The organism is Kribbella hippodromi, from assembly GCF_039531045.1.
Classification (GTDB): Bacteria; Actinomycetota; Actinomycetes; order Propionibacteriales; family Kribbellaceae; genus Kribbella; species Kribbella hippodromi.
In genome coordinates, this window is record NZ_BAAAPH010000029.1 from 1 (window position 1) to 57069 (window position 57069).

Below are 57069 nucleotides of genomic sequence, written 5' to 3' on the forward strand. Positions count from 1 at the left end.
GGGGGGGGGGGGGGGGGGGGGGGGGGGGGGGGGGGGGGGGGGGGGGGGGGGTTGGGGGGGGTTAGCAGTAGGGCGGGTTTGCGGTTATGGATGTGCAGACTCGGAGGAATAGGTTGAAGAGGCGGTAGAGCTGGAGGGTGTCCGCCTCGACTACGACGGTGCGGTCGTCGCGGCGGGTGACGCCGGGGATGGCGGTGAGGTGGGAGGCCACCGAGGCGGATTGCCAGCGTACGGCGAGGGTGTGCTGGCCGGGCTCGTGCTTTGCGAGCCGTAGGTCCGTGAGGGCGGCGGCGGTCGTGGTCTCGATGGCCTCACGCGCCTCGCCGACCGGTACGAGTTGCGCCGCGAACCGGTCCTTGGCGAACTTCACCGGCACGGTCGCGATCGCCGGATCCCACGCCGTCGCCTCGTCACAGGCCGTGTCATCGCCGGTGAGCAGCGCGAGCGGTACGCCGTACGCGGCCGATGCGGCGTGGAACATGCCGATCTCGCCGGTCACCCGGTCGTCCAGCCACATGTCCTCGATCTCGTGGCCCATGTAGCTGTGACTCAGTACGCCGAGCACGCCCGCCCGCGCGTGGAAGCCGACGCACAGCGCCGCGTCGTACTCGGGAGTCAGGCCCTCCATCATCCCCATCGGCTTCGGGCGGCCCTTGATCAGCCGGGCCCGCGGATCGAGCAGTTCGGGCAGCAGGTTGCGCATCGGGCCGTGCGCGTCGTTCACCAGTACGGCGGTCGCACCGGCCGCGTACGCGCCCCGCACCGCGGCGTTCACGTCCTCGGTCATCAGCAGCCGCCCGCGCTCGTAATCCCGCCCCGGCGGCTGCACGTCCTCCGCGTCGACGACCCCGGTGATGCCTTCCATGTCCGCACTCAGATAAACCTTCACAACCTGGAGCGTATGTTCTGGCATGAGCGGTCGCGCCACGGTTCAGGCGTGGCGGGAGCGTATGTTCTGACCATGAGCGGTCGCGCCACGGTTCGGGCGTGGCGGCCCGGGGTGACCGGGGTCGTCGAGGTTCTGCATGCGCATTTCCCGTCGCACGCGTACCCGAGCCACACGCATGGCGCGTGGACCGTGCTGATCGTCGACGAGGGCGCGGTGCGGTACGACCTGGATCACCGGGAGCACGGGCTGGCTCAGGCGCAGGTCTCGTTGTTGCCGCCGCACATGCCGCACGACGGGCGGTCGGTGCGGCCGGAGGGCTTCCGGAAGCGGGTGCTGTACCTGGCGACGGAGCGGCTCGGCGTGGACCTGATCGGCGCGGCCGTGGATCAGCCGGAGTACGTCGACCCGCTGCTGCGGCACCGTATCCACCAGCTGCACGGCGTACTGGAGAACGGCCAGGAGGAGCTGGAAGCACAGAGCAGGTTGACGCTGATCGAGGAACGCCTCGGACAGCACCTGCGGCGGAACGTGATCGCACCACCCGACCGGTACGACGCCGGGGTGGCCGCGCGGCTCCGCGAACTGCTGGACGCGCATGTCACCGAGGGCATCACGCTGGAAGAGGCGTCGCGACTGGTGCATGCCCATCCGGCGCATCTGGTCCGGGCGTTCAGCCGCGAGTACGGGCTGCCGCCGCACCGGTACCTGACCGGCCGACGGGTCGATCTCGCCAGGCGCTACCTGCTGGACGGGCATCCGGCCGCGGAAGTGGCGGCACTGGCCGGGTTCTACGACCAGTCGCACCTGAACCGGCACTTCCGGAAACTGCTCGGTGTCACACCGGCGAGTTTTGCGCAGCCTTGGAGCCCTTGTACGCGCGAACGCCCCACGTCCCGAGCAGCGCCGCGATCAGCAGGTTCACGATGATCAGGATCGTGTGCGCGACGTAGTACCCAGTCGGACGGTCCTCGGTGTCGATGAGCGCCTTGATGAAGCGGACGTACGTGATCACGTTCCAGGCGGCGATACCGAGCAGGACAAAAGCGTGCTTCTTTTCGAGCTTCACCTAGCCATTGTTACCGGGGCGATCCACGGTCCTCAGCAGCTGGGTGCGGTTGGCGACGCCGAAGCGGCGGTAGAGGCGGGTCAGCTGGGACTCGACCGCCTTCACCGACAGGTACAGCGCGGCGGCGATCTCGCGGTTGGTGGAGCCGTCGCGGACCATCGCGACGATCTGCTGCTCGTTGTCGGTCAGCTCGGACGGCTGCCGGGTCCGGCTCGGTACGTCCAGCCTGGCCAGCTCGGTCTCGGCGACCTCACGCCAGGCCGGCGCTCCGTACGCCTCGAACTGCTCGATCGCGTCCAGGAACGCGGTCCGGGCGACCGAGCGGCGGCGGGCCTGCCGGGCGACCCGGCCGCGGGTGAGCTCGCAGCGGGCCAGGTCCAGCGGGTAGACCCGGTCCCCCGCGGTCCGGATCGTCTCCTCGAGCAGGTCCAGCGCGGCGGCCGGGTCGCCCTGCTTGGCGATCAGCAACGCCTCGGAGCGAGCCAGGCCGATCAGGATCACGGCGCGGTCCAGGTTCTGCGCGCGGCACCGGATGTCGGCGATCAGCGCGGCCGCGTCGTCCAGCCGGCCGGCCGCGACCAGCGCCTCGGCGTAGTCCGCGTGCCACGGAATCACGGCCGGGTCGTACGGCATCGCCGCCTCGCCCGATGCAGCGATCGCGTCGAACGCCTCGACCGCGCGCTGCGGATCGCCGGTGAGTACGCCGATCAGGCCGAGGCTGGCCAGCGCCGGACCGGTCCACTCGTCGTTCCCGGCCTGGCGGACGCCGTCCAGCGCGGCTTCGGCAAGCTGCCGGCCGATCGCTGCCGTGCCGCCGGCCCACTCGGCGCGGGCCGCCACGACCTGCCCGACCTCGGGCTCGTCACCGATGTCCTGCATCAACTGGTAGCACTCGTGCCCCGCGGCGAGCGCGTCCGCGCCCCGGCCACTGCGCTCGTAGATCGCGGTCGCGGAGATCAGTACGGAGGCCAGCCAGCGCATCGCGCCGTGCTCACGTACCTCGTCCACCAGCGCGTTGATCGCGGCGATCGCGGGCGCCGTACGCCCGTGGAACAGCTCTTGCATCGCGGCCATCTGGCGGGCGTTGACGACCGACCGGGTGAGCGGCAGGCCCTGCGCGAGCTCGGCCGCCTGCTGCAGCACGGCATCGGCGGACTGACCCGCGTCGCGGGCCATCAGCACCGAGCTGAACGCGCTCAGCGCATCCACCACCGCCTCGGTGTCACCGGCCGCACGGGCCAGCTCCTCGGCGGTCCGGGCATCGTCCAGCGCGTCATCGAGACTGCGATCAAAGTACTGGCTGTGGCTGCGCTCGATCCGTACCCGTGCCTCCAGCCGCTGATCGCCCTCGGCCGCCGCGAACGCCTCCGACAGCAGCTCCACCCGGCGATCCCGCTCCGGCCAGACCGCGTCCGCGCACAGCAACAGCGCCGGCACCTTGGTCTCGGCGGTCGTCGCGGTCTGTACGGCGAGCCGCGCCATGTCGGCGGACTCGGCCAGATGACCGGCGGCCGCGGCGTCGTCGGCGGCCCGGGTCAGCCGGCGGGCACGCTCATCCGGCTGCGTTCCTGGCGTACGGTCCGCGCTCAACCGCCACAGCGTCGCGGCTGCACCGGGCGCGCCACGACCGGCGGCGACGGTGGCCGCGTCCTCGATGGTGCCGGCGAGCTCCGCGTCGGCTTCCTGGGTGGCCAGCGCGCGGTGGGTCGCGTTCTCCACCGGTTCGTCGACCACGGCCGCGAGTTGGGCATGCGCCTGGCGACGGGCGGCCGACGTTGCTTCGGCGTACACGAACTCGCGCAGCAGCGGGTGGGTGAAGCGGAGCCGCTCGGCCGAGATGTCGATCAGCCCAAGCGTCTCGGCCTCGGCCAGCTCGGCGTCGATCGGGCGACCGAGTGAACCGGCCAGCTGGGTTGTGGTCGGGCGCGGTGACGAGGCGGCGTGCAGGAGCAGCTCGTGCGCGCATGGGGTCAGGTCGGAGAGCCGCTCGCCGAGCAGCGTCTTCAGCCGGCTCGACACCGGGAGCGGGTCGTTCGGCGAGACGTTCTTCGGGTGCCGCAGCACGGCCCGGCCGAGCTCCAGGGCCATGAACGGGTTGCCGGCGCTCGCGGTGAAGATCCGGCGGGCCGTACGCACCGGCAACGGGTTGGACAGTCGCTGGCGGAGCAGTCCGAGTACATCCGGCTCTGTCAGCGGCGGGACCTCCAGCTGCAGGGCCGGCTCCGGGCACGCCTCGGCCATGACCGGGAGATCACCGTCGGCGACCTGTTCGGTCGCCAGCATGTGTACGCCTTCGGACAATCGGCGCGCACAGAACGTGAGCACCTCCAGGCTGGACGGGTCGACCCACTGGATGTCGTCCACGACCAGCAGGACCGGTCCGGTCGCGGCGAGTCGCCGAAGCACATGCAGTACGGCGAGCCGCACCGCCAGCTCGTCACGCACCGTATCCGGAGCGCTGGCCTTGAGCAGGGCGACCTCAAGCGGCTGGCGGAGATGGTCCGGCAGCACCTGCCAGCAGAAGTCGAGCTGGTTGGACAGCAGATCGAGCAGCGTGACGTACGGCAGGCCCGCCTCGGAGTTGGACGGCGCGGCGCTCAGGATCCGGCAGCCCTTCCGGCCGAGGTCCGCGACCAGCGCGCGACCGAGCGCCGACTTGCCGATGCCGGTCGGGCCGTACAGCAGCACGCTGCCACTGGTCTCGAGCTGCTTGGTAGCACGCTCGACCAGCGCTGTACGTCCGACCAGCTCGTCAGTCATCAGTCTCCTCGAAGGCCAACCCTTCATTTATGCGGCCTTCGCCGAGTATCACAGAGATTGTCCGTTCGACACGGCGAGTGTCACATGAGGAAAGTTACTGGTCACCATCCTGTCATCGACCACTGCTCAGTTCCGAGCAGTCGGAGCGGCACGATCGTGCCGGGGCACCGAACGGTCTCCCGGCGGTCCCCCGGCGGTCCACCGGGCTAGATCGCCTCCAGATCACGCTCGATCGCGGCCAGTTCGGCCTCCGTACCCTGCACTTTCGGGCCGGTGAACCAGTGCCGCGCCGAGATGAACCAGTACGCGGCCGCGAAGCCGAGCACGACCAGGACCGCGACCGGTGTGTAGTTGAACGTGCTACCGGTCACCGGGCTGACCTGCGGCAGCATGAACAGGATCGTGATGAAACAGACCCAGACGATCGCGACGATCCCGATCGGGCGGCTCCAGCGGCCGAGGTGCCACGGTCCCGGCTGGAAACGGTCGCCCTGCAGCAGCCGGAGCAGTGTCGGCAGTACGTACGCGATGTAGAGGCCGATGACCGCGATCGAGGTCACCGCTGCGTACGCGGTCGCATTCCACAGGTACGGGAGGCCGAGGACGAACGCGCCGCCGGCGGCCAGCCAGATCGCGTTGGTCGGTGTCCGGGTGCGGTGATTGATCCGGTGCCAGAGCTTCGAACCGGGCAGCGCGCCGTCGCGGGAGAACGCGTAGATCATCCGCGAGTTGGCTGTCACCGACGACATTCCGCAGAACAGCTGCGCGCCGATCACCACGAGCAGCAGGATCTTGCCGGTCACCGATCCGACCGCGTCGATGAAGATCTGCGCGGGCGGTACGCCGGTCTTGCTGCCGAGTGCGCCGTCGTAGCTCTGGATCGCGAAGGTCAGGCCGATCAGCAGCACCCAGCCGGCCACCAGCGAGACGATGATCGACATCACGATCCCGCGCGGCCCGGAGCGAGCCGCGTCCTTGGTCTCCTCGGTCATGTGCGCCGACGCGTCGTACCCGGTGAACGTGTACTGGGCGAGCAGCAGGCCGAGCAGCGCCACGTAGAAGGTCGATCCCCAGCCGGTGTTGTTGACGAAATGCCCGAACACGAACGAGGCCGACTGGTGCTTGTCCGGCACGATCACGAGCGCGCCGACGATGAACAGGACGCCGAGGATGTGCCACCAGACGCTGATGTCGTTCAGTTTGGCCACCAGGCGTACGCCGAGTGAGTTCAGCAGCGCGTGGACGAGCAGGATGATGCCGAACAGCAGGATGGTGTGGCCGGGCGTCGCGCTGAAACCGAACTGCAGGTCCAGGAACGCGTTCAGGAAGAACGCCGCGCCGAAGTCGATACCGGCCGTCACCGCGACCTGGCCGAGGAAGTTGAACCAGCCGGTGAACCAGGACCAGGCCGCGCCGTTGGACGGGGCGAGTTTGGCCGCCCAGTAGTACAGGCCGCCGGCGGTCGGGTAGCTGGAGCAGACCTCGGCCATCGCGAGCCCGACGAACAAGGTCATCAGCCCGACCACCGGCCAGCCCCAGACGATCAGCACCGGGCCGCCGGTGTTCATCCCGAAGCCGTACAGGGTCAGGCAGCCGGACAGGATCGAGATGATCGTGAACGACACCGCGAAGTTCGAGAACCCGGACATGGTCCGGGACAGTTCCTGGGCATAACCCAACTGGTGCAGGCGTTTCTCGTCGTCGGTCATCGGGGCGGATGCGGACAGTTCCTCGCTCACTGGGGCCTCCTCGGCACAGCCGTACGCCGCAATGGTCTCCCCGCAGACCTTTAGCTCATTGAGGCATGCGTCACATCGGCTGTCAAGGAATCAGCGGACTTCTCGGCCCGCTCGGTCCTGGGCCTGGCGCTCAGGCCAGGAAGGCGCGCAGCAGGGCGGCCGTGCCGGAGAGGTGTTCCTGCATGGCGCGGCGGGCGGCGGCCGGGTCGCCGGTCAGGATCGCGGCGACGATCACCGCGTGCTGCACGTTCGAGTGCGCGATGTTGCGTTCCAGCAGCGGGATCGCGTCGAGCAGTTCGTTCAGGCGCATCCGTACGTCGGCGACCGCGGACGTCAGCGACGGCGATCCGGTCACCTCCGCGACTGCGAGGTGCAGGCGCGAGTCCAGCCGGCGGTAGTCGGTCAAGCTGGCGGCGGCGTTCTCGTCCAGGCAGCGGCGGAGGTGGTTCTGCTCGGCCGTCGTCAGCTCCCGGGATGCGGCGGCCTCCGCGGCGCCGGTTTCCAGCACGTTGCGCAAGGTCAGCGCGTCCTCCAGGCCGTCGGCCAGGTCGCGGGCGATGCGTTTGGCCGGCGTACGAGGCGGTTTCGGCAACTGTGCGTTGACGAACGTGCCCCCGTACCGGCCGCGGCGCGACTCGACGTACCCGGCCTCGGTGAGCGCGTGGATCGCCTCCCGGAGGGTGACCCGGCTGACGCTCAGCCGGGCCGCCAGCTCACGCTCCGGCGGCAACCGGTCGCCCGGCCCGACGACGCCGAGCTTGATTGCCTGCAGCAACCGCTCGACCGTCTCCTCGAACGGGTTCCCGGCCCGCACCGGCCGAAACACCGCCTCGTCTGCCTGAACGACCATGAGACCAGACTAGAGCGGAGTCACGTATGCGCCTGAGATGCCGCCGTCGACGAGGAAGGTGTTGGCGGTGATGAAGGAGCTGTCGTCGCTGGCCAGGAAGGCGACGGCCGCGGCGATTTCGTCCGGTTCGCCGAAGCGGCCCATCGGGACGTGGACGAGCCGGCGCTGGGCGCGTTCCGGGTCCTTCGCGAACAGCTCGGTGAGCAGCGGCGTGTTCACCGGGCCGGGGCAGAGCGCGTTCACCCGGATGCCCTGGCGGGCGAACTCGACGCCGAGCTCGCGGCTCATCGCCAGGACGCCGCCCTTCGACGCCGAGTACGAGATCTGGGAGGTCGCCGCGCCCATCACCGCGACGAACGACGCGGTGTTGATGATCGAGCCCTTGCCCTGGCGCTGCATGTACGGGATCGCGGCCTTGCAGCACAGGTACACCGAGGTCAGATTCACCTCCTGGACCTTCCGCCACGCCTCCAGCCCGGTGTCCAGGATCGAGGCGTCGTCCGGCGGCGAGATGCCCGCGTTGTTGAACGCGATGTCCACCGCGCCGTACGTGTCGAACGCCTGCTTGAAGAGATGCTCGACCGCCGCCTGATCGGTGACATCGGTTGCCACGAACAGGCCGCCGGCCGCATCCGCGGCATCCTTGCCCGCGACCGGGTCGACGTCGCCGATCACGATGTGCGCGCCCTCCGCGGCGAGCCGCCGGACCGTGGCCAGGCCGATCCCGCTGGCGCCCCCGGTCACCACGGCGACCCGGCCCTCGAGTCGATGAGCGTTAACGTCCATTCAGTCCTCCGTGGAGATGAAGATGTTCTTGGTTTCGGTGAACGCGGCCAGCGCGTCCGGGCCCAGCTCCCGGCCGAGGCCGGACTGCTTGTAACCGCCGAACGGCGTCGAGTACCGGACCGACGAGTTGGAGTTGATCGAGAGGTTGCCGGCCTCGACGCCACGGCCGGCCCGGATCGCCCGGCCGAGGTCCCTGGTCCAGATCGAGCCGGACAGTCCGTACTCGCTGTCGTTCGCGATCCGGAGCGCGTCGGCCTCGTCCGCGAACGGGATCACCGCGACCACCGGGCCGAAGATCTCCTCCTGGGCGGCGCGGGCGGACGGCGGCGCGAGCACGGTCGGCGGGAACCAGTACCCGTCGCCGGACGGTGCGGTCCCTTGAAAGGCGGGGTTCTCGACGTACGCCGCGACGCGTTCGAGTTGCTGTCGCGAGATCAGCGGACCCATCTCCGTCGCCGGATCGTTGGGATCACCAACCTTGAAGCTCTGGACCGCCGGTTCGAGCAGCTCCATGAACCGGTCGTACGCGGTCCGCTCGACCAGGATCCGGCTGCGTGCGCAGCAGTCCTGCCCGGCGTTGTCGAACACGCCGTACGGCGCTTGCGCGGCCGCCTTCTCCAGATCCGCGTCGGCGAACACGATGTTCGCGGACTTGCCGCCCAGCTCGAGCGTCACGCGCTTCACCTGGTCCGCACACCCGGCCATGATCTGCTTCCCGACCGTCGTCGATCCGGTGAAGACGATCTTCCGCACCGCCGGATGAGTGACGAAACGTTGTCCGACCACGGTTCCCTTGCCGGCGACGACTTCGAGGACACCGGGTGGCAGGCCGGCTTCCAGCGCGAGTTCGCCGAGCCGGATCGCGGTCAGCGGGGTGAGCTCGGCGGGTTTGAGTACGACGGTGTTGCCGGCTGCCAGCGCCGGGGCGAATCCCCAGCCGGCGATCGGCATCGGGAAGTTCCAGGGCACGATGACGCCGACCACTCCGAGTGGTTCCTGGAAGGTGAGATCGATGCCTCCGGCAACTGGGATCTGCCGGCCGAACAGGCGTTCCGGCGCGGCCGAGTAGTAGGTGAGGACGTCGCGGACGTTGCCGGCTTCCCAGCGGGCGTTGCCGATGGTGTGGCCGGCGTTCTCGACCTCGATCGTGGCCAGGTTCTCCAGGTCCTGGTCGACCGCGTCGGCGAACCTGCGCAGTAGCCGACCGCGGTCGGCCGGTGCGACGTTTCGCCAAGTTTCGAAGGCCTTTGCGGCGCGGGCGATCGCGGCGTCGGCGTCGGCTTCCGAGGCGAGTTCGATGGTCCGGATCACCTTCTCGGTGGCCGGGTTGATCACGTCGTACGTCATCTGGTGCTCCTGATCAGGGCTGTGAACAGCCGCAGGTCATCGGGGGTTTCCTCCGGGTGCCACTGGACGCCGAGGGCGAAGGCGCGGTCCCGCACTTCGGCCGCCTCGATCGTGCCGTCGCCGGCGCGGGCAGTCACCTTCAGGCCGGGCGCGATCTTGTCCAGGGCCTGGTGGTGGTAGCAACTGCCGGTGGTCCGGTCGCCGAGGATGCGGTTCGTCAGCGTGCCCGGCTCGATCTTCACCTCGGTCGTGCCGAAGACAGCCGGCGCGGGTCGATGGTTGTCGTGGGCAATGACTTCCGGAAGGTGCTGGTGCAGGGTGCCGCCGAGCGCAACGTTCAGCACCTGCAAGCCGCGACAGATCGCGAGCAGCGGAAGGTCTTTGGTGAGCGCGGCGTGCACGAGTTGTTGTTCGTGGTCGTCCCGGTTTGGTCGCGTGTCAACGGTTTCCGGATGCGGCGTCGCGCCGTACGCGGCCGGGTCGACGTCGCAACCGCCGGAGATGATGAGCCCGTCCAGCATCTCCAGGATCGAGGGATCGGTGCCGATCGGCGGGAGCAGGAGCGGCGTGCCACCGGCTGCGACCACCGCCTCCAGGTAGACGCGGGGAAGCAGGGCCGCTTCGCGTTGCCAGATCCCCCAGGTGGCGGGTTCCAGGTACGTGGTGATGCCGATGCGCGGCCGGTCAGAGGCGTTCGAAACCACGGACCCGCTCCCAGTCGGTGACGGCGGCGTCGTACGCGTCGAGCTCGATCCGCGCCGCGTTCGCGTAGTGGTCGACCATCTCGTCACCGAACGCCGTCCGCGCCAGCTTCGACCCGGTGAACAAGGCGGCTGCCTCGCGCAACGTCGCCGGTACGTGCTCCTTGTCGGACTCGTACGCGTTGCCCTCCAGCAGCGGCTCGAGCTCCAGCTCGTTCTCGATGCCGTGCAGCCCGGCCGCGACGATCGCCGAGACCGCGAGGTACGGGTTCACGTCACCGCCGGGGACCCGGTTCTCGACCCGGAGCGAATCGCCGTGACCGACCACGCGCAACGCGCAAGTGCGGTTGTCGAGGCCCCACGCGATCGCGGTCGGCGCGAAGCTGCCTTTCGCGAAGCGCTTGTAGGAGTTGATGTTCGGGGCCAGCAGGTAGGTGAACTCGGTCAGGCAGGCGAGCTGGCCGGCGATGAAGTGCTCCATCAGCCGGGAGAACCCGTGGTCGCGATCACCGGCGAGTACGGCAGCACCGTCGGTGGACCGGAAACTCAGATGGATGTGGCAGGAGTTGCCCTCGCGTTCGTCGTACTTCGCCATGAACGTGAGGCTCTTGCCATGTCTGGCGGCGATCTCTTTCGCACCGGTCTTGTAGATCGAATGGTTGTCGCAGGTCGCCAGCGCTTCGGCGTACCGGAAGGCGATCTCGTGCTGACCGAGGTTGCATTCACCTTTCGCGGACTCCACGTACAGGCCGGCGCCGGTCATCCCGTTGCGGATGTCACGGAGCAGCGGCTCGATCCGGGACGTACCGAGCAGCGAGTAGTCGACGTTGTACTGATTCGCGGGCGTGAGGTCGCGGTACCGCTTGTCCCAGGCCGATTCGAAGGTGTCGTCGAAGACGATGAACTCAAGCTCGGTCCCGACGTACGCGACCAGGTCCCTCTCCGCGAGGCGCTCCAGTTGTCGCCGCAGCACCTGCCGGGGCGAGGCGAGCACGGGCGTACCGTCCAGCCACTCCACGTCACACATCACCAGGGCCGTGCCTTCGAGCCAGGGCAGCAGCCGCAGCGTGTCCAGATCCGGGGCCATCACCAGGTCCCCGTACCCGCGCTCCCAGGACGACATCGCGTACCCGTCGACGGTATTCATGTCCACGTCCACCGCGAGCAGGTAGTTGCACCCCTCGGTTCCGTCCTTCAGTACCTCTTCGAGGAAGTACCGAGCTCCGCACCGCTTGCCCTGCAACCGGCCCTGCATGTCCACGATCGCCACCAGCACCGTGTCGACCACGCCTCCTTCAACCAGCCTCCGCAACTCACCGACACTCAGCACGGCCACTCCTGGAGTTTATTGGTCTACGTACAGTCCATTGACGCAGGCGGGGCTCACCGGTGTCAACGGCAGGCGGGGCGGTGCCGTGGCACTGAACTGTCAGTGAACGGGTTGGCACTGTGCGGAATCACGGCGAAAATCTCCGGATTCGGCCGCACCGCCCAAGCGGCCCAATTCAGGAGGACCGCGATGCGATCTTTCGTTACCCGCCCCCGCGTATTGGCAGTCATGCTCGCCGGTACGGCAATGATGTTCAGTCCGCTCGGAGGGCAGGCCAACGCGCAGTTGCCTGCCGATCAGACCGGCAATCCAGCCTGCTTCACGCCTGAGGAAGGCGCTGCCGCTCGTGGTGGCTTCGGCGCCGACCACCGGGACCTGTCGGTGGCCGAGCAGAAGGCCATCGAGGCCCGGACCGCGCAGATCCTGAAGGCCAAGCAGGCCCGTGGACTCGCGCCGAAGGCCGGCAAGCTGGCGGCCGCGACCGTGCCGGTGTACATCCACGTGATGCGCAGCGCCAGCGGCGCCGGCGATGTCACCGCCACCCAGATCAGCAACCAGATCGCCGAGCTGAACCAGAACTTCGCCGGCGGTGAGTCGTCCCAGGCCGCCAACACCGGATTCACCTTCACCCTGGCCGGTACGTACCGGTACAACAACGACACCTGGCACCGGGACGGCGCGAGCACCACGTACCGCTCGCAGACCCGCAAGGGCGGGAAGAACGCGCTGAACATCTGGCTCGTCGACTTCTCCTACCTGGGTATCGCGACCTTCCCGTGGGACTACGCGAGCAACCCGTCGATCGACGGCATCCGGGTGCAGTACAGCTCGCTGCCCGGTGGATCGGCGACCAACTACAACCTCGGCAAGACCGCGTCCCACGAGGCCGGGCACTGGTTCGGGCTGTACCACACGTTCCAGGGCGGTTGCACGAGTACGAACGACTCGGTGGCCGACACGCCCGCGCAGAGCAGTGCTTCCAGCGGCTGCCCGACCGGGCGTGACTCCTGCTCGCTGCCCGGCCTGGACCCGATCCACAACTACATGGATTACTCGTACGACTCCTGCTACAACCAGTTCACGCCGGGACAGTCAACCCGGATCAGCAACATGTGGACTGCCTATCGTGCATGAGACCCGTTTGTGACATCTGGACCGTACGCCAACTAGAGTGCGGCCGATGCGTGTGCTTCTGACGGCTTGCGCGACCGCCGCACTGGTGGCCGCCGGGCCTGTGACAGCGACCGCCGCCGGCCAGGGCTTACAGAGCCCGGTCGGCGGCGACCTGCTGACCGCGAAGCCGACGGTGGTCGCCACGGGGGCGTCGCCGCCGGCCGTGCAGGCGTCGGCCTTCGTGGTCGCCGACCTGGACACCGGTCAGGTACTCGCCGCCAAGGCCCCGCACGCCAAGCTCCGCCCGGCCAGTACGCTCAAGACGCTGACCGCGCTGGTGCTGCTGCCCCGGTTGAAGAAGACCGATCCGGTGATCGGCTCGGACGCCGACGCGGGCATCATCGGCAGCAAGGTCGGGGTGTACCCGGGCCTGCACTACACCGTCGACCTGCTCTTCCAGGGCATGTTCCTGGCCTCCGGGAACGACGCCGTGCATGCGCTCTGCGCCCACGACCAGGGCGGCATCCCGGCGACCATCCAGCGGATGAACCAGAAGGCCAAGGACCTCGGCGCGCTGGACACGAACGTGACCGATCCGACCGGGCTGGACGCTGATGGGCAGTACTCCAGCGCGTACGACCTGGCGTTGTTCGCGCAGGCCGGGCTGTCGCGGCCGGACTTCGCCAAGTACGCCTCGACGAAGTTCACGAACTTCCCGAATGCGGGCAACAAGGGCACGTACCAGGTCGCGAATCAGAACAAGCTGCTCTTCAACTACGACGGCGCGCTGGGCGTGAAGACCGGGTACACGACGCTGGCGCGGAACACGTTCATCGGTGCTGCCCGGCGGAACGGTCACACGCTGGTGGTGACGATGATGAACGCGCCGCACGGGATCACCGAGGACGCCAGCAACATGCTGACCTGGGCGTTCGCGAACTACGGCAAGCTCAAGCCGGTCGGCACGCTGGTCAAGCCGGCCGCCGCGCCGCCGAAGACCACCTCCGACAGCAAGACCACCCCCAGCGGCCCGGAGCCGGGCCCGGACCGCCCCGCCCGCAGCCGCACCGTCCTCAGCCCCGGCCAGGCAATGCAGTCCCTCGCCCTCCGAATCCCAATCTGGCTCTACGCGGCCCCGCCCGTCCTCCTACTAGGCCTCTTCCTCCGCCGCCCCCGCTCCCTCCGCCGCGGCCGCCGCCACTAGCCCGGTGCCGCTAAGGGCGTCGGCGGACGGAGCGGGCGGCGCGTACGGCTCCGACGGCGAGGGTGGTGAGTGTGGCGCCGAGCACTGCGCCGGCGGCGACCGCGACTGTGTCTGCCTTGCGGGCCGGGATCGGTACCACCTTGTAGCGCTTTCCCGGCGGGCCGAGCAGCAACGGCTCCTCGGCTGCCGGCCCTGGCGCCGCGACCCGAGCGGCCCCGGCATGCTGCCCCGCCGCACCGGCCTCGGCATGCTGCCCTGCCCGAGCCGCACCACCCTCCGCCGCCGGCGCCGCCTCGGCTTCCTCGGCTGCGCGGGCGTCCAGGGTTGCTTCCTTTGCCCAGGCTGCGATCAGCATGATCACCCTGGTCATCAGGTAGATCCAGACAAGGAGCGCCAGCGGAAGTGCGAGTGCTCCGTACGCGGCGTTCGACCCGATCACGTGGTCCACGTACACGTTGCCGAGCTTCTGGGCCAGGTAGAACACCACCCCACCCGCCAGCGCGGCGATCAGACCGACCTTCCGCGGCAGGATGATCCGCGGCAGGGCAGTCTCCAGGTACAGGAAGAGCACCGCGCCGGCCGCGATCCCGACGACGATGCTGATCAGGTCGAAACCCCAGTTCGCCAGCCACGTACCGGACAGGTCGGTGGCGTTGACGATGCGCTGCGACACGCCCGTCAGCACCGACGACGCGCCGGTCGCGATCAGCCCGATCAGGCCGAGGCCGATCATCGCGGCCAGGTCCGCCAGCTTCAGCTTGATCGCGTTCCCGGGCTGGTCGTCCAGCTCGTGCATGGACCGGATCGAGGCCCGCATCGAGTCGATCCAGCCGAGCCCGGTGAGCAGCAGCGACACACCCGAGATCAGCCCGATCGTGCCGGCGTGCTGGATCAGCCCGTCGATGTCGATGTTCTTGCCGATCCCGGGCAGGTTCTGCTGGATCGCGTCCTTCAGCGCCGCGATCGCGTGCGGGCCGAGCAGCGGTCCGGTGATCGCCGCCGCCAGCACGATCAGCGGGAACAGCGACAGGAACCCGAAGAAGCTGGTCGCACCGGCCAGCCGGTTCCCCCGGCGGTCACCGTACCGGCTCCACGCCCGCCACAATTGCGTACGGCTGAACCGTTTCCAGGCGGCCTTGAGCGTCTTCATCGTTCTCCTGTACCCGTGACGAGGAGAGTCAGCCTGCCAGCGGGAACGATCGTTGCGGGCGCCACACGCCGTCGGCACCGTGTTCGTACCGGCTGAAGTACTCCACGTCGAACCCACAGTCGTACTCGGACAGGGCGTCGTACGCGCGGTCCAGCGCGTCCTTGCCCAGATCGTGCGCGACCGTGACATGGGGGTGGTACGGGAACTTGAGGTCGACCTGCAACGGGCCGGACCGGACCTGCGACTGCAGCACCTCGCAGGACGAGATGCCCTCCGCGAGCGGTACGAACACCACCGGCGAGATCGGCCGGAAGGTCGCCGTGCCGCGCAGCCGGATCCGGAACTTCGGGAACCGGGCCGCGACCGCGAGCAGGTGCTCGTCGATCGCCGCCAGGTCGTCCGCCGCGATCTCGGTCGGCGGCAGCAGCGTCACATGGGTCGGAATCGACGCGGCCATCGGATCACCGAAGTCGGCCCGGTACTTCTGCAGCTCGGTCCCGTACGGCTCCGCGATCGGAATCGCGACACCGATGGTCGTCATGCGGTGGCCGGGCCGGCGACGAAGCCGAGGCGGTCGTACACCTTGGCCAGGGTCGGCGCGGTGACGGCGCGGGCGCGCTCGGCACCTTGCGCCAGGATCGCGTCCAGCTGGGCCTTGTCGTCCAGGTAGCCGAGGGTCTTCTCACGGAACGGGGTGACGAACTCGACCACGACCTCGGCCAGGTCCTTCTTGAAGTCGCCGTAGCCACGGCCCGCGTACTCGTCCTCGAGCTCGCTGATCTTCCGGCCGGTGAGGGCCGAGTAGATGGTCAGCAGGTTCGCGACGCCGGGCTTGTTCTCCTCGTCGAAGACGACGTCCCGGCCGGAGTCGGTGACCGCGGAGCGGATCTTCTTGGCACTCGCCTTGGGGTCGTCCAGCAGGTCGATGATGCCGGCCGGTGACGAGCTGGACTTGCTCATCTTCGCCGACGGGTCCTGCAGGTCGAAGATCTTCGCGGTTTCCTTGACGATGTGCGCCTCGGGCAGCCGGAAGGTCTTGCCGAACCGGTGGTTGAACCGCTGCGCCAGGTCGCGGGTCAGCTCCACGTGCTGGCGCTGGTCCTCGCCCACCGGGACGCGGTCGGCCTGGTAGATCAGGATGTCCGCGGCCTGCAGGATCGGGTACGTGAACAGGCCGACCGTGGCGCGGTCGGCGCCGCCCTTCGCGGTCTTGTCCTTGAACTGGGTCATCCGGCTGGCCTCGCCCATGCCGGTGATGCAGGACAGCGCCCAGGCGAGCTGAGCGTGCTCCGGCACCTGCGACTGGACGAACAAGGTGGACCGCTCCGGGTCGATGCCCGCCGCGAGCAGCTGCGCCGCGGATCGGCGGGTGCGCTCGCGGAGCGCCTTCGGCTCGTACTCCACTGTGATGGCGTGCAGGTCGACGACGCAGTAGAACGCGTCGTGGTCGTCCTGCAGAGCCACCCACTGCCGCAACGCGCCGAGGTAGTTGCCGAAGTGGAAGGAGTCCGCCGTCGGCTGGATCCCGGAGAGCACGCGCGGGCGTCGCTGGGAACCGGCTGCGGAGGGGTCAGACGCAGCATGGGACATACGCCCGATTCTGCCAGCGAGAGAAGTCAGCCCCACACCCGGGCGGGTCTATGCCTTCATAACCTCGACCTTATGGCCCACCTCGCTCCGGTTGGAACGGCAGCTCGACAGTACGTATGCGCCTACTGCATGCCCCCAACAGGCGGGGGAGGCACGCCCGCTGGCGGGGCAGTGGTCGTATACGTACTGTCGAGCTGCAGTTATGGGGGTTACCAGGTCCAGCCGCGGGCGGAGAGTTCTTGTTCTTCTTGCCAGCGTTTTTGTTCGGAGTGGGGTTTGGCGGGGGTGGTGGGGACGCCGGCCAGGCGGCAGGCCTCGTCGAGGAGGTCGTCGTAGGCGGCCTCGAGCGCCATCAGGCGGTGGGCGCGGGCGTAGATGTGCGGCGTGGACTCGACGGTGCGGATCTTGCCGGCCAAACACCCCAGCCGGGTCTGCAGGCGGAGGGTGTCGAACGGATCCGGCACCGGGTCCGGCGGCGGGCGCAGGCGGGTACGCAGCCGCGCGATCGGCCCGCCGACCCGGCCCTGTAGATCACGGCGCAACCGTGAAGGGGGTGGATTCGGGAGGATCAGGCCGAGCAGGACGCAGAGCACCAGGAACACACCCAGCGAGACCAGCCACGCCATCGCACTCACTCTCCACTTCAGAGCGTACGGCGCCAACCGCCCCACCGCGACGGGTCATCACCCAGTCGTCGCCGGGTTCCCGTCCGCCGCCGCGGCGAGCTTCGGTACCAGGTTGTCGAGCACGATCGGCAAACTGAGTACGGAGACAAAACTGATCGCCCCGTACAGCGGGTCGTCGTAGTTCTCCTCGACGAACACATCCCGCCCTTCGGTCCGTACCTTGAGGTTCCGGTACAGCGGATCAGCCTTCAGCTTCGCCGTGCCGCCCTTCGGCGGGAACCACAGCAACACCTGCTGATCCAGCAACGTGATCCGCTCGGCGCTGAGATTCCCGCCGAACTTGTCCCCGATCACCTTGTCCAGCCCCGCCGGCAACGTGAACCCGAAGTCCGTCAGCAACCGCGACCGCGGATCCTGCGACCCGAACACGAAGAACCCCTCGTACGGCGAAGCGATCAACGCGCTCTTGCCCTTGAATTCAGGATGCTTCGCCCGCACCTCCGCGAACCGCTGCTCGATCCCCCGCACCAGCTCATCGGCCTGCTGCGCCTTCCCGACCGCCTGACCGACCGTACGCGCCACCACCTGCCACGACACGCCATAGTCCGGTACGCCGACCGGCTGGGCGACCGTCGGCGCGATAGCAGTCAGCTTCTTGTAGTCGTCCGCCGAGATCCCCGAGTACAGCCCGACAATCAGATCCGGCCGCAGCGCGGCGATCGTCTCGAACTGCAGCCCGTCCTTGTCGCTCAGCACCTGTGGCAGCGCGGCGTCCCCGAGCTTCGCCTTCGCCCACGGGAACAGCGCCCCGGGCTTCTCACCGAACCACTCGGTCGTCGCCACCGGTACGACCCCCAGCGCCAGCATCGCGTCCTGCTCGACCAGGCCGACCGCCACGATCCGCTTCGGCGCCGCCTTGACCACGGTGTCGCCGTACTTGTTCTTGATCGTGACCGGAAAACCACCGCCCTGCCCGGCCGCGGTCTGCGGCGCCTCGTCGGCACTGCTTCCACACCCGGTCAGGGCGAGCAGGAGTACGGCCAGGAACACCAGCGGGCGCATGCGGACCTCACAGAGTCGAGTTAGGTTGCCCTAACCTAACTCGAAACCCAGTCCGGCGGTACTCAGTCCCGGCGGTACTTGGTGATCGCGTTGTCCTGTTCGAGCTTGTCGGCGGCGGCCTGAATTCGCGCGGTCCATTCGGACTGCTGCAGTCCGCCGGCCAGAAACTGACCGGTTGCCGCGGCGGCCGCGGTCGCGAACTCCGGGTACCAGCTGTCGAAGTACCAGGTGATGATCTGGTCACCGGCCGCCGACAGCAGGTCGCGAGCCGACCGGAGTGCCGAACCGATCTCCAGCCCGTCGGCCGAACCGCGTACGATCGTGAGCTGATTGGACTCCGAGCTGACCTGCGCCGCCACATCCTGGGACAGCTGCGCCCGCAGGTACTCGAACCCACCGGCCGCGTTCTTCGCCTTCGCCGGCACCAGGAACGGCGCGGTCGCGGCCACGTGCAGCCCGCTGACCAGCGCGGGCGACGAGTCCAGCGCAGGTACGGCGAACATCGTCAGCGCGAAGTCGGCCGGGATCTGGCCCTTCATCTCGTTCTCCAGCCAGTTCCCGCACGGCAGCATCCCGGCCTTGCCGGCCAGGAACCGCTTCTGCGAGCCGAGGTGGTCGTACTTCGCGCTGCCCGGCGCGATCAGCCCGCGCTTGGCGAGCTCACCGACCGCGACGATCGCCCGGGTCACGTGCTCGTCCTTCCAGGCGCCGGCCTCGAGATTGTCGATCCGCTTCAGCACGTCCGCGCCACCGGACTTGGCGGCCAGCGTGAGCACCAGTTCGAGCAGGTAGTACGGATGCGCGCCGGCGTAGATGAACGGTCCGATTCCGGCCGCTTTCATATCGGTGCCCAGGGCAAGCAAGTCCGGCCAGGTCTTGGGTACGTCCCAGTTGTTCCGCTGGAACATGCTCGCGGAGTACCACAGCCCGTACACGGTGGCGATGTAGTTGAGCGTGCGCTGCGTACCGTCGTACCGGCCGGCATCGAGCAACTGGGGCAGCAGCTGATCCTTGACCGCCTTGTTCGGATCGTCCCAGGACGGCGCGGTGAGGAGCCGGCGGAGATCGCTGAGCTGGTTGTCCTTGACCAGCCGGCCGAGGTCCAGCGCGCCGTCACCGCTGCTCAGCACCACATCCGGCGGCGTACCGGTGGCGAACCGGGGCAGCAGTTCCTCCGGCAATTGCGCGGTCAGCTTCGGCGTGACGCTCGCCGAGGCGTACTTCTTCCGGTACGCCGCGGCCGCGAATCCGCCGTACTCGTCACCGATCACCACATCGACCGCGGCGCCTTCGTCGACCCGGAACGGGTTCTGTGGCGACACGGTCGGAACTGTCGTGGCTGGCCCCGACGAGCAGCCGCTCAGGACCGCTCCGGCCAGCACTCCCTGCAGCATGGTCCGACGTTTCAGCACCACCGCAGGCTAGTACTTGGGGGTGCCGCGCGGCGGTCGGCGTGCTGCCGGCCGTCGCGCGGCGAGTGCATCAGGCAGTACGCCGGATCCGGCCTTCGTACCGGGCTTCCAGGGCGTGGTTGTGCTCGTCGCCGCCGGGGATGTTCGCGGACAGGTAGACCGGCGGGGTCTCGCCGGCCTCGGTCATCCGGCGCAGGACCTCCGCGACCAGCATCTGTGCGATCAGGGCCGCGGTGATGGACGAGACCGCACACACCTTGCCGCCGCCGTCCGGCAGGTCGAGTACGGAGTCGCCGAACGGCGCGTGGTTGTCGAGGACGACGTCCGCGAAGTCGATCAGCTTCTTGCCGGACGGGTGCCGCGAGTCCATCCCGCTGGTGTGCTGCATCGAGGTGATCGCGATCAGCGGGTGACCCTTTTCCTTCACCACGCTGGCGAGTTCGACGATGGAGCCGTTCACGCCGGAGTTCGACGCGATCACGAACAGGTCGCCCGGCTGGGCCGCGGACAGTTCGTACAGCTTCCGCGAGTACGCCGGGTCGCGCTCGAGCTCGGCGCTGCGAAGCAGCTCCGGCGGCTCGCCACCGAGCAGAACCAGGTCGCGCAGCGCGATCCGGTTGCTGGCGATCAGGCCACCGGCCCGGCCGGCGATCTCCATCGCGAGCGCCTCCGAGTGCCCGGACCCGAAGGCCTGGATCACCCCGTTCGCGCGCAGCGACGTGGTCATCAGGTCGGCCGCGTCCTGGATCGGGCCGTCGATCTGCGCGGTCACCGCGGACAGCACCGGCATCAAGGTCTGCACATAGGCCTGCGCGCTGACGCCCGAAACATCCGCGCGATCCCCCGAAATACTGCTGGCCATCAGCGGCCCCACCCCTCGATTAATCTGTTCACTTCGGCAGACTCGATGCCGACAAGTGCGCAGGTTTGCGGTTTGCTGGACAGAACTTTTCTCACCTGACAGCTAAAGTCAAGGCTCATCCGGGGGATCTCCTCAGATCGGGACCGTTGCGTAACTTGTTCTATTGTGCTTTTTATACGCTCTTTTGAGCAGTTTGGAGCATTGAGTATGTCGGTAGAACGCCCTCTGCCGGACCCTGCCGACACCGCCGCCGGCCAAGTGGTCCAGGCGCCGGCCGGTCCGCTGGTCCTCGGTGGGGACCTCGGTGGCACCTCCACCCGAATCGTGATCGCGGACTCCGAGGGCAACGTAATCGGTCGCGGTGCCGCCGCGGGCGGAAATCCGACCAGTCATCCGGCAAGTGCGGCGGCCAACTTCGGTCAGGCGCTTCACGTTGCCACCACGGGGCTGGACCCCGCGATGGTGCAGGCGGCAGTGGTCGGGATGGCCGGCGGCGTGGCGCTCGCGCGGCCGGACGTGAAGGCCCAGTTCGAGGCGGCGTGGACGGGCGCCGGACTGACGGTTCCGCCCCAGTACATCGGTGATCTGGAGGTCGCGTTCGCCTCCGGTACGCCGGAACCGGACGGCACCGTGCTGATCGCGGGCACCGGGAGCAACGCCGGCCTGATGCGGAACCACCAGCTGGTACGGATGGCGGGCGGCCACGGCTGGCTGCTCGGCGACGACGGTTCCGGCTTCTGGCTCGGCCGCGAGGCGGTGCGCAGCGTCCTGAAGACGCTGGATCTCCGCGAGCCGCTCGGGCCGCTCGGGCAATCCGTCGTCCTCGCGATCCTGACCGAACGGGACGCGGACGCGATCGCACGCGGCGAAGGGTACGAAACCTTGCGCGACGATCTGGTGCGTACGGTGAACAGCCGGCCGCCGGTCATGCTCGCCGAACTGGCCCCGGCCGTGATCGCCGCGTACGGAGCTCAGGATGAGACCGCTCAGGCGCTGGTGAAACGCGCAGCCGAGTTGCTCACGGAAACCGCCGCGCGGCTGCAGACAACGTCGGACACCGGCCCGATGGTGCTGGCCGGCAGTGTCGCGGGCGAGTCCTCACCGGTCGGTCAGCTGATCCGTCAGTACTTCGACGGCGACGTCCGGACCGCCCGGGACGGGGTCAGCGGCGCGACCTGGCTGGCCCTCGACCGCCTCGACCCCGCCCTCGCGACGGAACGAACCCACTCCCGGCTGGTCCTCTCCTAGAACCCAGTCCTCTCCTGGGACCCGGTCCTGGAACCAGCCTGGGCTCAGTCGAAGACCGACACCGGCCGGACCTCGACCGCGCAGAACTCGGCCTCCGGAATGGTGGCCGCGATTTCCTCCGCGCGGCCGGGTCCGGCCACGTCGATCAGAAAGACCCCGGCCAGTTGCTCCTTGGTCTCCGAGTACGGGCCGTCGGTGGTGGCCCGGACGCCTTCGCGGACCCGGACCACCCGGGTCTTCGCCGGCGGGTCGAGCGGGACCGCGTTGATCAGCTCACCGGACTCCTGGAGCTCGGCGAGCAACTTGTCGAGCTGCGCCGACAGCGCCGCCCGGGCCTGCTTCGGCAGCGCCTTTCCGCGCTCGGTGTTCAGGAACGACGGGTGCCCCCAGGTGACCGGGTTGCTGTGAATGAGCAGCAGGTACTTCATGGTCGTACTTCCTTTCGGACAGCGGATCTTCGCAGCAGAGGTCGGAAGCAATCCGGGGTCCTCGACATTTTGAGACTTTAGGCTGAGCGGTATGGACGAGATCGATTTCCGGCTGGCCGACGGCCGGATTCTGCATGGGTACGACAGTGCGCCCGGCGACGACGGCAAGCAAGTCGGAGGCCAAGCGGTCTTAGGAAGACAACTCACAAGACCAACTCCTTGGCTCACAGAACGACATGGCTACGATCCGACTTCTTCGACCGGCCCGGGTACGGCGGATCGACGGCCGCGCCGGGCCGCACGATCGCCTCCACCGCGGCCGACCTGACCACCATCCTGGACACCCTTGGGATCGCAAGCTGCGCCCTAATGGGGTACTCCGGCGGTGGCTCGTTCGCGCTCGGCGCCGCCGCGGTCCTCGGTGCCCGCGTCACCGCGGTCGCCACGCTCGCCGCGGTCGCGCCGTACGACGCACCCGGCCTCGACTGGTACGCCGGAATGATCTCGTCCGGAGTCGCCTCCCTGGAAGCGGCAGCTGCCGGGCGCGAGGAGAAGCTGCGGTACGAGACGTCGGGTGTCGAGTACGACCCGGAGTTCACCGAGTCGGATGTGGCGATGTTCGGCGGACCGTGGGGCTGGCTCGGCTCGATCGCCGGTGAACCCGCGATGCCGAGCGGCCCGAACGGGCTGGTCGACGACGACTGCGGCTACGTGCTGCCGTGGGGCTGCGACCCCGCGACAATCACCACCCCGGTCCGCCTGCTGCACGGCACCGCCGACCGGATCATCCCCAGCTCGCACTCCCAGTGGCTCGCCGCCAACCTCCCGACCGCCACCCTCGACCTGCACCCCGGCCTCAGCCACGTCTCAATCCTCACCCACGCCGAGCCCACCCTCACCTGGCTCCACGAAACCGCACCCAAGAACGGCTAGCCCTCTCCCCCGCCCCACCCTCGCGCCGGCGCACGCCCCACCCAACGCCCCCAAACCGGTTCGGGGCGCCTAGCCGCCCATTCCGGGAGCACAACCCGCCCCACTCCACGCACACAACCACCCCAAACCGGTTTGGGGCACCCAGCATCCGCTGGACGAAGCCGATAGCGACATCCCCGCCGACCACTACCCGTCGTTCGGTACCCCACGCCCGATTCCAAGCAACAGCTTGACATCGGCTGACGTCTGGCGCATATTCCAAGCATGTCTTTGGAGAAGGATCCGCGTCGCACCCGGCTGCTGAACGATCCGCTGGCCATTCGCGCGATGGCGCACCCGGTGCGGCTGGACCTGCAGTCCCTGCTGGGCCGTGAAGGACCGATGACCGCCGCGGACGCGGCCCGGCGGCTGGGGATCAGCCAGGCGCTGGCGTCACACCACCTGCGCCAGCTGGCGAAATACGACTTCGTCGAGCCCGCACCAGGCAAGGACAACCGCGAGCGCCCGTGGCGGCTGGTCTCGACCTCGCAGTCCTGGCGCGACGCCGGCTCAACCCCGGAAGGCGCCGCCGCAGCGGAAGTCCTCGAGCAATTGCTGGCCGAACGCGCCCTGGACTCACTCAGCCAATGGCAGCAGCAACGCCCGACCGAGGACGCGGTCTGGCGGGACAACTCCGGCATCGGCCAGAGCGGCTTCTACCTGACCAGCGAAGAGCTGGCCGACCTGGTCACCCAGATCGACGCACTGCTGCAGCGCTGGGTCGACGAACGCCCGATCGACGACAAGTCCACCCGCCCGCCGGGCAGCCGGCACGTCCAGTTCACCCAGATCGTCACCATCTCCCCCGAAGAGGAGTAGCCATGAAGGACTTGTGGGGCGTCCTGGTTCGGCAGCGTGATTACCGGCTGATGCTCAGCGCCGGACTGATCTCGCTGACCGGCGATTGGCTGTTGCGTACCGGCCTCGCGTTCCAGGTGTACGTACTGACCGGGTCGACGCTCGCTTCGGGCGGACTGCTGCTCGCCTCGTTCCTGCCCGCGGTCGTACTCGGTTCGCTGGCCGGGGTTTTCGTGGATCGCTGGGACCAGCGCACCACGATGATCGTCACGAACGTACTCAACGCGGTCGTCTTACTTCCCCTTCTCGCGGTCCACGGCGCAAGCACGATCTGGATCGTGTACGGCGTCGTACTGGCGCAGAGTTGTCTGCAGCAGTTCTTCACGCCGGCCGAGCAGTCGCTCGTACCGGTGCTGGTCAACACCGAGCAACTGGTCACCGCGAACGCGCTGAACAGTCAGATCCGCGACCTCTCCCGGTTGATCGGCGCCGCGCTCGGCGGATTGTTCGCTGCCATCGGCGGACTGACGATGCTGGCGGTCGCCGATGCCGTGACGTTCCTGATCGCGGTCGCCCTGGTCGCGGCGATGCGCCACCGGCGTACCCCGAATCAGGCCGACGAACCAGCCGAGGAGACCGCAGGCGGCGCGATCCGGCGGCTGAAGACCGAGTGGACCGACGGGCTGCGGCTCTGCGTGGCCGGGCCGGCGATCCGGTTGCTGTTCGTGTTCTCCCTGGTCACCGGGGTCGGCGAAGGCATCATGAGCACGCTGTTCGCGCCGTTCGTCAGCGCCGACCTCGGCGGCGACGGCAAGGTGTACGGCCTGATCGTGTCGTCCCAGGCGATCGGCGGCATCGTCGGCGGACTGATCGCGGCCGCGATCGGCTCCCGCTGGCCGGCCGCGACGCTGTGGGGGCTCGGCGCGTTCGCGTTCGGGCTAATCGACGTCGCGCTGTTCCTCTACCCGCTGGTGTCGGACAGTACGTTGCCGGCGTTCGTCTTCATGATCATCGTCGGCCTGCCCGGCGCGCTCAGCCTGGCCGGGATGATGACCGTGTTCCAGTACCTGACCGCCGACGGCACCCGGGGCCGGATCTTCGGTGCCATCGGCGCCGCCGAGAGTGTCGCCGTCCTGGTGGGGATCACCACGGCCGGCTTCCTCGGCGACGCCGTCGGCATCATCCCGGTCCTGGTCGTCCAGGGTCTCGGGTACGTCGTCGGCGGGCTGGTCGTGTTCAGTCGCCGGCGGGGGCTGCTGCCTCAGGTGGAAGTTGCTCCTCCGTTGCCGGCGTGACCCGGTGCAGCCGGACCCGCGCGACCCGGCGGCCGTCCATCTCGGTGACGGTCAGGGTGTGCGTGCCGAGCGGGACCTCGTCGCCGGTGGCCGGGACCTTCCCGAGCGCGGCGGCGAGGAATCCACCGACGGTCTCGTACGGACCGTCGGGCAGCTCGATCGTGGTCGCGTCCGCGAAGTCGTCCAGGTTGAGCAGGCCGTCCACGACCAGGTCGCCGCTACCCAGCCGGGTCGTTTCGGCGGCCTCCTCGTCGTACTCGTCCTTGATGTCGCCGATCAGCTCCTCGACCAGATCCTCCAGCGTGACGATGCCGGCGGTGCCGCCGTACTCGTCCAGGACGATCGCCAGATGCGTACTCCGGCGGCGCATCTCGGTCAGCGTCGGCAGCAGCTTCGCGGTGTCCGGCAGCATCAGCACCTCGCGGGCCAGGTCGCCGACCCGGACCGAACGAGTCGCGACCGCCGGGTCGAACAGGTCCCGGACGTGCACGAACCCGGCGATGTCGTCGGCCGAGCCGTGCATCACCGGGTACCGCGAGTGCGGCCGCTCGGCGGCGAACTTGACCGCCTTGTAGGCCGGCATCTCGGCGTCGACGAAGTCCACCTCGGTCCGCGGCAGCATCACCTCGCGGAGCTGCCGGCTGCCGGCCTCGAAGACGTCGTCGACGATCTTCCGCTCCTCCTCGCCGAGCGACTCGTGCCCGGAGACCAGGTCCCGGAGCTCCTCGTCGGTCATCACCTCACGGTTCGCGTTCGGGTCACCACCGAGCGCGCGGACGACCAGGTCGGTCGACTTCGACAGCAGCCAGATCACCGGCCGGGCGCCGGAGGCGATCTTGTCCACCATCGGGCCGAGGGCGAGCGCGAACCCCTCGGCCCGCTGCAGCGCGAGCCGTTTGGCGGCCAGCTCGCCGACCACGATCGAGACGTAGGAGATGCAGATGGTGATCAGCACCAGCGCGACCGTGTTCGCCACCGAGGCCGGCAGGCCCAGGGAGCGCAGGTGCGGCGCGAGTGCGTCGGCCAGGGTCGCGCCACCGAAGGCGGCGGACAGGAACCCCATCAGCGTCACGCCGATCTGCACGGCGGAGAGGAACCGGTTCGGATTGGCGGCCACTTTGGCGACGATCTCGCCGCGTTTGCCGCGGTGCGACAGGGACTTGAGCTGGCTCTCCCGGAGTGACACCAGGGCCATCTCGGCGGCGGCGAAAACGCCGCCGATCAGTACGAAGACCAGAATCAGCAGGATGTTAGACAGGGTGCCGTTCATGGGTGGGTTGTCCTAGCGCCCTCTCGTCAGACCACGAGAGGGCGGGCGTTGGGCGTAATCGTCGTCCATTTCCCAATCCTACCGGCACCGCGCCTGTTCGACTTTGTTGGTTTATGCTGATTCCTGGCCGGACACGTCGAACGGCCGGGAGGGTCAAACGATGAACACACCCCGCGGAGTACGCCGGACCGGTACCACCCTGTCCGACGGACGCGAGCTGATCTACTACGACCCGGCCGACGCGCCGGAGCGGGTACCGCTCGAGGACAGTCGTGGCCTGCCCGCCCCGCAGCCGCAGGTCGAGCTGCGGACCGACCCGCTGACCGGTGACGTGATCACGTACGCCACCCACCGCAACACCCGGACCTACCTGCCGCCGGCCGACCAGTGCCCGCTGTGCGCGAGCAAACCCGGCAACCCGACCGAGATCCCGGACCACGACTACAACGTGGCCGTCTTCGAGAACCGGTTCCCGTCCTTCGCCGGCCCCGGCCGGACCGAGGTGGTCTGCTTCACCAGCGACCACAACCGCTCCTTCACCGACCTGTCCCAGGGCCAGGCCCGGCTGGTCGTCGACACCTGGGCCGACCGGACCGCCGAGCTGAGCGCCCGCGACGACGTCGAGCTGGTGTTCCCGTTCGAGAACCGCGGCCGCGAGATCGGCGTCACGCTCAGCCACCCGCACGGCCAGATCTACGCGTACCCGTTCGTCCCGCCGCGGATGCGGAACCTGCTGACCCAGGCGCGCAAGCACCAGGAAGTTGCCGGTAGCAACCTGTTCGCGGACGTCCTGGCCGCGGAGCGCAAGGACGGTACGCGCGTCGTCGCCGAGAACGGCAACTGGACCGCGTTCGTACCCGAAGCCGCGCGCTGGCCGGTCGAGGTGCATCTGTACCCACACCGGCAGCTCGCGAGTATCGACGAATTGTCGGTCGGCGAACGCGACGACTTCGCCGAGTTGTACCTGGAGGTCCTGCACCGGCTCGACGGCCTGTACGGGGAGCCGCTGCCGTACATCGCCGCCTGGCACCAGGCGCCCGTACGCGTCGACCGTGAGCTCGGCTACCTGCACCTGGAGGTGTTGTCGATCCGGCGGGCCGCGGACAAGATCAAGTACCTGGCCGGCTCCGAGTCCGGGATGGGCGCGTTCATCAGTGACACCCGGCCCGAGGACGTGGCCGAAACCCTGCGGAAGGCCGATTCGTGAGCTCCTCCTTCACTGCGTCTGATTTTCAGGCTCTGTTCGGTACGTCACCCGAAGGCACTTGGCGGGCGCCGGGCCGGGTCAACCTGATCGGCGAGCACACCGACTACAACGACGGTCTGGTACTGCCGATCGCCTTGCCGAACCGGATTCTGGTCACCGCGGCCAAGCGCGACGACGGCCGGATCGCGGTGTCGTCGGGCGGGCGTCCCGGGGTGATCGAGTTCGGGATCGACGAGCTGGCGCCTGGTTCGGTGGGCGACTGGGCCTCGTACCCGGCCGGGGCCGCGTGGGTGCTGCGCGAAGCCGGCTACCCGATCGGCGGGGCGAATCTGCTGTTCGACTCGGACCTTCCGTCCGGCGCCGGACTCTCCTCGTCCGCCGCATTGCTCTGCGCCACGTTGTCCGCATTGCTCGGCCTGAGCGAGCTCGAAGTCGATCCGGCCGAGGTCGCGCGGCTCGCCCAGCGGGCCGAGAACCAGTACACCGGTGCGCCGGTCGGACTGATGGATCAGATGGCCTCGATGTGCTGCACCGCGGGTCACGCGCTGTACTTCGACATTCGCGCGATGGCGACCGATCAGATCCCGTTCGACCCGCCCGCCGATGGTCTCGCGCTGCTGGTGGTTGATGTGAAGGCACCGCATCGGCATGTCGACGGTGAGTACGCCGCACGCCGGAAGAGCTGTGAGCAGGCAGCGGCGGAGCTCGGCGTACCGGCGTTGCGGTCGATCGCGTACGAAGAACTGGACGATGCCCTTGCCCGGCTGACTGATGACGTCGTACGAAAGCGCGTACGCCATGTGGTGACCGAGATCCGCCGGGTCGAGGACGCGGTCGCATTGATGCGGGCCGGCAAGCTGCGCGAGGTCGGGCCGCTGTTCACCGCCTCGCATGCCTCGTTGCGCGACGACTTCGAGATCACCGTGCCGGAGCTGGATGTCGCGGTCGACACCGCGCTCGCGGCCGGCGCGCTCGGTGCGCGGATGACCGGCGGCGGGTTCGGCGGCTGCATCATCGCGCTGACCGAGGCTTCGGCGGCGGAAGCCGTACTGGCCGCGATCGAGAAGGCCTTTGCCGAGCACGGTTTCAGCGCGCCGAGCTCGCTCGCCGCGACCCCGTCAGCCGGCGCTTCCCGCGTCAGCTGACCGTTCGGGCACCCAACAAGGGCGGCCGGGCTTCAGGAGGCGACGACGAGGTCGCATCCGGTGTCGCGCATTGCTTTGCGGGCGGCCGTCGACAGGCCGTTGTCGGTGACGATCACGTCCAGGTCGGACCAGGTCGCGAACGTACTCAGGCCGACGGTCCCCCACTTGGTGTGGTCGGCGACCACGACCACCTCACGGCTGGCGGCGATGAACGACCGGTTCGTCTCGGCTTCCATCAGGTTCGGCGTACTCAGCCCGTGCTCCGCGTCGACACCATGCGCCCCGAGGAACAACAGGTCCAGGTGCAGCGACGCCAGCGCGGCCGTGGCGATCGGCCCGACCAGGGCGTCCGACGGCGTCCGGATGCCGCCGATCAGGACGACGGTCCGGTCCGAGCGGCCGTTGCCGTGGAACACGTCCGCGATCCGCGCCGAGTTCGTCACGACGGTCAGATTCTCCACCCGGAGCAGCTGCCGGGCCAGCGCGTACGTGGTGGTGCCCGCGCCGATGCCGATCGCACTGTCCGGCTGGACCCGGGTCGCGGCCTCGGCGGCGATCGCCTGCTTGGCCGCGGACTCCTGGGTCAGCTTGGCGTCGAAGCCCGGCTCGTGCGCGCTGCGCAGCCCGACCGAGGTCGCGCCGCCGTGCACCTTGTGCAGCAGGCCACTGGAGTCCAGCGCGTCCAGATCGCGCCGGATCGTCATGTCCGAGACGCCGAACCGGTCGACCAGTTCGGCCACCGTGATCGCACCCCGGCTGTTGACCTCGGCAACTATCGTGGCCTGGCGCTGGGCGGCCAGCTGGCCACCGCGGCCACGTGGCGGTTCTGCTCCGGCTGCGTTCACAGCAGCCAGAATAGCCCCGCGGGCGGTGAAACGCGTTCAAATATGTTGCTCGCCGGGTGGTCGCGCGGCACCCTGAAGCATGCGATTCCCCGAAGATGTCCCCGTCCTGACCGACGGCGTGGTGACCCTGCGTGCGCACTCGGCCGACGACATCGACCGCGTGTTCGAGACCTGCCAGGACCCCGTGATGCAGCGCTGGACCACCATCCCGGTCCCGTACCTGCGCGAGCACGCGGTCGGCTTCCTCACCGAGCAGGTCCCCAACGGCTGGCGAGAGAACACCGGCTGGTCCTGGGCGATCGAGTACGAAGGCGCGTACGCAGGCACGGTCGGTCTGCACGACGGCGAGGGCGGTGTCGGCGAGATCGGGTTCGCGGTCGGGCCGGCGGTCCGCGGCAAGGGCGTGATGACCCGGGCGGCGCGGCTCGCGGTCAAGTACGCGTTTGACGAACTGGACTGGACCCGGGTGATCTGGCGCGCGTTCGTCGGCAACTGGGCCAGTCGCCGGGTGGCGTGGAAGCTCGGCTTCCGCGACCTGGTGACGATTCCGGACGGCGGGCGGGCGCGCGGCGTCCGCGCGGACGAATGGGTGGCATCCGTTGGTCGCGACGACGAGTTGGAACCACAGGGCATCTGGTGGACCGTGCCCGTGCTGGCGGACGGTGGCATCCGGCTCCGGCCGTTGCGGGACTCGGACGCGCGGCGCGTACAAGAAGCGTGCAGTGACGAGCGGACGCAGTACTGGCTGACCGGAATGCCTTCGCCGTACGAGCTGAGCCACGCCGAAAAGTTCATCGCTGGGGAAACGGACGGGCTGGCGAGTGGACGTGCCGTGTCCTGGGCGATCGCCGATGCGGTCAGCGACGAACTGCTCGGCAACGTGAGCGTGTTCGACCTGAACAACCGGTTCGACAAGACCTTCGGCGAGATCGGGTACTGGGCACACCCCGATGCGCGCGGCCGGAAGGTGATGACAACGGCGGTACGGCTGGTGATCGCGCACGCCTTCACCCCGGTGGAAGAAGGCGGTCTCGGGCGGCGTCGCCTGGTACTGCACGCTGCCGCCGAGAACACCGCCTCCGCGTACGTCGCCGAGGCCACCGGCTTCACCCTCGTCGGCACCGAACGCCTCGCCAGCCCACGCCGCGACGGCACCTACAACAACCTCCTCGCCTTCGATCTCCTCCGCACCGAGTACGCGGTTGTTTAATGGCCGGCTGGGGGTTGCGCGGTGGTGGGCGGCGGGGGTAACGGTTACCGCGTGGAGGCGGAAATTTACGGCGGGTTGGTGAGATGCGACACCGGTTCCCCTCGCCGTTGTGGGAGCGGGCTGCTTGAATCGACGGGTGAGAGATCGTGAGGAACTCGTCCGCCGTTGGCAGGCCGGGTGGTCCGTCTCGCGTGGCTGGACCACGGTAGAGGACGACAACGACGGCATTCTGACCGTCCGCGCAGGTGAGGAGAGCCGACCGACGGAGTACGTCGTACTGGACGCGGACGACAAACCCGAACGGGTGGAACGAGCGGCGCAGCTGGCCCTCGCCGACGGCGGCGGCCGCGGCGCCGGCTGGATCACGCTGGCCACCGACGACAAGGAAGCCCGGATCGAGCAGCTGGAGGATCTCGGTCTGGAGGTGCAGCAGGATCAGGACTGGCTGATGACGATCCAGCTGTCCGAACAGCCGGCCTTGAAACTGCACGAGCGGTACGCGTTGCACACCGAGCTCGAGGACGACCTGATCATCACCCGGGCCACGTTGCACGGCGGGGTGGTGTCGAGCGGCCGGATGGCGGTGGTCGGCGAGGACGCTGTCGCGGACCGGATCGAAACCGACCCGGCGCATCGCCGCCGCGGGCTGGGCAGTGCGGTGATGGCGTCACTGGTCGAGGCAGCCGCCGCGAAGGGCGCGAAACGCGGCATCCTGATCGCGTCGATCGACGGCCTCCGCCTGTACCGAAGTCTGGGCTGGAAGGTCATCGCGGACATCGTGATCGCCCGTTCCACCGCTTGAGGTTCGAACGGTCCCGACAGCTGGGACGGCTTCAGTCAATCGTTTTCTTCAGGGATTGTTAAGAGGGTTCTCGACTCTGTAACGATGACCTCGCGCGTCGGTTAAGGTCGCTGTTCGGTGGCTGTTCAGTGGCCAGGGGGGACCTGGCAGGACCAACGGGGAACGACGCGCACACGGTACGACGAAGAACGTAAGGATTCGCCCAGCCATGACGGATTCGCCTACCCCCCGGCGGCACCGCGGCAGCAGACGAGCTGCCCGGCGGAGCCGTGGCCTGATCGGCCCGATCGTCAGCGCGCTGTCGGTGCTGCTCGCGATCGGCCCGGTCGTCTGGCTGATGTCGCGCGACACCTCGCACACCAACGACGCCACGACGGTGATGAACGTCGCCGAGAACAGCCGCGTCGACGGTGCGACCGGCGAAGGTACGCCGCTGATCACCATCACGAAGACGTTGCCGGACGGGCGGACGACGACCGCCGTGATCGGTACGCCGGCGCTCGGAGCGGGGACGACCTCGATGTCGGCTTCGACTTCGACGACGCCGGCTACGACTGGTACGCCGGACAGCCCGAGCAGCTTGCTCACGACACCGCCTGTGTCGACTGGGCCGACCGCACCGACTGTTGGCGTGACGACTGTGACCGTGCCGCCGACGCCGAGGCGTACGGACAACGGGGGCTGGAAACCGCGGCCGACCCGGAGTACGAGCAGCACGCCCCGGGACACGCCGACCAAGACGAAGACGACCGAGCCGACGCCGAGCGATACGCCCGATCAGCCGCCGAGTGGTGGCGGTACGAACGCGCAGGAGCGGCAGGTCCTCGAGTACACGAACCGGATCCGCGAACAGCAGGGCTGCGGACCGCTCCGGCTGGACAGTGCGCTGGTCGAGGCGGCCGGGCGGCACGCGTCGGACATGGTCCGGCGGCACTACATGGACCACACCAACCCCGACGGCGAAGGTCCGGGCGACCGGATGGCGGCCGCCGGGTACCGCGGGTCGGGCTGGGGCGAGAACATCGCCGCCGGGTACGACTCCGCGCAGAAGGTCGTCGCGGCCTGGATGAAGAGCGACGGCCACCGCAAGAACATCCTGAACTGCCGGTTCACCTCGATCGGAGTCGGGTACGACCCCGGCCAGGTGAAACCGGACTGGGGACCGGGCAGCTGGGTCCAGGACTTCGGCCGGAGCTGACCGGTGCCGGTTGTCCCAGTTGTCACTGTTGTTCCGGCTGTCACTGTGCCGGAAACACCGAGTGTTGATGAAACGTTGTGTCACGCTCACAATGTCCGGCCGATTCACGGCCGGTCGTGGCGGGTAGATCCGTCCTTGTCCTGTCGCCGGTACCTGGGGGGCACCGGTGAGACGGCTGATGAGGCACGTCTTGGGGGCGCGACTTTGAGAGGAACAACGAAATAATGTCCGAGTCCGGCAACGGCCGGTACAAACCGCGCCGGAAGGCGACCCGAGCGGCAACCCGCTCGTCGCGCTCCGGCAACCGGTCCACCCCGCCCGCGGAATCCACCCCGCCCGCACCACCCGAACCACCGCGCTACGCACCACGCTCCACCGACGACTCCCCGTTCTGGGCGAACACCCAGAACGCGAGCACGTCCAGCGAGTCCCCGTTCTGGGCCGGCAGCACGCAATCCCGCCCAGCCACACCGCAGTACGCACCACGCACCGACCTGCCGAGCTACACAGCCCCGGAGGACGACGCACCGGGTGCCGGCACGGGTCCGATTCCCGGCGTGGGTTCGTACTCCGCGGGCGACTCGGCTGCCGGCGCTGGGCCGATTCCCGCGGTGGGGTCTGGTACTGGGTTGGGGCAGCGGGCGGCGGGCGGGAGTCCGTCATGGGTCGCGCAGTCGATCGCCGGTGTGGATCCTGAGCCGGCGCCGGCAACCCCGCCGCCGAGCCGCGCCCGCCGCGCGGCCCGCCGCACCCCACCGGCAAACCAACCGGCAAACCAGCCGCCAGCCAACCAGCCGGCGACCGAAGCCACCACCGCCTGGTCCTCCCGCCAGGTAGCCGACGACTGGGCCTCCCTCGGCGACGCTCCCACCACCCCAGTCACCACACCCGCAGAAGCCAGCACCCCCACCCCCGCCACTCCTACAACCATCTCCACCGCTTCAACCACAGTTCGTTCCAGTACCCCAAGCGCAGCAGCAGGATCTGGCGGGCGTGGTGGTTCCGGGCGCGGCGGGGGCGGCGGACGGGGTGGGAAGGGGGAGCGGCCGCCTGGGCGGGGGCGGCGGGGGGTGGTTGCTCTTGCTGCTGTGGTGGTCGTGATCACGCCGGTTTCGTGGATCTTGTTGCATCAGCCGCAGAACGACAACGCGGATGCGTCCGTGCCGATCGTGACGCGGACGGACGACACGTACATCACGCCGAGCACCAAGGCGGCGAAGGCGACTCCGACGGCGCCGGTCAGTACGCCGCCGAGCGCGACGCCTACCGGTACGCCGACTGTGACGCCGACCGGAACACCGACGGGTACGCCGACCGACTCGGCGTCGCCGACCACGGTGCCGACGGGTACGCCGACCGACTCGCCGACGGATGCACCGACGACCGCGCCGACGTCAACGGACCCGACCACGGGACCGACCTCGCCGGGGCGCACGATCACCCCGCCGAAGCCGACCTCGACGAAGACCACGACCGCAACACCCCCACCCCCGCCCCCGCCGGTGGACGGTCAGATGAACGGCACCGAGAAGCAACTGTTCGACCTGATCGACAACGCACGGGTGGACAACGGGTGTGCCCGCCTGAAGCAGGACCCGAACCTGACTTCCGGCGCCCGGTCGACAGCCACCGACCGCGCCAGCTCAGGAAGGAGCCTGAACAGCGGGACCGGAGCCGGCGGAGACAAGATGACCGCCCAGCAGGCCTACAACCGGCTGATGAAGAACGCGAAGAGCACTGTGCTGGATTGTGGACTGACGACGCTTGGTGTGGGGTTCGACTCCGAGCCGCGCTGCCAGCTGGAGATCATCACCTGCATCGGCGGCTGGACGGATCGCAACGCGTGGGTGGCGAAGTTCTCCTAGTTGGTTCGGCTGTTTCTCGTGGGTTGGTGGGACCATGGGGGGAGGTGCCTGGTTCACCGACCTGCGGGAGGCTGGATGTTTTTCGAGCGGGATGATGTGGATCGGGCCGGGCCGGCGCATTTCGGGATTCATCCGGACGCTCTCGCGGCGGAGCGGCCGGATCGGCGGCCGGAGGAAGCGAAGCGGATGGGGCTGAGCCGGCACACCGAGGAGGGCGCGGTGCTGTCGTTCGCCTCGTCGCTGGACCGCGGCAAACCCGGCCACCGGATGATCGCCTGGATCCTGCTGGTGACGTTCGCGGCACCGGCGATCTACACCCTGTTCGCGCTGCTGTAGACGGTCCACGACACCGGTCGCCTACACCCTGGTCGCGCTGCTGTAGACGGTCCGCTACGCGCGGATGGTGCTGTTGGAGAACTCCTGGCGGTGGCGTTGGGGGGTGGTGCCGAGCACCAGGTGGAAGTGGTGCCGGAGGGTGTCCGCGCTGCCGAAACCGCTCTCGGTCGCGACTCGTTCGACTGGGCGATCGGTTGTCTCCAGCAACAATCGCGCCCGGTCCAGCCGCTGCCGCAGCAACCACGCCTGCCCGGAGCTCCCGGTCCGGGCCCGGAACTGCCGCGTGAACGTGCGCCGCGACATCGCCGCCACCCCAGCCCACTCGTCCAGCGACACCGGCCGATCCAGCCGTTCGCGGGCCCACACCATCGCCTTCTCGATGGGGTCGTCGGCCGGGTCCGCCGGTACGGGCACCGGGATGTACTGCGCCTGCGACCCGCTCCGGTGCGGCGCGACCACGATGTCACGGGCCACCTGCTGCGCCACCTCGACGCCATAGTGCGTACGGACCAGGTGCAGGCAGCAGTCCAGCGACGACGCCGTACCCGCTGAGGTGATGACGTCACCAAGGTCCGACCAAAGCACATCCGCGCGAACGGCAAGCCCCGGATACCGCGTACGCAGCTCGTCCGCGAAGCGCCAATGCGTACACACTTCCCGCCCGTCCGCGATCCCGCTCGCGGCGACCAGGAACGCGCCGATGCACAACCCGACCACGGTCGCCCCGCGCGCGTGCGCCCGCCGGATCGCGGCCAGCAACTCGTCGGAGGCCGGCCGCCCCGGCTCCCAGCTGGGCAGGACGACGACATCGGCCTGGTCCATCACGTCCAGCCCGTGCGGCACGCTGATCCCGAAGCCGGCGTTCGTCCGCAGCGATCCCGGTTCCTCGGCGCAGACGCGTACGTCGTACCGCACCGCCGGCGCCCGCCGTTCCCCAAGCACCAGGCACGGTACCGACAGGTGGAACGGACTGATCCCGTCAAAGGCGAGCACCGCGACTCTACGCACCCACCCAGTATGGCCCAATCTTCGGCATCCCTGACTCGCGGGCCACTGTTCGACCGGTGCGGCCGCGATGAGGATTGTGGACATGAAGATCACGCACATCGGCGGCCCGACCGCCGTCTTCGAGCTCGGTGGCCTCACATTCCTGATCGACCCGGCGTTCGATGAGCCGCGCGAGTACCAGCTCCCTGGCCGGGTGATGCGGAAGCTGACCGGCCCGGCGGTGCCGTTCGCGGAGCTCGGCCGGGTCGACGTCGCGCTGGTGTCGCACGACCAGCACAAGGACAACCTCGACGACACCGGCCGTGAGCTGCTGTCATCGATCCCGACAGTCCTCTCGACACCGGACGCGGCGACGCGGATCCCCGGCGTACGCGGCCTGGCGAACTGGGAGTCGATCGACCTCCCGCGCCCGGACGGCGGCGTCCTGACGGTGACCGGCGTACCCGCCCTGCACGGCCCGGAAGGCGCCGAGGCCGTACTCGGCGTGGTGACCGGCTTCGTACTCCAAGGCGACGGATTGCCGACCGTCTACGTTTCCGGCGACAACGCGAACGTAGGCCTTGTGAAGGAAATCGCCGACCGCTTCGCGCCCATCGACGTAGCCATCCTCTTCGCCGGCGCCGCCCGGACAACACTCCTCGACGGCGCAAACCTCACCCTCACGTCAACCGACGCAGTCGAAGCAGCCCGCCTACTCACCCCGGCCACCATCATCCCCGTACACACCGAAGGCTGGTCCCACTTCAGCGAAGGCCCCGAAACCTTCATCACCGCCTTCGAAGCAGCCGGTCTGGCCGATCGCGTCACCTTGCTGAAGCACGGCGTCACCACAACCCTGAAGTGACCCCTTGACGAGCACGGAGCGTGACGGCTAGCGTGTGCGTCCGCCGGGGGGAACCGGCAGCTTCATTCATCGGGCCGGGGGGACATCGGCCCACTGCCGAAGGGGATTCCGTTGTCCGTACGACGCTTCCGCACGCTCTTTTCCATCAGCACCGCCGCGGTCGTGCTGGCCGCATCGGCCGCGATCGCGCCGCTGTCCGCGTCGGCGGCGATCACCGTCGTGCTGAGCGGCATCCAGTACGACCCGCCAGGCCCGGACGTGCGGACGAATGCCCAGCTGAACAACGAGTTCTTCACCGTCCGGAACCTCAGCAGCCGGCCGATCAACCTGTCCGGTTACCGGGTGCTGGATGCGGCGAACCACAAGTTCGTGTTCCCGCGCGGGTACGTGCTGCCGGGGCGTACGACGGCGATCGTGCGTACCGGGAAGAACCGGAACCGGGCGCAGACGCTGTACTGGAACCAGGGCAACTACATCTGGAACAACACCGGCGACACCGCCCGGTTCCAGACGCCGGCGGGTAAGACCTTCGACACCTGCACCTACAAAGCCGTCACCGGTCGCGCGCGCGTCGGCTGTTAGGTACGCGTGGCCGGCGCGGGGTCGGCGCCTTCCGGGATCCATTCGTGGACGGTGATTTCGTCGCCGACGTGCAGGGTTCCGGGGGTCAGTACGGCGGCCTTGATGCCGAAGCTGACGCCGCCGCCGTACGCCGGTTCGCGCCGGTACGTCGCCAAGGTCCTGGTCGGTTCCGGCCCGGACTTGGTGCCGGTGGCTTGATCCACGGTCGGTACCGCGCAGCGGATGCCCCGCGCCGAGTACCCGATCTCGACCGTGCCCGCGGTCATCCGGAGCACGCTGTCCTCGGTGTGCGGGTCCGGCCAGCCGCTGACCACCAGGTTCGGACGGAAGCGGTTCATCGGGATCGCGTCGCCGCCGCGCTCGAGCATCCGCGCGTTCAGCCCGTCGAGTGAGGCCTGCGACGTGATCATCAGCGCGTGCGCGTCGCCGAATCCGGTCAGCCCGCGATGCGCGCCCCAGCCGGGCCGTTCGTGTTCGGGTGTCACCCGGACCAGCGCGGCCGGCGTACCGAGCCGATCGCTGAACCACGCGTCCGCGGCCGGGTCCTGGACGATGCCCAGGCCGAACCATTTCCCGAACAAACTCACATCGCGCCGCTTGCCGTCGTACCGGATCTGCACTTCGAGGTCCGGAGCATCGGCGGCCGTCAGCCGGAGCCGGTCACCGGCCAGCTCGGCATGCAGCGTCGCCATCGCGGGCAGCTTGCGCTGACTGAGGAACGTGCCGTCCGGTTCGACCAGCATGAAGTTCCGGTCGTCGAGCAAACCCGTCGGGCCCACCTCGGCCTGCTCGACGGAGATCCCGGCCAGACCTTTCACCGGGTAATAGGCCAGGGCGGCAACCTTTGCGACAGACACGACCCCAAGCCTAACCGGGTGCTTGATCTGTTGAATCATGTTGAGTTATGTTTGAACACGTGGAGAACTTCGCGGCTGCCCTGGATCGGGTCCGCCGGCATGCCGGGCTCACGTACCGGCAACTGGCCGAGCGCGCGCATTACTCGCATCCGCATCTGATCCGCGCCACCAGCGGGAAGCAGCTGCCGACGTGGGCGGTGACGGCGGCGTACCTGACCGGTTGTGGCGTACCGGCTGATCTGCTGCCGGTGTGGCGTCGGCGCTGGGAGCAGGCGTCCCGCGATCCGCGCGATCTCGTTCAACTGCTGGAGAATGCGGAGAGCCTGCCGGAGCTGGGTGATGCCGTCGCCGCGCTAGTACGCCCGCGATCGTCGCGCGCGCTCGAACAGCTGACCGGTATCCCTCGCACTACGATCCAGGCCTGGCTCCAGGGCACTCGGCTCCCCGGCCGGGACCGGCTCGACCACCTGATCCACGCGGCCGGCGCAACCCCCGAAGAACGAACAGCCGCGGCCCAAGCGATCAACCGAGTCAGGTGCGGAAGACTGCGGCCGGCGCCTGCGGCGTGACGAAACCTTCCGCATCCGTCAGCGGAGCCGCCTTCCCCGCCAACTCCCCCAGCGGCTGCACGTCGTACGGCGGTTGCGCCCGCCGCCCCGCGGCAACCAAATCCGGTACGGGCTGACCCGACGCGACCATGATCACGTTCCCGAATCCCTTGCCCCGCAGGATCTTCCGCTCCGCAAGCACGACCCCCGCGCCAACCACCGACTGCACGGTCGCCGCCGTCCGCCGGATGAACGGCAGCCCGGCTTTCCCGTCGATCAGATTCGCCACCAGCACGCCGGTCGGCCGCAGTACGCGCACGCACTCCGCGAAGAACTCGGCGGTGACCAGGTTCGCCGGTACGGCCTCGTGCTCGAACGCGTCCAGGATCAGCAGATCCATCGAGTCGTCGTACAGCTCGCCGATTCCGGCGCGGCCGCTGACCGGTCGTACCTTGATCCCGGCCCGCTTCGGCAGCGGCAGCGCCTCCCGGACGAACTCGGTCAGGTCCTCGTCCGGTTCCAGCACGATCTGCCGGGATCGCGGGCGGGTCGCGGCCACGTACCGCGGCAGACTGAGCGCGGCGCCGCCGATATGCGCAACGGCGACCGGCTGACGCCGCGGCGCGACCGCGTCCACGACGTCACCGATCCGGCGCATGTACTCGAACGGCAGGTGGGTGGGATCGGCGAGATCGACCTGCGATTGTGGCGTGCCGTCGATCCGGAGGACGAACGTACCGTCGGCCTGTGCTTCCACGCTCGCGACCCCGGAGCCGACCTGTCGTTCCACATACCCATCCTGTCAGCTACTGACTACCTACTTGGCCTCGCGCTCCTCAGCCACCGCGATGTCGGTGTTGTCCGTGAACAGCCCGTCGATCCCGGCCCGCCGGAACGCGGCGATCTCGCCGAACAGGTTCCCCGAGTCGCTCGGGTTCGCCGAGCTGTCGTACTCGGCCGGCAGGAAGGTGTTCTCCACCCGGAACGTGTACGGATGCACGACCAGGCCGGCCCGGTGCGCGTCCGCGACCAGGCTGGTCGGCTTGCCGAGCTTGCCGGCCGCATCGAGCGGGATGACCTGGTCCTTGCTCGGGCCGACCCCGGCGGCGTACGTCGCGACCTCGCGCAGGCCCTTCGCGCTGACCACATCGGCGTACGTCCGCTTGTCGCCGGGGACCACGAAGTCGTACGGCGCACCGGATGCGCTGGTGAGCTGCACCAGCGGCACGCGAAGCTCCTTGTGCAGTGCCTTCAGGTTGGACACCTCGAAGGACTGCGCGTACACCTTGGCGTCCTTCTTGTTCAGGTGGTTGGCATTCAGCGTCCGCACCAGCGCCGGCTCGAGCGCGAGGCCCTGCTGACGGAAGTACGTCGGGTGCTTGGTCTCCGGGTAGATGCCGATCGGCCGGCCGAGCTCCTTGGAGAGCCGGCGGCTGAGGTTGATCACTTCCTGGAAGGTCGGCACCTGGTAGCGCCCGTCGAAGACGGTGTTGTGCTGGCGGGTGGCGGGAATCCGCTCCTTGGCGCGGAGCGTCTTCAGCTCGGCCAGGGTGAAGTCCTCGGCGAACCAGCCGGTGACCGCGGCGCCGTCGAGCTGCTTGGTCTTCTTCCGGGCGGCGAACTCGGGGTGGTTCGCGACATCAGTGGTGCCGCCGATCTCCGGCTCGTGCCGGGCGACCAGGACCCGGTCCTTGGTGGTGACCAGGTCCGGCTCGATGAAGTCGGCTCCCATCCGGGCGGCCAGCTCGTACGACGCCAGGGTGTGCTCGGGACGGTAGCCGGAGGCGCCGCGGTGACCCACGATGACGAAGTCGTCGCGCTTGCCGGTGCTCACGGCTGGGCTGTCCGCGGCCTGGGCGGATGCGGTGGGCCCGGACGCGGCAGGCCCGGACGCGGGCGCCACCTGGGGGACGATGACGGCCGCGGCGACCGCGAGGGCCGAGGCGGCGACCGGCACCAGCCGGCTGGACAGCTTCATGGGATTCTCCTAACAAGTCAGGGGACTGCGAGCCACCCTCGGGTACGGCCTCGGCGCCGCGACGTACGCGGGGTGACCGATCGGTGAATGATGTATTGGGATGTGAGCTAATCGGCTGCCCCCAGCGTTGGTCCGCAACGTACGGCTTGCTAGCGTCCGAAGCACACAATCGGATGAGCTAGGAGCGTGTCGTGAGCACTACACCGGTGAAGGTGGCCGTCACGGGGGCCGCGGGGAATGTCAGTTACGGCCTGCTGTTCCGAATCGCGAGCGGTGCGCTGCTCGGGCCCGACACCCCGGTGGAGCTGCGGCTGCTGGAGATCACCCCGGCGCTGAAGGCCCTCGAGGGCGTCGTGATGGAGCTCGAGGACAGCGCGTTCCCGGGGCTGGCCGGGATCGAGATCGGCGACGACCCGAACGTGATCTTCGACGGCGTCAACGTCGCGCTGCTGGTGGGTGCGCGGCCCCGGACGAAGGGCATGGAGCGCGGCGAACTGCTGTCCGCGAACGGCGCGATCTTCACCGGCCAGGGCAAGGCGCTGAACGACCACGCCGCGGACGACGTCCGGATCACCGTCACCGGCAACCCGGCCAACACCAACGCGCTGATCGCGAAGAGCAACGCGCCGGACATCCCGGCCGAGCGGTTCTCGGCGCTGACCCGGCTGGACCACAACCGCGCGCTGGCGCAGCTCGCGAAGAAGGCCGGCGTGCACGTCACCGAGCTGAAGAAGATGACGATCTGGGGCAACCACTCGGCCACCCAGTTCCCGGACATCTTCCACGCCGAGGTGGCCGGCAAGAACGCGGCCGAGGTCGTGAACGACCAGGCCTGGGTGGAGAACGACTTCCTGCCGACCGTGCAGAAGCGCGGTGCCGCGATCATCGAGGCCCGGGGCGCGTCCTCGGCCGCGTCCGCCGCGGCCGCCACCATCGACCACACCCGGGACTGGCTGCGCGGCACCGCCGAGGGTGACTGGACCTCGATGTCGGTCGTCTCCGACGGTTCGTACGGTGTGCCGGAGGGCCTGATCTCGTCGTTCCCGGTGACCACGAAGGACGGCAACTGGGAGATCGTCCAGGGCCTGGAGCTCAACGACTTCTCCCGCGGCAAGATCGACGCCTCCGTCGCCGAACTGGGCGAGGAGCGCGACGCGGTGCAGGAACTCGGCCTGATCTGACCCGCCCAAACCAAACAGCAGGCCCCCAGTTCAAAACCCGGGGGCCTGCTGTCGTTTGGTCAGCGCAGCTTGTAGGCCGCGATGACGGTTTGGGTAGTGGTGTTGCCGGAAACGTCCGTCGCGGTTGAGCGGAGGGACACCGTCTTGCCGGCCGGGGTCGGGAAGACTGCCTTGCCGCCCGCGACCGGTGCCTGCCGCCAGGTCGCGCCGGCGTCGTCGGAGTACTCGACCTTCAGTTTGCGCACCGGACCGCCCTGCACCTGGACCGGCAGGACCGTGACCGGCTTGCGGGCCATCGTGTTCGTCCCATCCACCTCCGGCCTGAACCCGACCGTGTGAATCGCGACGCCCGGCTGATCCGCCGACGACGTGAAAGTCGCCTCCAGATCGACCCGGGTCGAGAACGGCAGCACCGCCTGCGTCCCGGTCGCCACCAGCTTGTACGACGCCTTACCGGCCGGCAGCCCACTGACCGCCAGCGAGTAGAACCCGTCAGCCGACCCGACCTCGGTCCCGTCCCGGTACAGCTTCATGCTCCCGGACGTCGTCTGCACCCAGCCGACATGGCCGTCGGCATCAGCGAGATTGGACACCGAGAACTCCAGTGCATCCGCGGACCGCTTCGCCGTATGCACAGACGGCACGAACACCGCCGCGTTCCACCGCTCCTGGTAAGACCGTCCGGCCTGGTAGCGCACCGGTGCACCGTCCAGTCGCCAGGCAACTCCGTCCGGTACGCCTTGTGTGAGCATCCCCGCCCAGCCGCCGGCGGTCTGGTCGAGGTAGTACCGCGTCGTACGCGGCGCGTCGACGCGAATGACCCGGGCCGACCCACCGCCCACGTTCGGCGCCTGAGGGAACATCATGTTGTACAGCTGGGCCCCGTCGCTCACATTCACGGTGTGGTCCACCGTTGCCAGGTCGGACTGCTTGACCTGCCGGTCGAAGCCGATGGGGAACTCGCCTGGGAAGTAGTTCGCGATGCCATACAGGTACGGCGTGTTCGTGTACAACCCGTCCGCGCCGGGTACACCCCACTGCGACGTGATCTCGCCGGTCATTTCCGCGCCGGACAGCTTCGGGCCGGTGCTGTACGTGAACAGCTTGCCGGACATGAACCCGGACGACCCGCTCACGAACGGGCCACTGCCGAGGGTCCGGACGAATCCGATCGACGCGTTCGCTTGCCGAGCGTCGTCGCGTGGAACCGTGGTGGTTACGACCTTCGCCTTGCTCGCGTCGAGGACCACCGTCCGGTCGGAGGTCAACTGGACCTTCGGAGCGACCAGTTTGAAGAAGATCCAGTCCTCCGGACCGCGCTCGAACTCCTGGAACTGATCGACCACATACTCGCCCTGCGGCAGCCGGATCGAGACCACCCCGTTCGCGTCCGGCGAGAAGTTCTCGAACAGGTCGTTGTCGACGCCGACCAGGAGGACCGGGTAGTTCGCGTCCGGTTTCCCGTCGGCCTGGAACAACTTGACCGTCAGGTTGTAGGTCGGGCCTTCCTTGTCCACGCCCACCGGAACCGCGACTGTCTGACCGCCGCCGGTTGCGGTGATGCGCCCGCTGTACAGGCCGTCCGCGCCGCCCAGCGAGGTGTCCGAAGTCGCGGTCACAGCCGCCGTGCCGCCGGCCGGAACCGTCACCGAGTCGGCACTCAGCTTCAACGCACCGGCGGGAGCCTGGGAACCACCTGGAGCGGTGAGCACCGAGGTCAGCGCCAGGGTGACGGGCTCGGTGCCCAGGTTGCGGAAGGTCACCTCGCGGGTGACCGGCTTGTCGTCGTCGTGCGGGAACGACGCCTTGCCGAACGACACACTGCCGGGCTCGGCGACCACGGTCTGCTTGATCGCCGTGGTCAGGTCAATCCGGCCGGCGCCTTGCTGGTAGGACGTCTGGGCCGACGCGGCCTTGGCCGAGCCCATCAGCGCCGACTTCACGTCAGCCGGCTTCCAGCCCGGGTGTTCCTGGAGCAGGATCGCGGCGGCGCCAGCGGTGTGCGGGGTCGCCATCGACGTACCGGACAACCGCAGGTACTTGTCACCGACCGGATCACCGATCGACGAATCCTTCGACTTGGCGGCGACGATATCCGTACCAGGTGCCGTCACGTCCGGCTTCACCGCGCTGTCGCCAACTCGGGGCCCGCGGCTGGACGTGTCGTTCAGTGCGTCTTGCTTGGTCACGTTGCCGACCGTGAGTGCCGCATCCGCGCTGCCGGGCGACTGGACCGTACCGTCGCCGGGACCGCTGTTGCCGGCGGCAATCACGAAGAGGGTGCCGGTCTCGGCGGTCAGGCGGTTCACAGCTTCTTCGACCGGGTCCAGTTCCGGAGTGTCCCGGCCGCCGAGGCTGAGGTTGACGATGTTCGCCTTGACGTCCTTGGCGGCCCATTCCATCCCGGCCAGGATCGCGGAGTCGTCACAACCCCAGACCTCACAGACTTTGCCGTCATAGATCTTCGCGTCCGGCGCGACACCTTTGTACTTGCCGCCGGATGCCGCACCCGTACCGGCGATCGTGGACGCGACGTGGGTGCCGTGGCCGACCACGTCGTCGGCCGACTCGGTGGTGAAGTTCTTCGCGCCGGCCACTTGAGCCGTGAGATCCGGGTGGGTCGCGTCCACGCCGGTGTCGAGTACGGCGACGGACCTGCCCTTGCCGGTGTACCCGGCCTGCCAGGCGACCGGCCCGCCGATCTGCGGCACCGACTGGTCGAGAGAGATTTTGCGCTTGCCGTCCAGCCAGAGTTTGCTGAAACCGGCCGTGCTCAGGAAGGTCTTTGCGCTGTTCTTGCTCACCTTCATCGCAGCGCCGCCGATCGACGGCAGTTGCCGGGTGAGCTTCGCGCCGTTCGGCACAGCACGTTTCGCGGCTTTCCCGTACGTCGTCAGCACCGGGATCGTACTGGTGGACGCATCGTCGTAACCGTCCTTTACCAGCTGCGTGACATCGAACAATCGGCGATCGATCCGGCCGGCGCCGACGTCCTTCGTGACATCAGCCGGGATGACATACGCGTGATCCTTGTGACTGTAAGTGTTGAAGCCGATCTTCTCGCGGCCGGCGGCCGGTTGGACGGTCACCTTCTTCGGGTCGCCGCCCGGCAGGAGCACCTTGTCGCCGGTGATCAGAGTGACGGTGACGTCCTTGCCCGCCGTGGACAAGCCGGGTGGTGCGGCGTGGGCGGGTGGTGCGGCGTGGGCGGGTGCGGGCAGGGCGAAAGTGAGGCCCGCGATCGCCAGAGCGGCGATCGCGGGCGTACCTCTGCGCATGAAACTCGAACTCAAAACCACTGACGGTCTCCCCAGGAAATCGGTTGTCGGCGCATGGTTACAACGCGACGACCGCTCTCCTGCGTTGCACGGTCAGCGGAGGTAGTACGCGGCAATCACCGTTTGGGTGGTGGTGTTGCCGTCTCCGTCCACCATGTGCGAGCGCAGCGAAATCCTGGCGCCGTCCGGTGTTCGGAAGATCGCCTTGTACTTTCCGTGGCCGACGGGTGCGACCGTGGCGTCGGTCCAGGTCTTGCCGTCGTCGCCCGACACCTCCACCTTCACCTGCTTGAGCAGCGGTACGGTCGCGCCGGGCTGTGCGTCGATCACGACCGGCAGGACCGTGACCGGCTCACGGGCGACCACGTTGTGGCTGTCCACCTTCGGCTGATACCGGATGCCCAGCAGGGGCAACGTCTTCGCGTCCGGCGTCGCCGCCGAGGAGAACGTCCAGCGCAGGTCCGTACGGGTGCTGAACTTGCTGTACGACTGCCGGTTCACCGTCGACTCGAGCGTGTACGCCGACTGCCCCGCCGGCAACCCGGTCGCGTCGATCGACCCGAAGTACGGCGACTCGGCCACGACCTTGCCGTCCCGGATCAGCTTGCTGGACTCGGAATCCGCCGCGCTGGCTCCGCCATGTCCGTCAGCGTCGGTGAACGGGTAGACCGAGATCAGCAGGTCACCGTCCTGCCGGACGGCTGAACGCGGTGTGGCGGTGAAAGCGGCCGCGTTGAACCGTTCCTTGACCGAACGGCCGGCCCGGTACGACCGCTCCGCCGACTCGAGCCGCACGATCGTGTCGGGCAGATTGCCCGGATCGGTGCTCGGCACGATCTCGTCCACCTCGGCCGACCAGGTGATCGGCTTGCTGTCCAGCAACAGCGTCGCGGTCACCGGCGCCTTCGGGTAGCCGATGATCGCCGCCCAGCCGCCGCTCATGCCAGGTCCGCGGCCGTAGATGCCGCGCTCGAACTGCCGGTCGCTCGCGGCGTTGACGGTCTGCCGGATCGTCGCCAGGTCCGCCGGCCGCACCGCCCGGACGAATCCGGTCGGGAAGATGTCACGGAACGCGTTCACCTGACCGACGAGGTACGGCGATTCGCGGAACGACCCGCCCGTGCCGGGTTTCGCCCACTGCGACGCGACGTGCCCGGTGAACTGGCCGGGCGCCGCCGACGGGCCGACCTGCGCGGTGTAGGTGTGATCCAGGTCGAACAACACCACCGACGAGCTGCCCCTGCGCAGACCACTCGGCGACTGCCAGTCGAACCCGACGTCGGCTACCGCAATCTTCGCGCCGGCCTGCGGCACCGTCACCTTGACCGGCTTCGCCACCCGGGCGTCGAACACCAGCGTGGTGTCCTTGCCGAGCCGCACCGACGGTGCGACGAGCGTGTACGTGGCCTGGCTGCCGGCGGCGCCTTCGATGAACTGGTTCGTCTGGACGACGTACTCGTCCTTGACCAGACGAAGCTTCACCGTGCTGCTGCCGTCGCCGACCGTCTGGTGTATGTCCCCGTCGACCGCGGTCACGTCGGCGTCGACGGCGGTGGGGCGGCCGTCCGGGCCGATCGCCTTGAGGGTCAGGTTGTAGCTCTCCTTCTCCTTCTCCACACCGATCGCGGACGTGACGGTGACCGCGTCACCCGTCGCGGTGATCCGGCCGGAGTACAGACCGTCCGGCCCGTCGTGCTTGGTGTTCGAGGTCGCTTGGACGGTCGCGGTGCCGCCAGCCGGTACGGTGACCGTCGCCGCGCTCAGCTTCAGCGCATCGTCCGGCGCGGGCTTGCCGCCCTGGTCAGTCAGCGATGCAGCGAGCTTCAGCGTCACCGCGCGCGTACCCAGGTTGCGGTACGTCAGGGTTTTCGTGACCGGCTTGTCGTCGTTGTGCGGCCACATCGCCGTACCGAAGGAAATGTTGCCGGGTTCGGCGATCACCGACTGTTCGATGCCCTTGGCAACATCTACCCGGCCGGCGCCCTGCTCGAACGCCGACTGGCCGGCGGCCGGTTTGGCCGAGCCCATCAACGCGCCCTTGAGCTCAGCGGCCTTCCAGCCCGGGTGCTCCTGGGCGAGGATCGCGGCTGAGCCGGCCACGTGCGGCGTCGCCATCGACGTGCCGTCCAGGCGCAGGTACTTGTCGCCGACCGGCTCACCGATCACCGAGTCCTTCGCCTTGGCGGCCACGATCGACAAACCCGGTGCGGTGATATCGGGCTTGACCGCGCCGTCGCCTACCCGCGGACCGCGGCTGGAGAAGTCGGCCAGCTGGTCCTGCTTGTCGACAGCACCGACCGTCAGCGCGGCATCGGCGCTACCGGGCGAACCGACGGTACGCTCCCCCGGCCCATCGTTGCCGGCGGCAATCACAAACAGCGTGCCGGTCTTGGCGGTCAGCCGGTTGACTGCCTCTTCGAGCGGATCGACACCCGGGGTGTCGGTCCCGCCGAGGCTCAGGTTGACGACCTTCGCCTTGATCGTGGTGGCGGCCCATTCCATCCCGGCCAGGATCGCGGAGTCTTCGCAACCGCCGCCGTCGTCACAGACCTTGCCGTCGTACAGCCGTGCGCCCGGCGCGACGCCCTTGTACTTGCCGTTGGAGGCGGCCGCCGTACCGGCGATCGTCGACGCGACATGAGTGCCGTGACCGAAGTGGTCGCCGTCCGGCGCGCTGGTGAAGTTCTTCGCCCCCACGACCTGGGCGGCTAGATCCGGGTGGGACTTGTCGATGCCGGTGTCCAGGACCACGACCGGTACGCCCTTGCCGGTGTAACCCGCTTTCCAGGCCGTCGGTGCACCGATCTGCGGGACCGACTGGTCGAGCGTGACGTGCCGCTTGCCGTCGAGCCAGACCTTGGCGAAACCGCCCGCTGGCAGGAACTTGGTCGCGCTCTTCTTGCTGAGCTTCAGCGCCGCGCCGCCGATCACGGGCAGCGTACGGGCGATGGTCGCGCCCGGAATCGCAGCGCGCGTCCGGGCACCCGTCCCGTACGCGACGATCAGCGGGAGGGTGGCAGTCGCCTTGTCGTCGTAGCCGGCCGCGATCAGGCCGGTGACGTCGAAGAGCCGGCGGTCGAGCTTGCCGGAGCTCACGTCGCGGCGGACATCTGACGGTACGACGTACAGGTGGTCCTTCGTCCGGTAGGTGCCGAACGCAAGTTTGGTGCGACCGGCGCCGGGCTGTACGGAGGCGCGGGCCGGGTCACCTCCGTGCAGCGTGACCCGATCGCCGGTGATCAGCGTGACGCTGCGGTCCGGCGCTGCCTTGCCCGGCTTCCGGCCGGTTTGATGGGCGGTGGGTTGGGGTCCGGCTGATGCCTGGCCTGGGGCGGTCAGCCCGAGCCCCAGGGCGGCGATCGAGGCGACGGCGGCTACGCCGAGGCGCCTCGATCGTGGTGTGGCTACCACGATGAGTCCCTCCCGATCGATGTGTCCTCAGCTCCGGCCGGCTACCCGCCAACAGCGCGGAGTAGCCGGCCAGTCACCGATAGATGTCTCGATCAGGACAAAAGGTTGCCGGTACCGGATGCCACGGCAGGTTCCTGCCCGACTACTGTCCGTACATCAGCCCGGCGGTGCGACGGTCGCGTCGGCCTGCCCGGAGGCGGCCAGGGACGCGGCGATGAAGCCGGAGGATTTGAGGTCCTCGATCAGGGCGTGCAGGTACGCGACGGTGTCCGGATGCTTGGACTTCGCGGTGCCGACGGCCTGCTGGATCTGCATGAACCGCTCGTCGATCAGGCGCAGGTCCGGGTGCTCGTCGACGTACCGGGTGATCGGCTGCCGGATGCCCGCGGCGACTTCCAGGTTGCCGGCACGGAACACCTCCACACCCTCGGCGCCGCGGATCACCGTTGCCTGTCGCACCGTGCGGGTCAGGTACAGGTCGTACGCCGAGCCTTGTTTCACCCCGATCCGTACGCCGGGCGCGTCGACGTCCGCGACCGTGGTCAGCGCGGACTCCTGCGGTACGGCGAAGACGCCTTCGATGACCACGTACGGCGCGGTGAAAGCGACTTCCTCCGCACGGGCCGGATCGATCGCCAGGAAGCAGAGGTCTGCTTGGCCGGCGGTCATCGCCTCGAAGGACTTGCGGGCCGCGTCGAAACAGACCAGCTCCAACGGGAGGTCCAGGCGGCGGGCCAGTTCCCGGGCGATGTCGACGGTGACTCCGGCCGGCGCGTCCGGCGTACCCTGCGCGAGGACCGGATTGCCGAGGTTGATGGAGGCCCGCAGGACACCGTCCGGCGCGAGATCGGCTGCAACTGTGGTCATGGCGGCGACCCTATCCACCAGCGCGGCCGGTGCGCCCGGACTGACTGATTCCGTCAGTTCAAAAAGCCGGGGCGCTTGCCTGTCTCGCGTCGTAGGCTGCGGGGATGGATTTGACGGCTCTCCAGCAGCGGTTCGGCGCGTCGGGAGCCGAGGTGGTGCAGGTGGGTTGCTCGGACGCGACCGTCGTGCGGCTGGAGAGGGGGCGCGAGCGGCTGTTCTACAAGCGCGGCTCCGGGGTGGGCAAGGAGGCGGACCGGCTGGCCTGGCTGGCAGGCACCGGTTTTCCGTGCCCGCAGGTCGTTGACCGGGCCAACGACTGGCTGGTGACGACGGAACTGCCGGGGGTGGATGCGTCGCAGCCGTGGCCGGAGCGCGATCGGTCAGCCGTACTCGCGGCGATCGCCGACGGGTTGCGCGCACTCGACGAGCTGACGGACTGCCCGTTCGCCTCACCGTTCCCTGGGACCGGAGACGCAGTGACGCACGGGGACTACGCGGCACCGAACGTGTTCATCGACCCGGAGAACCTTCGGTTCACCGGCGTACTCGACCTCAGCCGGCTCGGTCGTGGCGACCGGTACATCGACCTCGCGCTGATGTACAAGAGCCTCCGCGGCAACCTGAACCCGCAGTACGGCGGACCGCCCGCGGCCCGGCGGTTCGTCGAGCTGTACGGCGCCGATCCCGATGATCCGCGGATCGAGCACTACATCACGCTCGACGACACCGACGACTACTTGCCCTGATACGCCCGCCGGTAGGCGCTCGGCGTCGTACGCACCGCGGCGCGGAACCGGCGGCGCAGGTTGGTTGCCGAGGACAACCCGACTTTCAGCGCGATGGTTTCCACCGACAGGTCGGTTTCCTCAAGCAGGACACGGGTTTTGGCGATACGTTGGGCCAGCAACCACTGCCCCGGCGCGACCCCGAGCTGGTCGTCGAAGCGGCGGGCCAAGGTCCGTGGGGACACGTTGAGCCGCTGCGCGAGGTCCTCGATCGTGAGCGGTTCGGCCAGCCGGTCGTTCGCCCAGTCGAGCACCTGACCGAGCGAATCCGCCGGCCGCTCCGGCTCATCCGCCCGGTACTGGACCTGGCCGCCTTCGCGATGCGGGCATCACCATCCGGCGCGCGATCCGGGCTGCGTACGCGGCGCCGTGATCGTTGCGGACCAGCTGCAGGCACAGGTCGATGCCGGTACCGGAGGAGTTTTCGTCGTGGACGGCGTGTTCAACGACGGCGAACGCGACTACCCGGCCGGTTCGTTCATCCACGCCCCGGCCGGGTCGTCGCACGTACCGCAGTCCGCGACGGGCTGCACGTTGTTCTTGTTCTATCCGGAGGGTTAGTCGGTGCTGCGGAGCTCGGTGGGCGCGCCGTGGACGGCGGGGATGCTGCCGAGCTTGCCGGCCTGGAAGTCCTCGAACGCCTGAATCACCTCGGCGCGCGTGTTCATCACGAACGGCCCGGCCATCGCGACCGGCTCACGGATCGGGCGGCCGCCGAGAACAAGGACCTCCAGGTTCGGCTCCGCTTGCGGCTGGGTCGGGCCGGCCGCCGTACGCACGGTGTCGCCGGGACCGAAGACAGCCAGCTGGCCCTTGCGGATCGGGCGGCGGTCGGCGCCGACCGTACCTTGACCGGCCAGCACATAGACGAGCGCGTTGTACTCCGGCTGCCACGGCAGCACCATCTCCGCGCCCGGGCTGACCGTCGCGTGGACGAGCGTGATCGGACTGTGCGTCGAACCCGGACCGTCATGACCGTCGACCGACCCGGCGATGACGCGGATGAGCGAACCGCCGTCCGCCGTGGACAGCAGCGCGGAATCGCCGCCCCGGATGTCCTGGTAGCGCGGCGGCGCCCACTTGAGCGCCTTCGGCAGGTTCACCCAGAGCTGGATGCCGTGGAACAGGCCGCCACTCGTGACCAGATGCTCCGGCGGTGTCTCGATGTGCAGGAGTCCGCTGCCGGCCGTCATCCATTGCGTGTCGCCGTTGGAGATCACGCCGCCACCACCGTTGGAGTCCTGGTGCTCCATGATCCCGTCGAGCATGTACGTGACGGTCTCGAACCCGCGGTGCGGGTGCCACGGAGTGCCCTTCGGCTCACCCGGCGCGTACTCGACCTCGCCCATCTGGTCCATGTGGATGAACGGGTCGAGGTCGCGGAGCTCGACGCCCGCGAACGCGCGCCGGACCGGAAAGCCTTCGCCCTCGTACCCGCTGGGCGCCGACGTCACCGACCGGACCGCACGCTCGTGCGCGACGGCCGGATCCGGCGTGGTGATGCGGGGCAGGACGGTGATGTCACTGACGGTCACGGCGGGCATGGGGTGCTCCTCGCTGGCTAGTAGTTCAAGAATAAACTATCTGCTGGAACGGAGGCAACACCGGCTGCATTCCCGGCGGCCGGGCGTGGCAGACTCTGGAGTCGTGACGGCGCAGATTCTGGATGGCAAGGCGACGGCGGCGGCGATCAAGGACGAGCTGAAGGTCCGGGTCGCGAAACTGGCCGAGCAGGGCGTGGTGCCCGGGCTCGGCACGATCCTGGTCGGTGACGACCCCGGCAGCCGGGCGTACGTGGCCGGTAAGCACCGGGACTGCGCGGCGGTCGGGATCTCCTCGATCCAGATCGAGCTGCCGGACACCGCGACCCAGGACGAGATCGCCGCGAAGGTCCAGGAGCTGAACGACAACCCGGACTGCACCGGTTTCATCGTCCAGCTGCCGCTGCCCAAGCACGTCGACACGAACACGATCCTCGGCCTGATCGACCCGGCCAAGGACGCCGACGGACTGCACCCGGTCAGCCTCGGCAAGCTGGTCCTCGGGCAGGACGGGCCGCTGCCGTGTACGCCGAAGGGCTGCGTGGAGATCCTGCGCCGGTACGACGTACCGATCGCCGGTGCACATGTCGTCGTGGTCGGGCGCGGGGTGACCGCGGGCCGGCCGATGGGGTTGCTGTTCACCCGGCGGAGCGAGAACGCGACCGTCACCCAGTGCCACACGGGTACGAAGGACCTGGCCGCGGTGGTGCGGACCGGCGACATCGTGATCGCGGCGGCTGGTTCGGCCGGGCTGATCACCGCGGACATGGTGAAGCCAGGCGCCGTACTGCTCGATGTCGGCACCAGCCGCAGCGCCGAGGGCAAGATCGTCGGCGACATCGACCCCGCCGCCCGTGAACAAGCCGCCTGGATCGCCCCCATGCCCGGCGGCATCGGCCCGATGACCCGAGCCATGCTCCTCACCAACGTGGTCGAAGCCGCCGAAGCAGGCCTGACCCGATGAGCAGGCGAATCAGCTCAGCGGATGCGGGTGTGGCGTGCTGATGGCCGGTGAGGTGCAGCGGCCGGCCCGCAGCAGCCAGTGGCCGCTCGCGTTGACGATTCTGGTCGGGCTCGGCGGCCTGGTCGTGCTCTGGTTCTACAACTGGCGCAACGGCGTCCTGATCTTCGCCGGCTCGGTAGCCCTGGCCGGCCTCCTCCGCGCCGCCCTCACCGACACCGCCGCCGGCCTCCTCCGCGTCCGCGGCCGCATGTTCGACACCACCTTCCTCTTCCTCACCGCCGCCGCCATAGCCCTCCTCGGCCTCCTCGTCCCGAACTGACCGCACGCGAAAGGCCCTGGACAACCGCTGTGTCCAGGGCCTTCGTGCTGCTTGGGGTCAGTGGAAGAAGTGGCGGGTGTTGGTGAAGTACATGGTGATGCCGGCTTTGGTGGCGGTTTCGATGGCGGCTTCGTCGCGGATGGAGCCGCCGGGCTGGACTACTGCCTTGACGCCGCCTTCGATCAGGACCTCGAGGCCGTCGGGGAAGGGGAAGAAGGCGTCGGAGGCGGCGACCGAGCCGGGGGCGCGGTCGCCGGCGCGGGTGACGGCCAGGCGGCAGGAGTCGACGCGGTTGACCTGACCCATGCCGACCCCGACCGAGGCGCCGTCGGCGGCCAGCAGGATCGCGTTGGACTTGACCGCGCGGCACGCCTTCCAGGCGAACGCCAGGTCGGCCAGCACCTCGGGTGACGCGGCCTCGCCGGCGGCCAGCGTCCAGTTCGCCGGGTCGTCGCCGTCGGCCTGGAAACGGTCGCGGTGCTGCATCAGCAGCCCACCGCTGATCGCCCGGATCTCGACGGGATCACCGGCGTCGACAGCCGGAGCCACCAGCAGCCGGATGTTCTTCTTCGCCTGCAGGACCCCGGCCGCGCCGTCCTCGAACCCGGGCGCGACCAGCACCTCGGTGAAGATCTCCGCGACCTGCTTCGCCAGCTCCACCGTCACCGGGCGGTTCGTCGCGATCACACCGCCGTACGCGGACACCGGGTCGCACTCGTGCGCGCGCCGGTGCGCCTCGGCGATGTCCTTGCCGACCGCGATCCCGCACGGGTTGGCGTGCTTGATGATCGCCACCGCCGGCTCGCTGAAGTCATAGGCGGTACGCCGGGCCGCGTCCGCGTCGACGTAGTTGTTGTACGACATCTCCTTGCCGTGCAGTTGCTCCGCGGCAGCCAGTCCGCCCCGCCCGTTCAGGTACAGCGCGGCCGGCTGGTGCGGGTTCTCCCCGTACCGCAGGACGGCCGACTTGTCCCACGAAGCACCGATCCACGCCGGGAAGCCGGTGCCTTCGCTCGAGTCGGTGAGCACATTGCCCATCCAGGACGCGACCGCGATGTCGTACTCGGCCGTGTGTACGTACGCCGCCGCCGCCAACTGCTGCCGCTGCTCCAGCGAGAACCCATCCGCTTCGAGCGCGGCGAACAGCGACGGGTACTGCGCCGGCGACGTCAGCACCGCGACGTTCGCGTGGTTCTTCGCGGCGCCGCGCACCATCGACGGACCGCCGATGTCGATCTGCTCGATGCACTCGTCGACCGACGCGCCGGACGCGACCGTCTCGGTGAACGGGTACAGGTTGCTGATCAGCAGGTCGAACGGCTCGACCCGCATCTCCTTCAGCTGCTCGACGTGGTCGGGCTTCCGCAAGTCGGCCAGCAGCCCCGCGTGCACGAGCGGGTGCAGCGTCTTGACCCGCCCGTCCAGGCACTCCGGGAACCCGGTCAGCTCCTCGACCTTCGTCACCGGCACCCCGGCGGCCGCGATCCGGGCGGCGGTGGAGCCGGTCGACACCAGCTGGACGCCGGCCGCGTGCAGCGCGGTCGCGAGCTCCTCCAGACCGGTCTTGTCGTAGACGCTGATCAGCGCGCGGCGGATCGGCCTGCGGTCGGTGCTCACTTCAGTCGAACCTTTCGTCCGGTGATGGTCCAGCCGTCGCGGACCAGCCGGCCGACCCACTCCACCAGCTGGCGGCGTTCGACCTCCTTGATCCGCTCGGTCAGGGTTTCTTCGGTGTCGTCGTCCTCGACCGGGACCACGACCTGGGCGATGATCGGCCCGGTGTCGACGCCGCCGTCCACGAAGAACAGCGTCGCGCCGGCCACCTTCACGCCGTACGCGAGCGCGTCCCGCGGCCCGTGAATCCCGGGGAAGGCCGGCAGCAGCGCGTTGTGGGTGTTGATGTACCGGTCGCCGAACGCGGCCAGGAAGTCGTCCCCGACCAGCTTCAGGAACCCGGCCGAGATGACCAGATCGGGTTTGTGCTCGGCCACCGACGCGGTCAGCGCCTGGTCCCAGCCGGACCGCTCCGGGTACTCCTTGACCTTGTGCACGAAGGTCGGCACGCCGGCCGCCGCGGCCCGGTCCAGCCCGGCGATCCCGTCCCGGTCGGCGCCGACGGCCACCACCTGGGCCCCGTACGCCGGGTCCGCGCAGGCGTCCAGCAGGGCCTGCAGGTTCGACCCGGACCCCGACACGAGCACGACGAGACGTGCAGGACCGGGATCTGCAGCAGAAGTCACGCCCGGAAGCCTATCGCTCGGCGTCGGCTCCGCTGTCAGCCGGTCGGCGGGCAGCCACCACGGCCGCCGTGATCGCGGCACCGATCGCCATCCCCGCGGCCAGCACGCCGGCCGCCGGCAGCGCGTGCGGTACGCCGACCGAAGCCATCCGCCCCGGTCCGGCCGACCCACCGGCGAGCGCCATCAGCGCGAACAAGATCACGCCCGCGAGCAGCGCCGCGATCCCACCGCGCAGCGCGAAGGCGTCCCAGCCGAGCGCGTCCGCGTCCTGCGCGGCCAGCCCACGGCGTACGACGATCAGCCCGGCGACCACGCCCGCGAGCAGGGGGACGACCGCGGTCAGCACCAGCAGGTACGAAGGGGTCGAACCGTCCGCGGGTACGGCGGCGAGGAGCGGAAGCGCCGGCAGGTTCCCGACGTCCACGCCGGTCGGCGCAATCGTCGTACCGCTACCGAGCTGGAAGCCCGGTCCGGCCAGGAACGCGACCACGTACATGATCATGTTCGGCATCAGCATCAGGCAGATCGCGAACAGTACGACCGAGCCGATCACGCCCGCGTCCAGGAGCTCGAGCATCCCGGTGATCCGCGAGAAGTGGATCGCGAGCAGTACGGCGTACACCACCGCGGCGAGTGCGATCACTGTCATCACGGCGGCCAGCGCGGCCGGTACGGCGTCGCGGAGCCCGGTCGGAGTCGCGTCGGCGAGGTCCTCGGCGGCACCGGACTCGACCAGAATGCCCGCGGAGCCCGCCACCAGCGCGAGCGAGAAGGCACCGAGGAACGCTCCCAGCGCCGAGACCTTCAGCGAACCGTCCGCGACGAACAGTGCGACGACAAGGGCGCCGAGGCCGTACACCAGCGCGTACGCCCCGGACAGCGCGAGCAGGTCCTTGGTCCGGTCGGCTGCGCTTGAGCGGGCCGCGGCCTTGCCGCCGCGGTACAGGCACCAGGCGAAGAACAGGCTCAGCCCGAGCGGCGCGATGCTGATCCGGCCGGTACCGATGGTGACGCCGGCCTTGTGCGCGACCAGCCAGGCGGACGCTCCGGCCCGGACCGCGCCGGAGGCACCGCCGAAGGTCGCCCCGAGCCAGCCGATCACCGCGACCGCGGCGCAGGTCAGCAGACCGGTGAGCAGGCAGGCTCCCGCGGAGATCACGGCCGCCACGACCAGCGGTTTGGTCCTGGCGGCGATCTCCGACGCGGGTGCGGCGCTCGATTCACCGTCCCGGGCGTTGGGGCGGCTCAGCATGTCGGTCATCTGACCCCCATGGTCTCCCCGCACCCGGACCCGACTCGTCCTGACACGCCGGATGTGGCACACTTCAGGCCGCCTGTTAGGTCACGACCTAGACGTTCCGTCGCACTGCGTTCGCATCGTGGTGGCTGGGTTGGGGGCGGCATGGGTTCACCCGGTACTGTCGGGTGGAATCAGTCAGGAGGTCGAGCTTTGGCCGGTTCCCACCGTGCATCGCGCGGCGGCGGTCGCGCCGCTGCCCGGGAAGCGCGTCGGCAGCAGACGCGGAAGCGGAACCAGACGATCGCCGCCGGAGTCGCGGT

Annotated in this window: 54 protein-coding genes (1 of these 54 only partly in view); 22 read left to right on the forward strand and 32 right to left on the reverse strand. The window is 68.9% G+C overall.

Translation table 11 applies throughout. The features are described 5' to 3' along the window. Positions 1-61: 61 nt before the first annotated feature. On the reverse strand, positions 62-889 hold the full coding sequence (locus ABD260_RS32810) for a M55 family metallopeptidase (protein ID WP_344239968.1): 828 nt from the start codon (positions 887-889) through the stop codon (positions 62-64). A 72-nt stretch (positions 890-961) separates the two neighbouring features. Here ABD260_RS32810 and ABD260_RS32815 point away from each other — a divergent pair, with 72 nt between their 5' ends. Further along, entirely contained in the window at positions 962-1816 is an 855-nt protein-coding gene (locus ABD260_RS32815; protein WP_344239969.1) for a helix-turn-helix transcriptional regulator, read from the forward strand. Here the strand turns inward: ABD260_RS32815 and ABD260_RS32820 are convergent. The 8 genes from ABD260_RS32820 to ABD260_RS32855 form a co-directional block, all read right to left on the reverse strand. Beyond that, positions 1725-1955, reverse strand: a complete 231-nt coding sequence (locus ABD260_RS32820; RefSeq protein WP_344239970.1) for an SCO4848 family membrane protein — start codon at positions 1953-1955, stop codon at positions 1725-1727. The genes ABD260_RS32815 and ABD260_RS32820 overlap by 92 nt on opposite strands. Next, positions 1956-4715, reverse strand: coding sequence for a helix-turn-helix transcriptional regulator (locus ABD260_RS32825; RefSeq protein WP_344239971.1), 2760 nt, complete (start codon positions 4713-4715; stop codon positions 1956-1958). A 206-nt stretch (positions 4716-4921) separates the two neighbouring features. After that, complete coding sequence (locus tag ABD260_RS32830; protein ID WP_344239973.1) at positions 4922-6454, reverse strand: amino acid permease; 1533 nt, start codon at positions 6452-6454, stop codon at positions 4922-4924. Positions 6455-6584: 130 nt separating this feature from the next. After that, positions 6585-7304, reverse strand: a complete 720-nt coding sequence (locus ABD260_RS32835) for a FadR/GntR family transcriptional regulator (RefSeq protein ID WP_344239975.1) — start codon at positions 7302-7304, stop codon at positions 6585-6587. A gap of 9 nt (positions 7305-7313) precedes the next feature. Then, the gene (locus tag ABD260_RS32840) at positions 7314-8090 is read right to left on the reverse strand and encodes a 3-oxoacyl-ACP reductase (RefSeq protein WP_344239977.1); all 777 of its coding nucleotides are present in this window, start codon (positions 8088-8090) and stop codon (positions 7314-7316) included. Then, positions 8091-9437 carry an aldehyde dehydrogenase family protein gene (locus tag ABD260_RS32845; RefSeq protein WP_344239979.1) on the reverse strand — a complete coding sequence of 449 codons (1347 nt, stop codon included), beginning with the start codon at positions 9435-9437 and terminating at the stop codon, positions 8091-8093. Beyond that, positions 9434-10141 carry a gamma-glutamyl-gamma-aminobutyrate hydrolase family protein gene (locus ABD260_RS32850; protein ID WP_344239981.1) on the reverse strand — a complete coding sequence of 236 codons (708 nt, stop codon included), beginning with the start codon at positions 10139-10141 and terminating at the stop codon, positions 9434-9436. The genes ABD260_RS32845 and ABD260_RS32850 overlap by 4 nt, the downstream gene beginning before the upstream one ends. Continuing rightward, positions 10122-11474 (reverse strand): glutamine synthetase family protein, encoded by a 1353-nt coding sequence (locus tag ABD260_RS32855; RefSeq protein ID WP_344239983.1) that lies wholly within the window; start codon positions 11472-11474, stop codon positions 10122-10124. Before ABD260_RS32855 ends, ABD260_RS32850 begins: the two co-directional genes overlap by 20 nt. Positions 11475-11657: 183 nt before the next feature. Between ABD260_RS32855 and ABD260_RS32860 the strand changes: the two genes are divergently transcribed. Beyond that, positions 11658-12602, forward strand: coding sequence for a zinc metalloprotease (locus ABD260_RS32860; RefSeq protein WP_344239985.1), 945 nt, complete (start codon positions 11658-11660; stop codon positions 12600-12602). 46 nt (positions 12603-12648) lie between these two features. After that, the gene (locus ABD260_RS32865) at positions 12649-13785 is read left to right on the forward strand and encodes a D-alanyl-D-alanine carboxypeptidase family protein (protein WP_344239987.1); all 1137 of its coding nucleotides are present in this window, start codon (positions 12649-12651) and stop codon (positions 13783-13785) included. A gap of 10 nt (positions 13786-13795) precedes the next feature. Here the strand turns inward: ABD260_RS32865 and ABD260_RS32870 are convergent, their stop codons facing one another. The 7 genes from ABD260_RS32870 to ABD260_RS32900 form a co-directional block, all read right to left on the reverse strand. Next, positions 13796-14935 (reverse strand): YihY/virulence factor BrkB family protein, encoded by a 1140-nt coding sequence (locus tag ABD260_RS32870; protein ID WP_344239989.1) that lies wholly within the window; start codon positions 14933-14935, stop codon positions 13796-13798. 28 nt (positions 14936-14963) lie between these two features. Next, positions 14964-15476 carry a 2'-5' RNA ligase family protein gene (locus ABD260_RS32875; protein ID WP_344239990.1) on the reverse strand — a complete coding sequence of 171 codons (513 nt, stop codon included), beginning with the start codon at positions 15474-15476 and terminating at the stop codon, positions 14964-14966. Next, positions 15473-16525, reverse strand: a complete 1053-nt coding sequence (gene trpS / locus ABD260_RS32880; RefSeq protein ID WP_344239991.1) for a tryptophan--tRNA ligase — start codon at positions 16523-16525, stop codon at positions 15473-15475. The genes ABD260_RS32875 and trpS overlap by 4 nt, the downstream gene beginning before the upstream one ends. Before the next feature lie 209 nt (positions 16526-16734). Beyond that, the gene (locus ABD260_RS32885; protein ID WP_344239992.1) at positions 16735-17151 is read right to left on the reverse strand and encodes a hypothetical protein; all 417 of its coding nucleotides are present in this window, start codon (positions 17149-17151) and stop codon (positions 16735-16737) included. A 57-nt stretch (positions 17152-17208) separates the two neighbouring features. Then, positions 17209-18213, reverse strand: coding sequence for an iron-siderophore ABC transporter substrate-binding protein (locus ABD260_RS32890; protein WP_344239994.1), 1005 nt, complete (start codon positions 18211-18213; stop codon positions 17209-17211). A gap of 62 nt (positions 18214-18275) precedes the next feature. Further along, on the reverse strand, positions 18276-19625 hold the full coding sequence (ngcE, locus tag ABD260_RS32895) for an N-acetylglucosamine/diacetylchitobiose ABC transporter substrate-binding protein (protein ID WP_344239995.1): 1350 nt from the start codon (positions 19623-19625) through the stop codon (positions 18276-18278). Positions 19626-19695: 70 nt separating this feature from the next. Continuing rightward, positions 19696-20487 carry a sugar isomerase domain-containing protein gene (locus ABD260_RS32900; protein WP_344239997.1) on the reverse strand — a complete coding sequence of 264 codons (792 nt, stop codon included), beginning with the start codon at positions 20485-20487 and terminating at the stop codon, positions 19696-19698. Positions 20488-20694: 207 nt separating this feature from the next. Here ABD260_RS32900 and ABD260_RS32905 point away from each other — a divergent pair, with 207 nt between their 5' ends. Further along, entirely contained in the window at positions 20695-21735 is a 1041-nt protein-coding gene (locus ABD260_RS32905; protein ID WP_344239999.1) for an N-acetylglucosamine kinase, read from the forward strand. 44 nt (positions 21736-21779) lie between these two features. On the opposite strand, the gene ABD260_RS32910 is transcribed toward ABD260_RS32905, so the two are convergent. Then, positions 21780-22163 (reverse strand): YciI family protein, encoded by a 384-nt coding sequence (locus tag ABD260_RS32910; RefSeq protein ID WP_344240001.1) that lies wholly within the window; start codon positions 22161-22163, stop codon positions 21780-21782. 1197 nt (positions 22164-23360) lie between these two features. On the opposite strand from ABD260_RS32910, the gene ABD260_RS32920 reads away from it, so the two are divergent. Both ABD260_RS32920 and ABD260_RS32925 read left to right on the forward strand, forming a co-directional pair. Continuing rightward, positions 23361-23954, forward strand: a complete 594-nt coding sequence (locus tag ABD260_RS32920; protein ID WP_344240005.1) for an ArsR/SmtB family transcription factor — start codon at positions 23361-23363, stop codon at positions 23952-23954. Between the two features lie 2 nt (positions 23955-23956). Then, positions 23957-25228 (forward strand): MFS transporter, encoded by a 1272-nt coding sequence (locus ABD260_RS32925; protein WP_344240007.1) that lies wholly within the window; start codon positions 23957-23959, stop codon positions 25226-25228. Here the strand turns inward: ABD260_RS32925 and ABD260_RS32930 are convergent. Continuing rightward, the gene (locus tag ABD260_RS32930; RefSeq protein WP_344240009.1) at positions 25170-26498 is read right to left on the reverse strand and encodes a hemolysin family protein; all 1329 of its coding nucleotides are present in this window, start codon (positions 26496-26498) and stop codon (positions 25170-25172) included. The two genes, ABD260_RS32925 and ABD260_RS32930, sit on opposite strands and share 59 nt — an antisense overlap. Positions 26499-26658: 160 nt before the next feature. Here ABD260_RS32930 and galT point away from each other — a divergent pair, with 160 nt between their 5' ends. Together galT and galK are read left to right on the forward strand one after the other, a co-directional pair. After that, entirely contained in the window at positions 26659-27705 is a 1047-nt protein-coding gene (gene galT, locus ABD260_RS32935; protein WP_344240011.1) for a galactose-1-phosphate uridylyltransferase, read from the forward strand. Further along, positions 27702-28850 carry a galactokinase gene (gene galK, locus ABD260_RS32940; protein WP_344240013.1) on the forward strand — a complete coding sequence of 383 codons (1149 nt, stop codon included), beginning with the start codon at positions 27702-27704 and terminating at the stop codon, positions 28848-28850. Before galT ends, galK begins: the two co-directional genes overlap by 4 nt. Before the next feature lie 32 nt (positions 28851-28882). Here the strand turns inward: galK and ABD260_RS32945 are convergent, their stop codons facing one another. Then, entirely contained in the window at positions 28883-29695 is an 813-nt protein-coding gene (locus tag ABD260_RS32945; protein ID WP_344240015.1) for a DeoR/GlpR family DNA-binding transcription regulator, read from the reverse strand. Between the two features lie 79 nt (positions 29696-29774). Between ABD260_RS32945 and ABD260_RS32950 the strand changes: the two genes are divergently transcribed. The 3 genes from ABD260_RS32950 (at position 29775) to ABD260_RS32960 (ending at position 32905) form a co-directional block, all read left to right on the forward strand. Then, positions 29775-30905 (forward strand): GNAT family N-acetyltransferase, encoded by a 1131-nt coding sequence (locus ABD260_RS32950; protein ID WP_344240017.1) that lies wholly within the window; start codon positions 29775-29777, stop codon positions 30903-30905. A 136-nt stretch (positions 30906-31041) separates the two neighbouring features. Next, positions 31042-31707, forward strand: a complete 666-nt coding sequence (locus tag ABD260_RS32955) for a GNAT family N-acetyltransferase (protein ID WP_184836682.1) — start codon at positions 31042-31044, stop codon at positions 31705-31707. A 208-nt stretch (positions 31708-31915) separates the two neighbouring features. After that, positions 31916-32905: a CAP domain-containing protein gene (locus ABD260_RS32960; protein ID WP_344240020.1), complete on the forward strand. Its 990-nt coding sequence runs from the start codon at positions 31916-31918 to the stop codon at positions 32903-32905. A gap of 1129 nt (positions 32906-34034) precedes the next feature. On the opposite strand, the gene ABD260_RS32965 is transcribed toward ABD260_RS32960, so the two are convergent. Next, positions 34035-34376: a hypothetical protein gene (locus ABD260_RS32965; protein WP_344240022.1), complete on the reverse strand. Its 342-nt coding sequence runs from the start codon at positions 34374-34376 to the stop codon at positions 34035-34037. Between the two features lie 43 nt (positions 34377-34419). On the opposite strand from ABD260_RS32965, the gene ABD260_RS32970 reads away from it, so the two are divergent. Then, on the forward strand, positions 34420-34770 hold the full coding sequence (locus ABD260_RS32970) for a CAP domain-containing protein (protein WP_344240024.1): 351 nt from the start codon (positions 34420-34422) through the stop codon (positions 34768-34770). A gap of 75 nt (positions 34771-34845) precedes the next feature. Continuing rightward, on the forward strand, positions 34846-35106 hold the full coding sequence (locus ABD260_RS32975; RefSeq protein ID WP_344240026.1) for a hypothetical protein: 261 nt from the start codon (positions 34846-34848) through the stop codon (positions 35104-35106). Positions 35107-35160: 54 nt separating this feature from the next. Here the strand turns inward: ABD260_RS32975 and ABD260_RS32980 are convergent, their stop codons facing one another. Further along, positions 35161-36114: a GlxA family transcriptional regulator gene (locus tag ABD260_RS32980; RefSeq protein WP_344240028.1), complete on the reverse strand. Its 954-nt coding sequence runs from the start codon at positions 36112-36114 to the stop codon at positions 35161-35163. 82 nt (positions 36115-36196) lie between these two features. On the opposite strand from ABD260_RS32980, the gene ABD260_RS32985 reads away from it, so the two are divergent. Continuing rightward, positions 36197-36958: an MBL fold metallo-hydrolase gene (locus ABD260_RS32985; RefSeq protein WP_344240030.1), complete on the forward strand. Its 762-nt coding sequence runs from the start codon at positions 36197-36199 to the stop codon at positions 36956-36958. A 111-nt stretch (positions 36959-37069) separates the two neighbouring features. Then, on the forward strand, positions 37070-37540 hold the full coding sequence (locus ABD260_RS32990; RefSeq protein WP_344240032.1) for a lamin tail domain-containing protein: 471 nt from the start codon (positions 37070-37072) through the stop codon (positions 37538-37540). On the opposite strand, the gene ABD260_RS32995 is transcribed toward ABD260_RS32990, so the two are convergent. Then, on the reverse strand, positions 37537-38397 hold the full coding sequence (locus tag ABD260_RS32995) for an MOSC domain-containing protein (protein WP_344240034.1): 861 nt from the start codon (positions 38395-38397) through the stop codon (positions 37537-37539). The genes ABD260_RS32990 and ABD260_RS32995 overlap by 4 nt on opposite strands. Before the next feature lie 47 nt (positions 38398-38444). Between ABD260_RS32995 and ABD260_RS33000 the strand changes: the two genes are divergently transcribed. Beyond that, positions 38445-38966: a helix-turn-helix domain-containing protein gene (locus tag ABD260_RS33000; RefSeq protein WP_344240036.1), complete on the forward strand. Its 522-nt coding sequence runs from the start codon at positions 38445-38447 to the stop codon at positions 38964-38966. On the opposite strand, the gene ABD260_RS33005 is transcribed toward ABD260_RS33000, so the two are convergent. Together ABD260_RS33005 and ABD260_RS33010 are read right to left on the reverse strand one after the other, a co-directional pair. Then, positions 38929-39735 (reverse strand): spermidine synthase, encoded by an 807-nt coding sequence (locus ABD260_RS33005; protein ID WP_344240038.1) that lies wholly within the window; start codon positions 39733-39735, stop codon positions 38929-38931. The two genes, ABD260_RS33000 and ABD260_RS33005, sit on opposite strands and share 38 nt — an antisense overlap. A 27-nt stretch (positions 39736-39762) precedes the next feature. Continuing rightward, positions 39763-40923 (reverse strand): glycerophosphodiester phosphodiesterase, encoded by a 1161-nt coding sequence (locus tag ABD260_RS33010; protein WP_344240040.1) that lies wholly within the window; start codon positions 40921-40923, stop codon positions 39763-39765. A 191-nt stretch (positions 40924-41114) separates the two neighbouring features. On the opposite strand from ABD260_RS33010, the gene ABD260_RS33015 reads away from it, so the two are divergent. Further along, positions 41115-42104 (forward strand): malate dehydrogenase, encoded by a 990-nt coding sequence (locus tag ABD260_RS33015; RefSeq protein ID WP_344240042.1) that lies wholly within the window; start codon positions 41115-41117, stop codon positions 42102-42104. Positions 42105-42163: 59 nt separating this feature from the next. Here the strand turns inward: ABD260_RS33015 and ABD260_RS33020 are convergent, their stop codons facing one another. From ABD260_RS33020 to ABD260_RS33030, 3 genes are all read right to left on the reverse strand, one after another. Further along, entirely contained in the window at positions 42164-45403 is a 3240-nt protein-coding gene (locus ABD260_RS33020; protein WP_425553452.1) for a S8 family serine peptidase, read from the reverse strand. 72 nt (positions 45404-45475) lie between these two features. Next, positions 45476-48793: a S8 family peptidase gene (locus ABD260_RS33025; protein ID WP_344240046.1), complete on the reverse strand. Its 3318-nt coding sequence runs from the start codon at positions 48791-48793 to the stop codon at positions 45476-45478. Positions 48794-48949: 156 nt separating this feature from the next. Beyond that, positions 48950-49660 (reverse strand): transporter substrate-binding domain-containing protein, encoded by a 711-nt coding sequence (locus tag ABD260_RS33030; protein ID WP_344240048.1) that lies wholly within the window; start codon positions 49658-49660, stop codon positions 48950-48952. Positions 49661-49764: 104 nt separating this feature from the next. Here ABD260_RS33030 and ABD260_RS33035 point away from each other — a divergent pair, with 104 nt between their 5' ends. Further along, positions 49765-50406 carry a phosphotransferase gene (locus ABD260_RS33035; protein ID WP_344240050.1) on the forward strand — a complete coding sequence of 214 codons (642 nt, stop codon included), beginning with the start codon at positions 49765-49767 and terminating at the stop codon, positions 50404-50406. Here the strand turns inward: ABD260_RS33035 and ABD260_RS33040 are convergent. Then, positions 50394-50699, reverse strand: a complete 306-nt coding sequence (locus ABD260_RS33040; RefSeq protein ID WP_344240052.1) for a helix-turn-helix domain-containing protein — start codon at positions 50697-50699, stop codon at positions 50394-50396. The two genes, ABD260_RS33035 and ABD260_RS33040, sit on opposite strands and share 13 nt — an antisense overlap. A gap of 115 nt (positions 50700-50814) precedes the next feature. Here ABD260_RS33040 and ABD260_RS33045 point away from each other — a divergent pair, with 115 nt between their 5' ends. Next, positions 50815-51006, forward strand: a complete 192-nt coding sequence (locus ABD260_RS33045; RefSeq protein WP_344240054.1) for a cupin domain-containing protein — start codon at positions 50815-50817, stop codon at positions 51004-51006. On the opposite strand, the gene ABD260_RS33050 is transcribed toward ABD260_RS33045, so the two are convergent. Next, positions 51003-51989, reverse strand: coding sequence for a pirin family protein (locus ABD260_RS33050; RefSeq protein WP_344240056.1), 987 nt, complete (start codon positions 51987-51989; stop codon positions 51003-51005). The genes ABD260_RS33045 and ABD260_RS33050 overlap by 4 nt on opposite strands. A gap of 103 nt (positions 51990-52092) precedes the next feature. Between ABD260_RS33050 and ABD260_RS33055 the strand changes: the two genes are divergently transcribed. Together ABD260_RS33055 and ABD260_RS33060 are read left to right on the forward strand one after the other, a co-directional pair. Beyond that, the gene (locus tag ABD260_RS33055; RefSeq protein WP_344240058.1) at positions 52093-52950 is read left to right on the forward strand and encodes a bifunctional methylenetetrahydrofolate dehydrogenase/methenyltetrahydrofolate cyclohydrolase; all 858 of its coding nucleotides are present in this window, start codon (positions 52093-52095) and stop codon (positions 52948-52950) included. 40 nt (positions 52951-52990) lie between these two features. Next, complete coding sequence (locus ABD260_RS33060; protein ID WP_344240060.1) at positions 52991-53269, forward strand: DUF3017 domain-containing protein; 279 nt, start codon at positions 52991-52993, stop codon at positions 53267-53269. 57 nt (positions 53270-53326) lie between these two features. On the opposite strand, the gene purH is transcribed toward ABD260_RS33060, so the two are convergent. From purH to ABD260_RS33075, 3 genes are read right to left on the reverse strand one after another with little or no spacing between them, the layout of a single operon-like run. Beyond that, positions 53327-54886, reverse strand: a complete 1560-nt coding sequence (gene purH / locus ABD260_RS33065) for a bifunctional phosphoribosylaminoimidazolecarboxamide formyltransferase/IMP cyclohydrolase (protein WP_344240062.1) — start codon at positions 54884-54886, stop codon at positions 53327-53329. Next, positions 54883-55509, reverse strand: coding sequence for a phosphoribosylglycinamide formyltransferase (purN, locus tag ABD260_RS33070; RefSeq protein WP_344240063.1), 627 nt, complete (start codon positions 55507-55509; stop codon positions 54883-54885). Before purN ends, purH begins: the two co-directional genes overlap by 4 nt. 10 nt (positions 55510-55519) lie before the next feature. Next, complete coding sequence (locus tag ABD260_RS33075) at positions 55520-56770, reverse strand: cell division protein PerM (protein WP_344240065.1); 1251 nt, start codon at positions 56768-56770, stop codon at positions 55520-55522. A gap of 189 nt (positions 56771-56959) precedes the next feature. On the opposite strand from ABD260_RS33075, the gene ABD260_RS33080 reads away from it, so the two are divergent. After that, a protein-coding gene (locus tag ABD260_RS33080; RefSeq protein WP_344240067.1) for a hypothetical protein crosses the window boundary here: on the forward strand, positions 56960-57069 show its start. Its footprint extends 1222 nt past the window's final position; the window shows 110 of its 1332 coding nt (coding positions 1-110); the start codon lies at positions 56960-56962; its stop codon lies beyond the right edge, outside the window.

Excerpts from the sequence above, each read along its gene's own strand:
- ABD260_RS32815 (WP_344239969.1), top strand. The coding sequence starts at position 962 with ATGAGCGGTCGCGCCACGGTTCGGGCGTGGCGGCCCGGGGTGACCGGG.
- ABD260_RS32825 (WP_344239971.1), bottom strand. The coding sequence starts at position 4,715 with ATGACTGACGAGCTGGTCGGACGTACAGCGCTGGTCGAGCGTGCTACC.
- ABD260_RS32835 (WP_344239975.1), bottom strand. The coding sequence starts at position 7,304 with ATGGTCGTTCAGGCAGACGAGGCGGTGTTTCGGCCGGTGCGGGCCGGG.
- ABD260_RS32840 (WP_344239977.1), bottom strand. The coding sequence starts at position 8,090 with ATGGACGTTAACGCTCATCGACTCGAGGGCCGGGTCGCCGTGGTGACC.
- ABD260_RS32845 (WP_344239979.1), bottom strand. The coding sequence starts at position 9,437 with ATGACGTACGACGTGATCAACCCGGCCACCGAGAAGGTGATCCGGACC.
- ABD260_RS32860 (WP_344239985.1), top strand. The coding sequence starts at position 11,658 with ATGCGATCTTTCGTTACCCGCCCCCGCGTATTGGCAGTCATGCTCGCC.
- ABD260_RS32865 (WP_344239987.1), top strand. The coding sequence starts at position 12,649 with ATGCGTGTGCTTCTGACGGCTTGCGCGACCGCCGCACTGGTGGCCGCC.
- ABD260_RS32870 (WP_344239989.1), bottom strand. The coding sequence starts at position 14,935 with ATGAAGACGCTCAAGGCCGCCTGGAAACGGTTCAGCCGTACGCAATTG.
- ABD260_RS32875 (WP_344239990.1), bottom strand. The coding sequence starts at position 15,476 with ATGACGACCATCGGTGTCGCGATTCCGATCGCGGAGCCGTACGGGACC.
- trpS (WP_344239991.1), bottom strand. The coding sequence starts at position 16,525 with ATGTCCCATGCTGCGTCTGACCCCTCCGCAGCCGGTTCCCAGCGACGC.
- ABD260_RS32885 (WP_344239992.1), bottom strand. The coding sequence starts at position 17,151 with ATGGCGTGGCTGGTCTCGCTGGGTGTGTTCCTGGTGCTCTGCGTCCTG.
- ABD260_RS32890 (WP_344239994.1), bottom strand. The coding sequence starts at position 18,213 with ATGCGCCCGCTGGTGTTCCTGGCCGTACTCCTGCTCGCCCTGACCGGG.
- ABD260_RS32900 (WP_344239997.1), bottom strand. The coding sequence starts at position 20,487 with ATGGCCAGCAGTATTTCGGGGGATCGCGCGGATGTTTCGGGCGTCAGC.
- ABD260_RS32905 (WP_344239999.1), top strand. The coding sequence starts at position 20,695 with ATGTCGGTAGAACGCCCTCTGCCGGACCCTGCCGACACCGCCGCCGGC.
- ABD260_RS32910 (WP_344240001.1), bottom strand. The coding sequence starts at position 22,163 with ATGAAGTACCTGCTGCTCATTCACAGCAACCCGGTCACCTGGGGGCAC.
- ABD260_RS32920 (WP_344240005.1), top strand. The coding sequence starts at position 23,361 with ATGTCTTTGGAGAAGGATCCGCGTCGCACCCGGCTGCTGAACGATCCG.
- ABD260_RS32925 (WP_344240007.1), top strand. The coding sequence starts at position 23,957 with ATGAAGGACTTGTGGGGCGTCCTGGTTCGGCAGCGTGATTACCGGCTG.
- ABD260_RS32930 (WP_344240009.1), bottom strand. The coding sequence starts at position 26,498 with ATGAACGGCACCCTGTCTAACATCCTGCTGATTCTGGTCTTCGTACTG.
- galT (WP_344240011.1), top strand. The coding sequence starts at position 26,659 with ATGAACACACCCCGCGGAGTACGCCGGACCGGTACCACCCTGTCCGAC.
- ABD260_RS32950 (WP_344240017.1), top strand. The coding sequence starts at position 29,775 with ATGCGATTCCCCGAAGATGTCCCCGTCCTGACCGACGGCGTGGTGACC.
- ABD260_RS32960 (WP_344240020.1), top strand. The coding sequence starts at position 31,916 with ATGACGGATTCGCCTACCCCCCGGCGGCACCGCGGCAGCAGACGAGCT.
- ABD260_RS32970 (WP_344240024.1), top strand. The coding sequence starts at position 34,420 with ATGAACGGCACCGAGAAGCAACTGTTCGACCTGATCGACAACGCACGG.
- ABD260_RS32975 (WP_344240026.1), top strand. The coding sequence starts at position 34,846 with ATGTTTTTCGAGCGGGATGATGTGGATCGGGCCGGGCCGGCGCATTTC.
- ABD260_RS32985 (WP_344240030.1), top strand. The coding sequence starts at position 36,197 with ATGAAGATCACGCACATCGGCGGCCCGACCGCCGTCTTCGAGCTCGGT.
- ABD260_RS33000 (WP_344240036.1), top strand. The coding sequence starts at position 38,445 with ATGTTTGAACACGTGGAGAACTTCGCGGCTGCCCTGGATCGGGTCCGC.
- ABD260_RS33010 (WP_344240040.1), bottom strand. The coding sequence starts at position 40,923 with ATGAAGCTGTCCAGCCGGCTGGTGCCGGTCGCCGCCTCGGCCCTCGCG.
- ABD260_RS33030 (WP_344240048.1), bottom strand. The coding sequence starts at position 49,660 with ATGACCACAGTTGCAGCCGATCTCGCGCCGGACGGTGTCCTGCGGGCC.
- ABD260_RS33035 (WP_344240050.1), top strand. The coding sequence starts at position 49,765 with ATGGATTTGACGGCTCTCCAGCAGCGGTTCGGCGCGTCGGGAGCCGAG.
- ABD260_RS33050 (WP_344240056.1), bottom strand. The coding sequence starts at position 51,989 with ATGCCCGCCGTGACCGTCAGTGACATCACCGTCCTGCCCCGCATCACC.
- ABD260_RS33060 (WP_344240060.1), top strand. The coding sequence starts at position 52,991 with ATGGCCGGTGAGGTGCAGCGGCCGGCCCGCAGCAGCCAGTGGCCGCTC.
- ABD260_RS33075 (WP_344240065.1), bottom strand. The coding sequence starts at position 56,770 with ATGACCGACATGCTGAGCCGCCCCAACGCCCGGGACGGTGAATCGAGC.